This window comes from Ralstonia sp. RRA (assembly GCF_037023145.1).
GTDB lineage: Bacteria > Pseudomonadota > Gammaproteobacteria > Burkholderiales > Burkholderiaceae > Ralstonia.
This window is the reverse complement of record NZ_CP146091.1, coordinates 1,471,591-1,527,917: the sequence shown is the minus strand read 5'-3', so window position 1 is coordinate 1,527,917 and position 56,327 is coordinate 1,471,591. Positions and strand designations below refer to the sequence as shown.

Sequence of the window (56,327 nt, the reverse complement as noted above, 5' to 3'; positions counted from 1 at the left end):
GTTCAGTTCGCCACCGCCAGCCGGTGCGCCTGCAGCGGCCTTGCCCGGGGCTGTAGCCTGGCCGCTCATCACGCCCTTGACGTAGCGCTGCACGTCTTCCTGCGTGATGCGGTTTTTCGGGCCCGTGCCGCCAACCAGGTTGACGTTCACGCCGAGTTCACGCGCGTACTTGCGGACCGACGGGCTGGCATGGGCTGCCTTGCCCACCGTGCCGACCGTGTCAGCGGTGTAAGTTGCAGGTGCAGCAGCCGGAGCAGCGGCAGGCACAGCGGCGGGAGCCGGGCTCGGTGCAGCGGCAGCCGGTGCAGGCGCCGGAGCTTGTGCGGGTGCCGGTGCAGCGGCAGCACCGCCAGCGCCTTCCAGCACGACGATCAGCGTGCCTTCCGACACCGCATCGCCCACCTTCACGCGGATTTCCTTAACGACGCCTGCTGCCGGCGACGGCACGTCCATCGTGGCCTTGTCCGACTCGAGCGTGATCAGCGACTGCTCGGCTTCCACCTTGTCGCCCACCTTCACGCTGATCTCGATGACCGGCACGTCGGTGTAGTCGCCGATGTCCGGGACCTTCACCTCAACCGTGCCGCCACCTGCTGCTGCCGACGCGGGGGCCGGAGCTTGCGCAGCGGGTGCGGGAGCCGGCGCAGCAGCGGCCGGAGCCGGTGCGGGCGCAGCTTGTGCGGCGGCAGGCGCCGGAGCGGCAGCAGCGCCCTGCTCTTCGAGCAGCAGCACCAGCGAGCCTTCCGACACGGTGTCGCCCACCTTGATCTTCACTTCCTTGACGACGCCGCTCTTGGGCGACGGTACGTCCATGGTCGCCTTGTCCGATTCCAGCGTGACCAGCGAATCCTCAGCGTTGACGGTATCGCCTGCTTTGACCAGCACTTCGATCACCGGGACGTCTTTGTAGTCGCCGATGTCCGGCACCTTGATTTCTACGACTTGACTCATTCTTCTGTCTCCAGAGGGTCTGGCGGCGAGTGCGTCCGGCGGCGGGCACAAACTGCTCCGCAGGCTACCGCATCGTGCAGGCAAATGCACGTCGCGAAAAGTCTGTCAGAGCGGTGCCCGGCCGGGGACGCAACCCGCGCGCCCGGCGGCTCCGTTATACGGTCATCGGGTTGGGCTTGTTCGGATCGAGGTTGTACTTCTTCAGTGCCTCGGCCACCTTTTCGCGCGGCAGCACGCCTTCATCGGCGAGCGCCTTGAGCGACGCGACCGTCACCCAGTAGCGGTCCACCTCGAAGAAGTGGCGCAGCTTCTCGCGGGTATCCGAGCGGCCGAAGCCATCGGTGCCCAGCACCACGTAGCGACGCGGCACGAAGGCGCGGATCTGCTCGGCGAACGTACGGACGTAGTCGGTCGATGCGATGACCGGGCCGCGTGCGTTCTTAAGCAGCTTCTCGACGTGCGATTCGCGTTGCGGTTCGGTCGGGTTGAGCAGGTTCCAGCGTGTGGTGGCGTTGCCTTCGCGGGCCAGCTCGGTAAAGCTCGGGCAGCCCCACAGGTCGGACTCGACACCCCAGTCTTTCTTCAGCAGATCAGCAGCGGCAATCACTTCACGGAAGATCGTGCCCGAGCCCAGCAGCTGCACGCGCGGTGCGTTGCTGTTCTCGACGCCCTTCTTGAACTGGTACATCCCCTTGATGATGTCGGCCTCGACACCCGCCGGCATTTCCGGGTGTTCGTAGTTCTCGTTCATCACCGTCAGGTAGTAGTAGACGTCTTCCTGCTCGACATACATGCGGCGCAGGCCGTCTTGCATCACCACCGCCAGTTCGTACTGGAAGGTCGGGTCATACGAGATGCAGTTCGGGATGGCAGCGTGGTACACGTGCGAGTGGCCGTCTTCGTGCTGCAGGCCTTCGCCGTTCAGCGTGGTGCGGCCAGCGGTGCCACCCAGCAGGAAGCCGCGCGAGCGCATGTCGCCAGCGGCCCAGCAGAGGTCGCCGATACGCTGGATACCGAACATCGAGTAGTAGATGTAGAACGGGATCATCGCCACGCCATGCGTCGAATACGACGTGGCGGCCGCGATCCAGTCGCACATGGCGCCGGCTTCGTTGATGCCCTCTTGCAGCACCTGACCCGTCTGCGATTCCTTGTAGAACATCAGTTGGTCGTGATCCTGCGGCACGTACTTCTGGCCTTCCTGGTTCCAGATACCGACCTGGCGGAACAGACCTTCCATACCGAACGTGCGCGATTCATCCGGCACGATGGGCACAACGTGCTTACCGACGTTCTTGTCCTTGAGCAGGATGTTCAGGATCCGCACGAAGGCCATCGTCGTGGACACTTCGCGGCCTTCACCGGTGGCCTTGAGCAGCGCGTCGAACGCCGACAACGCAGGCACTTGCAGTGGGTCCGCCTTCTGACGACGGGCCGGCAGGTAGCCGCCCAGGTCCATGCGCGCCTTGCGCATGTATTCCAGTTCCTTCGAGCCCTCTTCGAACTTGACGTACGGAACGTGCTCGAGCTGGTCGTCAGCCACCGGGATGTTGAAGCGATCGCGCAGCTTGCGGATGGCGTCCACCGGCATCTTCTTCTGCTGGTGGGCGATGTTCATCGCTTCGCCGGCTTCGCCCATGCCATAGCCCTTGATGGTCTTGGCGAGGATGACGGTCGGCTGGCCCTTGTGGTTGCTCGCCGATTGGAATGCCGCGTAAATCTTGTGCGGATCATGGCCGCCGCGGTTCAGCGCCCAGATGTCGTCGTCGGACCAGTCGGCCACCATGGCCTTGAGTTCCGGCGTGTTGAAGAAGTGCTCGCGCACGTAGGCGCCGCTCTTCGACTTGAAGGTCTGGTACTCGCCGTCGACGCATTCCATCATGCGGCTCATCAGCAGGCCCTTGGTGTCGCGCGCCAGCAGTTGATCCCAGCGGCTGCCCCAGATGACCTTGATGACGTTCCAGCCGGCGCCGCGGAATTCGCTCTCCAGCTCTTGAATGATCTTGCCGTTGCCGCGCACCGGGCCATCCAGGCGCTGCAGGTTGCAGTTGATCACGAAGACGAGGTTGTCCAGCTTCTCACGGCCGGCCATGCCGATTGCGCCCAGCGATTCCGGCTCGTCGGTTTCGCCGTCGCCCAGGAAGGCCCAGACCTTGCGGTTTTCCCAGTTCTGGATCAGGCCGCGGCTGGCCAGGTACTTGGTGAAGCGCGCCTGGTAAATCGCCATGATCGGGCCCAGACCCATCGACACGGTCGGGAACTGCCAGAAATCCGGCATCAGCCACGGGTGCGGATACGACGAGATGCCCTTGCCGTCCACTTCCTGGCGGAAGCTGTCGAGCTGTTCTTCCGACAGGCGGCCCAGCAGGAAAGCGCGCGAGTACACGCCCGGCGCCGAGTGGCCCTGCACAAAGACCATGTCGCCGCCGTGCTTGTCCGACGGAGCGTGCCAGAAGTGGTTGTAGCCGACGTCATACAGCGTGGCTGCGGACGCGAACGACGAGATGTGGCCACCGACGTTGGTGTCCTTGTTCGCGCGCAGCACCATCGCCATGGCGTTCCAGCGCGTGTACGAACGGATGCGATGCTCGATTTCCTGGTCGCCGGGAATGCGGTCCTGGTTCTCGACCGGAATCGTATTGATATAGGGGGTTTCTGCGTGCAGCGGCGAGGTCACGCCGTTGATGCGGGCGTACTCGATCTGCTTGTCGAGGAGGAACGCCGCGCGCTGCGGGCCTTCCGCGCCGATGACGCCTTGCAGCGCCTCCAGCCATTCCTTGGTTTCCTGGGGATCGACGTCGCTGGCGCGCGTGGCGCCCAGGACTTGCTCTGGTACGGCCGACATGGCGGTCTCCTTGGTAGCAGTAACGGTAGGTGCGTCTCTTTAGATTGGGGGTACCCCAACTTTTGCGCTGATTCTATGGGCTCCCGCAAATGCAGCACAAGCGTAATTTTCAAATTGCGATATGGTTTTTTATAATGTGGAATATTGCGGCACTGCAAAACAAATCACTTTTAACGCTGCAGCGCAGCATTTCCCTGCAGACGAAATGTGCGTCACCAAGCGGTTTCCCCAAGCGACCAGCAGATTAATTGCCGTTACACTAGGTTTTGCGCAGTTGCACAGATGTCCACACCTTTACCTCCGCAGAATTCCGGCGTTCGTCCGCCCATCATGCTTTCCCCCTCCCACGCCTCACAGGATTCGGCTGCACCCGAGCCGGCGAAACCTGCCTCGCCCCCGGCGGTCTCGGTTTCAGTGCCCGCGCCCGAGTTGCCGCCCGATGAAGGCTCGCGCCCCAACGTGCCGCGCCGCCTGTGGATGACGCGCCTGAGCCGGCTGTGGACGACCAACTGGTTCATGTTCATTCCGCTGGTGGCCATCGTCCTGTTTGCCGGCGCGATGATCTTCATCCTGTATCAGCTGCACGCCACCGAGGTGCAGCAGCAGCGCGACGCCCTCTACCGCGATGCCGCCTGGGCCGAGCAGAAGGTGCGGCTGTCCCTGCAGAGCAACCAGGATCAAGTGGCGGCGCTGGCGCGCGACATTGGCGCCGCGCAGTTGGACCCAAGCGCCTACCGCGACGCCGCGCGCCAACTGCTGCGCGAAAACCCCGAGCTGGTCTTCATCAACTGGCTGGACGCCACCCGCCGCCCGCGCTGGGCCTTCCCGGCCAGCTCCGAGTTCGTCACCCGGGTGCGCGAAACGCGCGATCACCCGCTCGAAGCCGAGATCCAATCCGCCTATGATGCCGCGCGTGAGACGCAGCGTGCCGTCTACTCCCGCCCGATCCAGAACGAACGCGGCGAGAGCTTCATGCTGATGGAAGTACCGATCGTGCGGGACAACGAGTTCCTCGGCACGGTGGGCGCCATGTACTCCGTCACCGGCATCCTCACGCAACTGCTGCCGGGTGAACTGACCGATCGCTACCGGTTCTCCCTGGTCGACAAGAACAACGTAATCCGCGCCAGCACGTCGCTGCGCCCGGTGCCAAAGGCTGCGGCCTCGTACGAGGTGCTGCTGGACCCGCCGGGGCATTCGCTGTCGCTGCGGGCCGAAGCGTATCCGGCGCCGTCCAACCTGCCCAACAACATGCTGATGTGGCTGGTAGCGGGTCTGTCGTGCTTCGTGATCTGGAGCTTGTGGAGTGTCTGGCGCCACACCAGCCGCCGCTCCGAAGCACAGCGCGCCCTGCTGGCGGAAACCTCGTTCCGCCGCGCCATGGAGAACTCCATGGTGATCGGCATGCGCGCGCTCGACCTCAACGGCCGCATCACCTACGTGAACCCCGCGTTCTGCCGCATGATCGGCTGGACAGAGGCGGAACTGGTTGGCCGCATGCCGCCCTTCCCATACTGGCCACCCAACGAAATCGGCGAGATGCAGAAGCACATCGAGCTGACCCTACGCGGTAAGGCCCCTGCCAACGGCATGGAGCTGCGCATGATGCGCCGCGACGGCACGAGCTTCTACGCACGGATGTACGTCTCGCCGCTGATTGACGCGCGTGGCCGCCATACGGGCTGGATGAGTTCGATCACCGACATCACCGAACCCAAGCGCGCGCGCGAAGACTTGGCCGCCGCGCACGACCGCTTTACAACGGTGCTGGAGAGCTTGGACGCCGCCGTCTCCGTGCTGTCCACCGACAAGGCCGAGCTCCTGTTTGCCAACCGCTACTACCGCCAACTCTTCGGCTGGGAGGCCTTCGGCCACTTGCAGCTCTCAGGCCAGGACGTCAACACGGAAGACGTCTCCAGCGATGCGCTCGACATGGTCGACGGCTACGCCGGCCTGCCCGCCTCCGAACTGACGCCGCACGCTGCCGATGCGCGCGAAATCTACGTCCCGGCGATGCAGAAATGGTTTGAAGTGCGCCGCCGCTACATCCAATGGGTGGACGGCCACCTCGCGCAGATGCAGATCGCTACCGACATCACCGTGCGCAAGGCCGCCGAAGAAATGACGCGCCAGCACGAAGAGCGCCTGCAGTTCACCAGCCGCCTGACGACCATGGGCGAGATGGCATCGTCGCTGGCGCATGAGTTGAACCAGCCGCTGGCCGCCATCAACAACTACTGCATGGGCGCCGTCGGCCGCCTGAAGAGCGGGCGCAGCACGGCAGAAGAGCTGATTCCGGTGCTGGAAAAGACTTCCGCCCAGGCGGTGCGCGCCGGCACGATCATCCAGCGCATCCGCGGTTTCGTGAAACGCAGCCAGCCGCAGCGGCGCGAATCCGACCTGCGCGACATCGTGGCGGATGCCGTCGGCCTGGCCGAGCTGGAAGCCACGCGGCGCGGCATCACCATCCTCACGCGCCTGCCTGCCGAGCTGCCGCATCTGTACGTCGACCCGGTGCTGATCGAACAGGTCCTGGTCAACCTGCTCAAGAACGCCGCCGAAGCCATGGCCGCCCACCCGCGCCTGCGCGCCGCGAGCGTCCTGCGCCTGCACGCCAACCTGATCGACGACCCGGACAACTCCGTGCTGATCGAAGTCATCGACCAGGGCCCGGGCGTGGACGACAGCACCAAGGAACGCCTGTTCGAGCCCTTCTTCAGCACCAAGTCCGACGGCATGGGCATGGGCCTGAACATCTGCCGCTCCATCATAGAATCCCATCTCGGCAGGCTCTGGGTAGAAAACAATGCCGATGGCATCGGCTGTACGTTTAAAATCATCCTGCCGCTGAATCCGCTGTAATCCGCTGTAAATCGTTTTTAAAACAGAACGTAGACCGAGGACTCTCCATGAGCACAACGCCCGCAGCAGTTGCTCCGCGCAACGAAACCGTGTTCGTCGTCGACGACGATGAAGCCATGCGTGACTCATTGACGTGGCTGCTCGAGGGCAACGGCTACACCGTGCGCACCTACCGCAGCGCTGAAGAATTTCTCGTGGACGACAAGCGCACCGAAGGCGTCGGCTGCCTGATCCTTGACGTGCGCATGCAGGGCATGAGCGGCCCCGAGCTGCAAGACCGCCTCATGGCCGAAAACAGCCGCCTGCCGATCGTCTTTGTGACTGGCCACGGCGACGTACCGATGGCGGTGTCGACCATGAAGAAAGGCGCGGTCGACTTCATCGAGAAGCCGTTCGACGAATCGGAACTGCGTGAACTGGTCGAGCGCATGCTCAGCAAGGCCCGCTCGGAAGACTCCGTCGCGCGCGAGCAAAAGGCCGCCAAGGACCTGCTCGGTCGCCTGACCACGCGTGAGCAACAGGTGCTCGAGCGCATCGTTGCGGGCCGCCTGAACAAGCAGATTGCCGATGACCTGGGCATTTCCATCAAGACGGTGGAGGCGCACCGCGCCAACATCATGGAAAAGCTCAACGTGAACACAGTCGCCGACCTGCTGCGCCTGGCCCTCTCGCGCAATAGCTGATTCATTTTGTGGGCTGGTTGTGAGCAACCAGGGCGGCTGGAAGGAAGGCGCCGATTTATAATCGCGGTTTGCCCTCTCCCTCCTCCGCCCAGCCATGACCGCCCAACTCATTGACGGCAACGCGCTTGCCAAGCAACTCCGCGCCGAAGCCGCACAACGCGCCGCCGCCCTCACCGCGCGCGGCCACCAGCCCGGCCTGGCCGTCATCCTCGTCGGCGAAGACCCGGCCAGCCAGGTCTACGTGCGCAACAAGATCAAGGCGTGCGAAGACAACGGCTTCCTCTCCGTTTTCGACCGCTACCCCGCAGACCTGACCGAAGCCGACCTGCTCGGCCGCATCGATGCCCTGAACCGCGACCCGCGCATCCACGGCATCCTGGTGCAGTTGCCGCTGCCCAAGCACATCGACAGCCACAAGGTGCTTGAAGCCATCGCGCCCGAGAAGGACGTCGACGGTTTCCACGTGGCCAACGCCGGCGCGCTGATGACCGGCGCCCCGCTGTTCCGCCCGTGCACGCCATACGGCTGCATGAAGATGCTGGAATCGGTCAACTACCCGGTGCGCGGCGCCAATGCCGTGGTGGTGGGCGCCTCGAACATCGTCGGCAAGCCGATGGCGATGCTGCTGCTGCAAGCCGGCGCCACCATCACCATCTGCAACAGCAAGACACGCGACCTGGCCGCCCATACGCGTGAGGCCGACATCATCGTGGCCGCTGTGGGCCGCCGCAACATCATCACCGCCGACATGGTCAAACCCGGTGCCGTCGTCATCGACGTGGGCATGAACCGCGACGATGCCGGCAAGCTCTGCGGGGATGTCGACTTTGCTGGCGTCAAGGAAGTCGCCGGCTACATCACCCCGGTGCCGGGCGGCGTTGGCCCGATGACGATCACCATGCTGCTGATCAACACCTTGGAAGCCGCTGAACGTGTAGCCGCGGGAGCCTCGCTGGCAGCGTAAGCTTCACTTTCCACCATTGGAAACGGAAAAAGCGTCCCAACCTGATGGATCGGACGCTTTTTTTGCACCCGATTTTTCCTACTGAGCCCGCCATGACCGACATTTCGCTCCAAGCCAATAATCCGCTGCTCGATTTCTCCGGTCTGCCGCGCTTTGCGGACATTCGCCCCGAGCACATCACGCCGGCCATCGACGTGCTGCTCGAGCGCGCAGCGGCCGCGGTTGCCAAGGTCAAGGACCCAGCCACCCCGGTCAGCTGGAACACGGTTGTTACCGCGCTGGAAGACGCCACTGAGCCGCTGGGTCGCGCCTGGGGCGTGGTCGGCCACCTGAGCGCCGTGGTTGACACGCCAGCCTTGCGCGAAGCGCATGCCGCCAACCTGCCGCGTGTGACCGAGTTCTGGTCGGGCCTGGGGCAAGACCTTGAACTGTTCGAGAAATACAAGGCCATCGCGCAAAGCGCCGAATACGCCACACTGACTTCCGCCCGCAAGAAGCTGCTCGACAATGAACTGCGCGGCTTCCGCCTGGGCGGCGCCGAATTGCCGGAAGACCAGAAGCCACGTTTTGCCGCCATCCAGGAACAACAGGCGCAACTGACCAAGGCCTTCAGCGATCACGTGCTGGATGCCACCAACGCCTATGCACTGCTGATCGACGACGAAGCCCGCTTGACTGGCCTGCCCGACGACGCCAAGCAAGCCGCGCAGGAAGCCGCCCGCCGCGACAACCCAAACGCCACCGGCTGGAAGTTCACGCTGCACTTCCCGTCGTACTTCCCGGTGCTGCAATATGCGGAAGACCGCGCCTTGCGTCGCACGCTGTACGAAGCCAATGTCACGCGAGCCTCCGAGCTCGGCGCGCAATACGGCGGCGGCAAGGCTGAGTGGGACAACACCGCCAACATGGCCGAGCAGCTCGCGCTGCGCACAGAAGAGGCGCACATGCTCGGCTATCGTAACTTCGGCGAGGTATCGCTCGTGCCGAAGATGGCGGATTCGCCCGAAGACGTGCTGCGCTTCCTGAGCGAACTGGCCGATCGCGCCCTCCCCTTCGCGGAAAAAGACTGGGCCGAGCTGCAAGCCTTTGCGAAAGACAAACTCGGCATCGACAAGCTCGAGCCGTGGGACATGGCCTATGCCTCGGAAAAGCTGCGCGAAGCGCGCTATGCCTTCTCCGAGCAGGAGGTGAAGCAGTACTTCCCGGAGCCCGCCGTGCTGGATGGGCTGTTTGAAGTCGTGCAGACGCTGTTCTCGGTGAAGATCAGTCCGGAACAGGCCGAGGTGTGGCACCCGGATGTGCGCTTCTTCCGCGTCGAGTCGGCCCAGGGCGAGCTGCTCGCGCAGTTCTACATCGACCTGTATGCCCGCGAAGGCAAGCGCGGCGGCGCCTGGATGGACGACGCGCGCGGTCGCAAGCTGCTGGATGATGCCGGCGTGCAAACCCCGGTGGCCTACCTGACCTGCAACTTCTCCGGCCCGGTCGGCAACAAGCCCGCGCTGTTCACGCACGACGAGGTCATCACCCTGTTCCACGAATTCGGCCACGGCCTGCACCATATGCTCACGCAAGTCGATGAGCTGGGTGTGTCCGGCATCAACGGTGTGGAATGGGATGCGGTGGAATTGCCCTCCCAGTTCATGGAGAACTTCTGCTGGGAGTGGGAAGTGCTCTCGCGCATGACCTGCCACGCGGAGACCGGTCAGCCGCTGCCGCGCGCCCTGTACGACCGCATGCTCGCCGCGAAGAACTTCCAGAACGGCATGATGACGCTGCGCCAGATCGTGTTCTCGACGTTCGACATGCACTTGCATACGGATTTTGATCCGAAGGGTCAGACGTCGGTGCTGGAGCTGTCGCGTCAGGTCAACAACCGCTTCCATGTCGTGCCGCAGGCCGAGCTGTCACGCTGGCCGAATACGTTCAGCCACATCTTCGCGGGCGGCTACGCGGCGGGCTACTACAGCTACAAGTGGGCCGAGGTGCTGTCGGCAGATGCCTACGCGGCATTTGAGGAAGCCGGCAAGTTGAGTGGCTCGGTACTCGACGCCGAAACCGGCGCGCGCTACCGCCGCGAAGTGCTGGAAGTGGGTGGCAGCCGCCCGGCCATCGAATCGTTCACCGCCTTCCGTGGGCGGGCGCCGAGCATCGACGCGCTGCTGCGTCACGGCGGCATGGTGGCGGAAGCCGCCTGACGGCCTACGTAGCAAGAACAACGCCGCTTCGCGCGCAAGCCGAAGCGGCGTTGTTCATTGGGGCACGCGGAAATCGACGTGCGCTGGCCGGCCCGGCAGTGACAGCGCTGCATGCGGCGCCGGCGTACGAGCCACCACTTGGCCTCGCCGCATGACCAGCGTGCGCGTTGCACGCAAGCGGATCGCCTCGATGGGGTCACGTGCATCCAGCACCATCAGGTCTGCATGGCACCCGGGCGTGATGCCGTAACGCTCCAACCCAAGGATACGCGCGGGTGCTTCCGTCACCGCGGCAAAACACTGGCGCATAGCGTCTTGTCCCGTCATCTGCGCGACGTGCAAACCCATATGGGCGACCTCCAGCATGTCGCCTGAGCCCAGGCTGTACCACGGGTCCATCACGCAGTCGTGGCCAAAGGCGACGTCGATACCAGCGGCCAGCAGTTCCGGCACACGCGTCATGCCGCGCCGCTTCGGATACGTATCGGACCGCCCCTGCAGCGTGATGTTGATCAGCGGATTGGCAATCGCCGCCACGCCCGCCTCGCGCATCAGCGGCAGCAGCTTGCTGACGTAGTAGTTATCCATCGAGTGCATCGACGTGAGGTGCGAGCCGGCCACTCGCCCATGCAATCCCAGGCGATGCGTCTGCGCGGCGAGCGCTTCGATATGGCGCGAAAGCGGATCGTCGGACTCATCGCAATGCATGTCGACGCGCAGGCCGCACTCGGCAGCAAATTCACAGAGCAGGCGGATGGACTCGGCGCCATCCGCCATCGTCCGCTCGAAATGCGGGATGCCTCCAACGACATCCACGCCCATGCTGATGGCGCGCTTGAGGTTGTCAAAGGCGCCCGGGCTGCGCAGCAGACCGTCCTGCGGAAAAGCGACAAGCTGCAGATCCAGATATGGCGCCACCTGCCGCTTGACGTGAAGCAGCGCCTCGACGGCCAACAAACGCGGGTCGCACACGTCCACATGGGAACGGATTGCCAGCAGGCCGCGCGCCACGGCCCAGTCGCAGTAACGCAGAGCGCGTTCGACCAGCGCGTCCTGCGTGAGCGTTGGTTTGAGTTCGCCCCACAGCGAGATGCCTTCGAGCAACGTGCCGGACTGGTTCACGCGCGGCAAACCGTACGACAAGGTCGCATCCATATGGAAATGCGCATCGACAAACGGTGGGCTGACCAATGCCCCCGCTGCGTCGAACTCCTGCGCGCCATGCGCGGGCAACTGCGGCTGCACGGCCTCGATCCGTCCGGCGATGATGCCGATATCGATGCCAATGCGGCCGTCGGGCAAGCTGGCGTTGCGAATCACGAAATCCATACGGGCTCCTCATGCAACATGGCTGCCAATCTACCTCAAGCGGGTATGGCGGTAGCTTGGGCGCTTGATGGCACAATACGCTCGATTTGGACGGCGCCGCTTGTATGCGCCGTCGCCATTTGCAAGGACCGATCCCCCATGCGTGTCGCCACCTGGAACGTCAACTCCCTCAAAGTCCGCCTGCCGCAGGTGCTGCAATGGCTGGCAGAACGCGAAGCCGACGGCACGCCCATCGACCTGCTCTGCCTGCAGGAACTCAAGCTGCCCGATGACCACTACCCACTGGCAGAGTTGGACGCCGCAGGCTATGCGTCGCTCTTCACGGGCCAGAAGACCTACAACGGCGTCGCCATCCTCGCGCGCAAGGCTGCCGTGCCCGAGGGCCGCGACGTGGTGAAGAACATTCCCGGTTTTGCCGACGAACAGCAACGCATCGTGGCCGCCACCTATGACATGGCCGGCAGCCCGGTGCGCGTGATCTCCGCCTACATCCCCAACGGCCAGGCGCTGGACTCCGACAAGTTTGTCTATAAGCTGCGCTGGCTTGAAGCGCTGCAAGCGTGGCTGAAAGACGAGATGGCCGTGCACCCCCGTCTGATGTTGCTGGGCGACTTCAATATCGCCCCGGAAGACCGCGACGTGCACGACCCGAAGAAGTGGGAAGGCCAGAACCTGGTGTCGCCGGAAGAACGTGCGGCGTTTCGGGCGATGGAGCGTGCCGGGCTGGTCGACGCCTTCCGCATGTTCGAGCAGGAAGACAAGCTGTTCTCTTGGTGGGATTACCGGATGTTCGGCTTCAGGCGCAACGCCGGCCTGCGCATCGACCACATCATGCTGTCACCCGAACTCGCCAAGCTGTGCGAGTCGTGCCATATCGACAAGGTGCCGCGAGGGTGGGAGCAGCCGTCCGACCACACGCCGGTGGTCGCTGCGCTGCGCGACGCATAAGGTAGGTTCGGCATGGCATCCACCTTCAAGCACCGTAACTTGCCGCATCTGCTGCTGCGCGCGCGTGAGACCTTCATGGCGCGCTTCCGGCCGATCCTGCGCGAGCACGGCATCACCGAACAGCAATGGCGTGTGCTGCGTACGCTCAACGACACCGGCGACATGGAGCCCAACCAGCTCGCCGATGCGTGCCTGATCCTCAGCCCGAGCCTGACCCGGATGCTGGCGGCGATGGAGCAGTCCGAGATGATCGTGCGTACGCGATCGTCGGTGGATCAGCGACGGCAGGTGATTTCGCTCACGCCCAAGAGCCGCAGGTTCCTGGCCGATGTAGAGCCGCAAGTGGACGCGGAGTATGCACGCATCGAAGCCCAGCTTGGACGCGCGCGTCTGGATGCGCTCTATGTGGCCATCGACGAATCCATCCGGGTGATGGAAACGCACACGCCGATGTCCCGCTTTACCGGCGACGAATAACGCCCCTCAGTAGACGCTGCCGCCCGTCTGCGGCTTGGCGCCCTCGCCCTTGAACGCCTGAGCCAGTTGCTCGGCGCTGCGGGCCAGCAAGGTGACGTCCGTTCCGACTGCCACAAAAGTCGCCCCAAGCGACAAGTAATGCTTGGCCTGCGCCTGGTCAGCCGAGAGGATGCCCGCCGCCCTGCCCGAGGCCACGATACGGCGAATCGTGTCGTCGATCGTCTTGCGGACTTCCGGATGGCCGGGCTCGCCTAGGTGGCCCATGGACGCAGCCAGATCGCCTGGTCCGATAAAGACACCGTCCACCCCATCCACCGCAAGAATCGCATCGAGATGCGCCAGGCTCTCGGTCGTTTCCACCTGCACCAGCGTGCACATTTCCGCATTGGCACGGCGGAGGTAGTCGTCAACGCGATTCCAGCGTGACGCGCGGGCCAGCGCGCTGCCCACGCCGCGAATGCCCTCGGGCGGATAGCGCATCGCCTCAACGGCCGCGCGAGCCTCGTCTGCGCTTTGCACCATTGGCACCAGCAGTGTCTGTGCACCGATGTCCATCAGGCGCTTGATCTCGACGGCGTCATTCCAGGCCGGCCGCACGATCGGGTGCGAGGGATACGGCGCAACCGCCTGCAGCTGGGCCAGCGTGGATTGCAACTGGTTCGGCGCGTGCTCGTTGTCGATCAGCAGCCAGTCGAAGCCAGCCCCCGCGACGATCTCGGCCGAATACGGATGCGTCATCGCCAGCCAGAGGCCGATCTGCGGGCGGCGCTCGGCCAGCGCGCGCTTGAAGTGGTTCACCGGGAGCTGCATGACGGAAACATCCCTTGAGCGTTAAACGAAATGGCAGGCGATGCTGCCGAGCGGACCATAGTCGCAGTGAAATGTATCACCGGGGCGCGCGGGCACTGGGCGCGTGAACGAACCACCCAGAATGATTTGCCCCGGCTCCAGCGCCACACCGTGCGGTGCCAGCTTATTGGCCAGCCAGACCACGCCGTTGGCAGGATGGTTCAGCACGCCCGCCGCCACGCCGGTCTCTTCAATCACGGCATTGCGCGACAGGATGGCACCGACCCAGCGCAGGTCCACATCGCGCATGCGGATTGGGCGGCCACCCATCACCACGCCGGCATTGGCGGCGTTATCCGCGATCGTGTCGAACACCTTGCGCGGGCGACCGCTGTCCGGGTCGATGGACTGTGAACGCGCATCGATGATCTCCAGCGCCGGGATCACGTGATCCACCGCGTCGTACACGTCGAACAGCGTCACCTCCGGCCCCTCCAACCGCTTGCCGAGCACGAAGGCCAGCTCCACCTCCACACGCGGCACGATAAAGCGGTTGGCAGGAATCTCGCTGCCCTCGGCAAAGAACATGTCGTCAAGCAGCGCACCGTAGTCTGGCTCGTCGATCTGCGAGGACTGCTGCATCGCGCGCGAGGTCAGGCCGATCTTGTGGCCCTTCAGGCGTCGGCCCTCCTCCAGCTTCATGGTCACCCATTCGCGCTGGATGGCGTAGGCGTCTTCGATGGTGATCTCGGGGTGATCGAGTGAAACCTGGCGGATCTGCTTGCGGTCGATCTCGGCTTGGTGCAGGCGGCGCGCGATGGTCTGGATGGTCGTGGATTCGAGCATGGGTCAGGCTTTGCGAAAACGCGCGTGGATGTTGTTGTGCTTGTAGCTGCCGCCCTCGTCGAATTCGGTCAGCTCCATCGAGAGCGCCAGATAGCGGCGGGCAAAGGCTTCCGCAAAGTGCGCTTTGATGGCATCGAACAGCGCATCGCAGGCGGCCTTCTTGACCTCGGACGTGCGGCCCGCGCCGATCTTGAGCGTGACGTGGACGAAGGCGTCGTCTTCCTTGCCATCGGCAACGCGGTAGTCCGTCAGCCGGATGGCGCGCGAGCGAATGCCCCCGGTTGGGAATACGCCGTTCTGCGCGATCAACGTCTCGTTGAGGGTCTGCAGCAGTTGCGGGATACGGGCGTCGTCGCCCAGGTTGTCGGTGTATTCGACAATGACGTGCGGCATGGCGGTCTCCTGCTTACGCCCCGGTTTGATCGCGTTCGGGAAGCGGGAAGATCGCGTTGATCTGGCCCGTACCGGAACTGGGGAAATAATCGGTGATGACTTCGATGCCCTTGTCGTAGGCATCCCAGCCGAGCAAGCCGAGCAGCATGGCCGTGTCGTGCATGCCGCCTTCGCCTTCGCACAACGACGCGTACTCGGGCAGGATCGCGCAGAAGGTCTTCCAATCGCCTTGCTTCCACAAGTCCACCACACGCAGGTCGACCTGTTTGAAGAACTCGCGGCTGATCTGGTGGATGGACTCTTCCGGGCTGCCGTTATCGTTGAAGCGGTGCGAGAGCGATCCGCTGGCCAGGAACGCGACGGTGCTGTCGCTCGCCTCAATGGCTTCGAACAGCGCGGCGCCAAAGCGGCGGCTCTCCTCCAGCTTGTGCCACGCACACCAGCCGGCAATCGACACCACCTTGAAGTGCTGGTCGCTGTTCATGTAGCGCATCGGCACCAGCGTGCCGTATTCGAGTTCGAGGCTATCGATCTCATGTGCACGCGTGAAGACGCCGCGCGCCGTTGCCGTTTCTGCAATCAGGCGACCAAGCGCCGGGTTGCCCGGATACGCATAACGCATGTCCTTGATGAAATGCGGCAGCTCGTTGCTCGTGTAAATGCCGTCGAAGCGCGCGTTGCAGTTGACGTGATAGCCGGCATTGACCAGCCAGTGCACGTCGGACACGACGATGGTGTCCACGCCCAGATCCCGGCAGCGCTGCCCGATGATGCGATGCCCCTCAATGGCCGCTGCCCGGCAGCCGTGATGCTTGCCGGGCAGTTCCGACAGATACATCGACGGTACGTGGGTGATCTTTGCGGCCAAGGCCAGCTTGCCCATGGTGTCTCCTTCCGCCCTTGTCTTGGTTTGTCCAGCGGCGCGTCAAACGCCCCAGCGCGGGATGTGGTGGCTGCCCATCGAGATGCAGACGTTCTTGATCTCGGCAAACACTTCCAGGCTGTACTCGCCGCCCTCACGCCCGGTGCCGGATGCCTTCACCCCGCCAAACGGCTGCCGTAGGTCACGCACATTCTGACTGTTGACGAACACCATGCCCGCCTCGATGCCGCGAGCAAGACGATGCACCTTGCCCACGTCCTGCGTCCAGATGTACGAGGCCAGACCATATTCCACGTCGTTGGCTAGCTTCAGGCCGTCGGCCTCGTCCTTGAACGGGATCAGGCAGGCCACGGGGCCGAAGATCTCCTCCTGGGCCACGCGCATGCGGTTGTCCACATTGGCCAGCACCGTAGGCGCGACAAAGTTGCCATTTTTCAGGTGGTCAGGCAGGCCTACCGGTTTGTCTGTGCCACCGGCCAGAACCCTGGCGCCCTCCTGCTCGCCCAGGCGGATGTAGCCCGTGACCTTCTCCCAGTGCGCACGCGTGATCATCGAGCCGACGTTGGTCTTCTCATCCGCTGGGTCACCCACCACAAGGCGCTTGGCCCGCTCGGCAAACTTGCGCACGAAGTCGTCGTACACGCTCTCCTGCACGAAGATGCGCGAGCCAGCGGTGCAGCGCTCGCCGTTGATCGAGAAAATGGTGAAGAGCGATGCGTCCAATGCGCGGTCCAGATCCGCGTCGTCAAAGATCAGCACGGGTGATTTGCCGCCCAGCTCCATCGAGAATTTCTTCAGACCGGCGCGCTCCATGATGCGCTTGCCAGTGGCGGTGCCGCCCGTGAAGGACACCACGCGCACATCCGGATGCCGCACCAACGCATCCCCGGCGGTTGCGCCATAGCCCTGCACAACGTTCAGCACGCCCGGCGGAATGCCGGCCTCCAGCGCCAGCCGGCCAAGCTGGTCCGCCGTCAGCGGCGATAGCTCCGACATCTTCAGCACGGCCGTATTGCCCAGTGCCAGACACGGCGCGACCTTCCAGGTAGCCGTCATGAACGGCACGTTCCACGGCGAGATCAACGCACACACGCCCACCGGCTGATACAGCGTGTAGTTCAACATCTGGTCGTCGACCGGATACGTGCGGCCGTTGATCTGCGTGCACACCTCGGCAAAGAAGTGGAAGTTCTCCGATGCGCGCGGAATCAGTTGCTTGCTCGTCTGAGCGATCGGCAAGCCGGTGTCCATCGTCTCTAGCGCAGCCAGGTGCGGCACGTTCTGCTCAATCAGCTCGCCCAGGCGGCGTATCAGCTTGGCGCGCTGCTTGGCCGGGGTATTGGCCCAGGCGGGGAATGCGGCCTTGGCGGCCGCTACTGCTGCGTTGATCTCCGCTTCGCCGCCCGAAGCCACCTCGACAATCGCTTCACCCGTGGCCGGGTTGGTGGTAATGAAACGCTCGGCGCTATCGACCTGACGGCCATCGATCCAGTGTTTGACAGGGTCCATGCTCACGGGGTGCATGCGCGTGTTCATGCGGGCTCCTTGCTCGGTTGCTCTGCGGCGATGGTGCTGACCAGTCGCCCAATGCCTTCGATTTCGGTGACGACCTCGTCGCCGGGTTGCGTATCGGCCAAACCCTCGGGCGTGCCGGTCAGGATCAAGTCTCCCGCTTCGAGCGTCATGAAGCTGGAGAACCACGCGATCAGCGCCGGGATGTCGAAGATCATGTCGCGCGTGCTGCCCTCTTGCGTGACGCGGCCGTTGACGGTAGTGCGCAGAGCCAGGTTCATCGGATTGGGCACGTCGTCGCGGTCGACCAGCCACGGGCCGATGGGCGTGCACGTGTCGCGGCTCTTCACGCGCAGATTCGGGCGGTAGTAGTTTTCAAGGTAATCGCGAATGGCATAGTCGTTGGCCACCGTGTAACCGGCGACAACCTCATAGGCACGTTCCCGCGACACGTCGCGTGCAGTCTTGCCGATCACCACCACCAATTCGCACTCGTAGTGCATGAAGGCCACACCCGCCGGGCGCACGGTGTGGGCGCGGTGGCCGATGAGCGTGTTCGGCCCTTTCAGGAAAGCGAGCGGCTCTTCAGGTGCCTTGAAAGCGAGTTCCTTGGCATGATCGGCATAGTTCAAGCCCAACGCGAAGATCGTGCGCGGCTCGACCGGTGGCAACCAAGTCACTTCGTTTTCATACAGCACGCGGCCATCGGCAAGCTGCAAGCGAGTGTCATCGCCAGGTACGGCGATCGCTTGATGGATCGCCCCATCATAGGCAATGCGTGCGCGCTTCATTGCGAGGCCTCCTGCGCGTGCCTAACCAGCCGCGTCGTCAGCGTGCCGATGTTGGCAATGTCGATATCGATGCGGTCGCCGGCGCGCGCCAGCGGCGGTTTTTCGGGCATGCCGACAAGCAGCACGTCGCCAGCTTCGAGCGTCATGAAGGCGGTCACGTCGGCCAGCAGTTGCGCGATCGGGCGCACCAGCGTTGCGGTGGAGGCGCGTTGCCTGATCTCGCCGTTGATACGCACGGTGATGTCCAGTGCGTCCGCATTGGGCACATCGCTTCGATCCACCACCCAGGGGCCGATCGGGCAGAAGCCATCACGACACTTGTGGCGGATCGCCGGGCGGTAATAGCTGGCATGCGGCACGGTCAGGTCATTGACGATGGTGTAGCCGGCAATGAATGCGTGGGCCTGCGTGGCGCTCACACGTGTGGCGGTGCGGCCCATCGCTACGCCCAGGCAGGCGCCCGCCCAGACCGCATCGACGTCGGCTGGCAGAGCCACATCCCGACCATGGCCGATGTGTGTATTGGCCGGTTTGAGATACAGGATGGGGGCTTTGGGTGGCGCTTGATAAGGCGGTGCGGAGAGCGCGTCGCCCAAGCTTTCCAACTCGCCACGGTAGTTCAGCAATGCACCGACAACGACGCCCTGAACGGGCGGCAGCCAACGCTGCGCGGCAACCGCTTCAGCGTCTCCAGTCGCCGTTGCCCATGCGATTTCGCTCGCCCGACCATCCGGCAATGCCACTCTGCCTCGCCGCATCCCTGTCTCCTTGGCTTCGGGCTAGCATCAAAGCTGCCCATATAATTAACATGTTAATCATCTAACCAGATGATGGCTCTGTCAAGTCGGGAAACACTGGAACATCGGCAATGAAAAAGCCGGTCACGCGGACCGGCTTTTGTCAGAGGGTGGACGTGTATCCACCATGCGGGCACATCGGGCGTGCCGATGCCTGCAGAGGCAATCGATCATGCTCAAACCACGGCAATATGCGCGAGCTTGACCACCACCGGTTGCGGTAAATCTTCCAATCCGTGAGCGCGCTGCACGCCGTCAGCGATCAACACGCGGGCGGCGCCCTGGATGCGTTCTCGCCCAGCTTCGAAGGCTGCTTGCAGCGATACAACCTGGTCGCCGCTCAGCCCTTCCCACAGTGCCTCACGTGTTGCCACGCAGGTCACCTTCTCACCATCCACGAGTGCGTCGAACAACAAGCCCTCGTTATTGACGGGATACTCTTCTTTCGATTCGAACTTGATTTCCATTTCACAGCCCTCCGATTGCAATGGACAACAACGCACACGCTGTTGGCGTGGAAACCGTGCGGGGGGGCCGGCACGATTTCGTCAAACAATGTGTATGACCGCGCGATTCATTTTAACCATAGCTGGCGCTGCGCGTGCGAACGGCAATGCCAAAGCCAAGAACCCGAACATGGGCTCTAGCTTGCCACCCTAGGCAGCATCAGGGCTCGCACGCCCTTCGCCATAGTTATGCTTTTTTGTCAGGGCCGCGAGCGCCACGCGACTAAGCAAAGCGGGAGCCACATGCAAAGCCCGTGCCGACATGCAGGCCAGGAGACCATCATGCGCATCCAACCACACCGTTTGCGACACTTTCGTGTCAGCGCAACACTGACATTGCTGGCGCTGACAAGCACCGCGCGCCCAGCGTCAGCCGCGGATTGCGCCGCGCTGCGCGTCCAGAGCCCACCGCACACGGTTGCGGTTGTTGAACTCTATACATCCGAGGGTTGTAATAGTTGCCCGCCGGCTGACCGCTGGCTCAGCCACACACCGGCCGATACGCAGCACTGGATTCCCCTCGCGCTGCATGTTGACTACTGGGACGGTCTCGGCTGGAAAGACAGCTTCGGCCGCGCGGCCTTCTCTGAGCGGCAACGTGCGCTGGGCGATGCCACGCACGCGCCAACAATCTACACGCCGGAGGTCTTCGTCTCTGGCCGCGAGTTGCGCCGTTGGGCAGATCGCACCGACTTCTCCCGGGCCATTGCGGCGCGCAATGCGCAGCCTGCCACGGCGGACATTGCACTCGATGCCACTGCGACCAGCACGCCGCGTGCAGCACTGCAAACCCGCGCACGCTTCACGTTACGGCCGCGCGCTGGCAACGACTCCAGCCCAACCGTCGCGTGGATCGCACTGACGCAAAACAACCTGGTGAGCCACCCGAGTGGCGGCGAGAACGGCGGTGTGGAACTACGCCACGACCATGTCGTAAGGGAATGGATCGGGCCAATCCGGTTGACTGGCGCGAGCACGCAATGGCAAGGCGACATTCCCCTGCCCGCCAATGCGCACCCGACCGATGTGAGTGTGGTCGCCTTGATCGAGCGGCCACGCGACGCGGAAATCCTGCAAGCGGTTTCCGCGCCGCTATGCCATTAGGCGACCAGGCGATCAGCGCGCCGTTTCCGAAGCCGGAACGACGCCTTGCTGCGGCGTATGCAGCAGCGAGCGGCGGCGCGCATAGCCGAAGTACACCAGCAAGCCGATCACCACCCAAACCGCAAAGGCGATCCAGGTAACGGCTTGCAGATGGCTCATCAGGAACAGGCACATGCCGATGGCCAGCAGCGGCACCACCGGCACGCCCGGGCAGCGGAAACCGCGATGCAGGTCCGGACGCGTACGGCGCAGCACCAGCACAGCAACCGCGATGAGCGAGAACGCTGCCAGCGTGCCGATGTTGATCAGCTCGGCCAGCACATTCAGCGGCACAAATGCGGCGATCACCGCGAACACGATGCCGACCACCCACGTATTCAGGAACGGCGTCGCGTAGCGCGGGTGGATGTGCGACAGGCGCTTGGGCAGCAGACCGTCACGCGACATGGCAAAGATGATGCGGGTCTGGCCGTAAGCCATCACCAGGATCACCGTGGTCATGCCGATGATTGCGCCCAGGTCAACAAAGCCCGCGACCCAGCTTTCGCCCGCCATCTGCAGCGCCAGCGACACCGGGTGGTCAACGCCTGCGAACTTCGTGAACGGCACGATACCGGTCATGATGGCGGCCACCACCACGTAGAGGACCGTGCAGACCGCCAGCGAACCGATGATGCCGATCGGCAGGTCGCGCTTGGGATTGCGCACCTCTTCCGCCGCAGACGTCACCGCGTCGAAACCGATGAAGGCAAAGAACACAATGGCTGCAGCACCGAACACGCCCTCCATGCCGAACGGCATGAACGGCTGCCAGTTGGCCGGCTGTACGTGACGCACGCCCACGAAGATGAACAGCAGCACCACCGTCACCTTGATCACCACCATGACGTTGTTGGCACGCGCCGATTCACGCACACCAAACGACAGCACCGTGGTGATGAGCAGCATGATCACGAGCGCAGGCAGGTTGAACAGCGTCTGCACGCCCGGGATTGCACCCGGCGCCGCCGACAGCGCCACCGGCAGATGCAAGCCGAAACCCGACAACAGCGATTGGAAGTAGCCGGACCAGCCGACTGACACGGCGGAAGTCGCCAGCCCATATTCGAGCATCAGGTCCCAGCCGATGATCCAGGCGACCAGTTCGCCCATCGTTGCGTAGGCGTAGGTGTAGATCGAGCCCGACACGGGGATGGTCGAGGCGAACTCGGCGTAGCACAGCGCGGCAAACCCGCAAGCCAGCGCGGCAACCACGAACGACAACGTCAGCGCAGGACCAGCGGTCAGCGCGCCTGTGCCCGTGAGCACAAAGATGCCGGTGCCGATGATGGCGCCGACGCCCAGGAAGGTCAGGTCCATGGGCCCGAGGACTTTCTTCAGGCCGGTATCACTGTGGCCCGTGCGGATCATGTGATCCACGTTTTTGGTACGGAACAAACTCATTGACTGCGTCTCCTGTCTGCGTGCCTCCGTGGGTACGGATGCACTGTCGCGCACGTGTGGCGCGCGGCGGCGGATTTTTGCAAAAAGCGGGCATTTTACCCGCTGGCGACGTCCGCCCCTTCACATCGCCGTGATGCAGACAGGAAAATAGGACAATTCGTACCCGACTGACGTGCGTCACAACAACTCACGACAATCGGAGCTCACTCAACCGTGTTGGTGTCTTCCGTGAATAGCGTCTGTTGACGCGCGTGCGCGTCGGACTCGTACAGACGCACCCCGACGCCCAGCAACCGCACAGGAATCTGCCGCCGCTCGAAGCCCTGCGTCAGCAATTTCGAGAACACCGGCAGCGACACTTTCGGGTGGATGCACTCGACCGTGGTCCCACGAAAATCCGCGAAGCGCAGCTTGACGTACGTCTTGTGGATCATGTCGGCGGCGCGGGCACGTTCAACGCGCGCGGCAAGCTGCTCGACGAGGATGATCAGCTCACGCTGGCAATCATCGAGCGTGCGCAAGTCTGTCGCGTACGTTTCTTCCACGCTGACGGATTTGCGGATCTGCGAGGGTTGCACCTGCCGGTGGTCGATGCCGCGGCAGAGGTCATGCAACCGGAAACCGAAAACGCCGAAATGCTGCTGCAACCGATCGGTGCCCCAACTACGCAAGTCTGCGCACGTTTCAGCGCCCAGCCGGCGCAGCTTGGCGGCCGTCACCTTGCCCACGCCAAACAGGCGCTCCACAGGCAGCTCGGCCACAAAGGCATCCACCTGCTCCGGCCGCACCACGAACAGGCCGTCGGGCTTTTTCCAATCGCTCGCGATCTTGGCGATGAACTTGTTGGGGGCCACCCCGGCCGACACGGTGATACCGATTTCCTCCCGCACGCGGCGGCGGATGTCCTCGGCGATGCGCGTGCCGCTACCGGCAAGCATCGGGCTATCGCTCACGTCAAGGTAGGCCTCGTCCAGCGAGAGCGGCTCAACCAGTGGCGTGTAGCTGTGATAGATGGCGAAGATCTGGCGCGCGACCTGGCGGTACTTGTCCATGGACGGCGGCACGATCAGCAAGTCCGGACAACGCTTGACGGCCTGCGACATGGGCATCGCGGAGTGAATGCCGAACTTGCGCGCTTCGTAGTTGCAGGTAGCCACCACACCGCGCCGCTCGGGCCGCCCGCCAACGGCCAGCGGCTTACCGACCAGGCGCGGGTCATCGCGCATCTCGATGGCGGCGTAGAAGCAGTCGCAGTCGCAGTGGATGATCTTTCGCACGGCAGGAGGCCGTCAGGACGGGCCACAACAAGCCGCATCAGAGCGGGCTTGCACGTTCAGGAGGAACGCAAGCGTACCAGCTTCCGCCGGGTGTGCACCGAATGTGCACGCTCGGCTGCGCAACAATGCATTTCGCCGATACTGCAGCGCAGCATCGGCGAATGATGGGACGGGAAAGGCGGCTTAACGGTTGATGTCGTGTGCCACGGCGCCGAGCTCGTCGTTCAGCGCACGCTGTTCGTCGCCAGACAGGCCGCCGTTGTGCTGGCTGGCCATGTCGTTGGTTTCCTGGCGGATGCGGCGCAGGCGGTCGCGCAAGCCATCCGCGCGGTACGGATCGATGTAGCCCTGCGACTGGCGCACGTCCACGCGATGGAATTCCTCGGCGAGACGGCCTTGCACCTGGTCAAAGCGGGCGCGCGGATCAACCGGAGCCGCGACTGGAACCGGCTCGCGCACCACTACCGTGCGCGTTTGCTGCGGTGGGGCCACCACACAGCCGGCCATGGAGGCCGCCAGCACAGCGCACAGAGTCAGACGCGGAAGAATCGACATGATTGGGCTCGTATTGTCGTTGTAGAAATGCGCAAGTCGCGCGGGGACTGACGCCATCTTACGAACCGCTTTGCGTAAAGCTGTGACGATTAGTAACAGCGCGTCACAACCGCAACATCTCGGGCGGCTCAACTGGCGGCGGAGGTTCATCCGGCGACGGCAAATCAGGAGGAATACCCGGCGGCGATGGCTCGTCAGGGGGTGGAACGGTATGTGCGGGACGCATCAAGCTGCGCGCGCGGCCCGCGCAATTGACGGACGGATTGGCGTAACGGCTGGCGGACATGGTTTCCCTCCGGGCAAAACGCATTGACAATCTAGTACGCGAACCCCACCCCAACAAGTCACCCTACCCGACCACTCATGCACGACCTGCCCACCGCTCACTTCCAAGACCGCTCGCTAGTCCGCATCGGTGATGTTGACGACCCGAGCGCGGAAGGCTCCATGCTGCTGCTCGCGCCGGAAGCCGGCGGCCGGCTCGTGCGCTGGCGCCATCTCGGTGAAGAGATCCTCTTCTGGCCAGAACATGCGGACTGGTCCAACCCGGCCAAGGTACGTGGCGGCAATCCGCTGCTGTTTCCCTTCATCGGCCGGCATTTTGTCGATGGCGAAATCGGCCAGTGGCGCGACGCACGCGGGCAACGACATGCGCTGCCACAACACGGCTTTGCACGAGACCTGCCGTTTGAAGTGGAAGACGCGAGCGACACCCACATCGTCATGCTGCTACGTGACACCCCACGAACGCGCGAAGGCTATCCGTTCGCGTTCGAATTCCGTATCACGTATCGACTGCTGATTGACGGGCTGGAGGCAACGTTCTCGGTCAAGCACCTCGACAACGGCGACGCCCATGCACCAATGCCGTTTTACGCCGGTCACCATTTCTACTTCGCGCTGCCGCACGCGTTGCGCAGTGCGGCTGAGCTGTCGATGCCGCCATCGCGGCTTTCACGCCAGTTGGCTGACGGCAGCCTCGATACGCCGGAGCCCGGACAAGCAACCTACCACTTGGACAACCCAACGCTGCAGGACCGCTACCACCTGCTCGACGACGCCGGCGCAGCCACGCTCATCATTCCGCCGCACGCAGATGCGCCGCTTGGCCGCCGCATCCGCATCGAGGTAGATGGCGCGCCGGTGCCCTGGCACGCCATCACCACCTGGACGGAAAACGCCACGTCCGATTTCTACTGCGTTGAGCCCTGGATGGGCCTACCCAACGCCATCCACCACGGCGAGGGCCTGCACCTGCTCGCCCCAGGCGAAACCCGTCAGGCCACCTGCCGCCTGCGGATCACGCGATAGCAAAGCGGCCAGGGTGAGACTCTTAGGCCTTCTCGTAAGCCTGCACCGCGTCCATCACGCGCGCCGAGTACACCAGCGCCGCCCCCGCGTTGAGCGAGATCGCTACGCTCAACGCATCCGCAATCTCTTCATGCGTGGCGCCGTGCTTGAGCGCTTCAGCGGTGTGCACGGTGATACAGCCATCGCAACGCGTCGTCACCGCCACGGCCAGGGCAATCAGTTCACGCGTCTTGGCATCCAGGCTACCGGTCTTCGCACCCGACAGCGTTTGATAGCCCTTGACCGTATCCGGCGTGATCTTGCCAATCTCGCCAATGCGCCCCAGCAGTTCCTTCCGATACTCAACCCAGTTCAGCATGATGTGCTCCCGGTGGTGTGGCACTGGCCCGATGCCTGCGCCGTTGGAAAGAGTATTGTCTTTAACCAAGATCCGTTGAATACTCGATTCAACCAATTTTTATCGAGATCGTCTCAATGGATGCGCTCAGCCAATTCATCCAGTTGACCCGCCCGCAGGCCAGTCTTGATCTGCGCTGCCTGTTTCAAGGCCCCTTCTCGATCCCACATGATCCTGAGCCGGAGGGTCAGGCGATCTTCCACCTGGTGCTGGCTGGCACATGTCTGGTGGAAACCGGCGGCCACACACTCACCCTGCGCGAAGGTGATTTCATCCTTTTCCCGCGCGGTCATGCGCACACCATTCACGACCCCGCCAGCCGCGCAGATGCGCCCGCTCGAAAACTGCGCACATCGCACGACGGCATGCTCCCGCTGCGCCAGACCGGTCGTGGCGCCGCCGAGGTCGACCTCCTTTGCGGCCGCTTCGTGCACGAGCATGGTTCGGCCACATTGCTGGTGCGCACGCTGCCCGACCCGCTGCATGTGTCCTTGAGTGATAGTGCTTCGTTTCCAGCGCTGCAAGCCGTCATTGGCATGATGCGCAGCGAGGCTGAAACGCGCGCCCCCGGTGCACTGGCGATCGTCACATCGTTGAGCCAGGCGCTGCTGACGCTTGCGCTGCGCGTCTACGGCCAGCGTGAGAATGCCGGGCCAGGAACGCTCACGTTGCTATCGGACGCACGTCTCAGCGCGTCCGTGCAAGCCATGCTCACCAGGCCCGAACAGGCATGGACCATTGATGCCCTGGCAAACCTGGCAGCCATGTCACGTGCTACCTATGCGCGCCACTTCAAGGCACGCGCCGACATGACCGTGTGGGATTTCCTCACGCGCGTGCGCATGACCATGGCCTGTGATGCGTTGATGCATACGCGGCTGAGTGTGGGTGAGATCAGCGCCCGGGTTGGTTATCAATCCGAAGCCGCGTTCGGCAAGGCGTTCAAGCAGCAACTGGGGATGACGCCGGCGCGGTATCGGCGAGCGATCGCTGGGCCCGCGCGCGAGACGATCTCGTCTTGAGCCAGATCGCTTAGTCGGAGCGGATCTGGGCGCTATCAGCGAGTGGGCTCGGATTGCCCCAACCGTTCTCGAACAGCAGTTCATGGAGTGCCTGCCGTGCTGCCCATTGTTGCTGCTCCAGCATCGGCTGGTCGTAGAACTGATCCACGTACCCGAGGCACAGCACTGCGACCGGCTTGGCGCCAGACGGCAGATGAAGCAGCTCGGCCAACTGCTCGGGATCGAAGAGAGAAACCCACCCCATGCCGATCCCTTCCGCCCTGGCAGCCAACCAGAGGTTTTGGATCGCGCAGGCGACCGAAGCCAGATCCATCTCCGGCAACGTACGCCGGCCGAAAACATGCCGCTCGCGGCCATCCATGAGCGCCGCCACGAAGACCTCTCCACATTCCAGAATGCCCTCCACCTTGAGCCGCATGAAATCATCCTGCCGCTCGCCCAGTGCAGCGGCAGTCTGCTGACGCTCGGCTTCAACCAGTGCGTGCACACTGGTGCGCAGGTCTCGATCTGTGATGTGGATGAAGCGCCAGGGCTGCATGAAGCCGACGCTGGGGCCAAGGTGTGCGGCCTCTAACAGACGTGTCAGCAGTGCCGCATCAAGTGGGTCGGGCCGGAAATGGCGCATGTCTCGCCGCTCGCGGATCACCCGATAGACGGCGTCGACTTCACCGTCGCTATACCGAAATTGGCTCATGGCTTCAAGCCGCGCATGCGCGTGTGATGTCCCCGTAGAAAACAAAAAGGACTTACGGCTCATCGCCGTAAGTCCTTTAATTTTCCTGGTCGGGGCGAGAGGATTTGAACCTCCGACCACCTGCACCCCATGCAGGTACGCTACCAGGCTGCGCTACGCCCCGAAGCACAAAAGTATAACAGAGCGACTGTGTGGATGACTAGTGGGTCGCCGCGTGTGCTTATGGTTTATCGCTGTGCAAAATCTCCAGCACCGATTGCAACGCGCGGCGCAAGCTCGGCACATCCACCGCGCCGCCCGTCACCAGAGGTGCCGCTGCAGGGGCTTCGATCTCTGGCTCAGCAGCATGCATCGGTGCAGCACCCACGCCGTGCCGCAACTCATCGAGCCGGTTGCGCGCGCCGTTGATCGTAAAGCCCTGCTCATACAGCAACTCGCGAATGCGTCGAATCAACAGCACTTCATGATGCTGGTAGTACCGACGATTGCCGCGTCGCTTGACGGGCTTGAGTTGCGTGAACTCCTGCTCCCAATAGCGCAACACATGCGGTTTGACCGCGCACAGATCACTCACCTCACCAATGGTGAAGTAGCGCTTGGCAGGAATCGGCGGCAGGTTGACCCGCTCCGTGTGTTTATCGGCAGCCATGAAGGGCAGGCGAAAAGATCCGGGGTGGACGGAACGACAGAAACAACGGAATTACACAGCGGCAGAATTACGCGACGTCCGCTGGCATCGGCTCGACGCGCTCTTCAACGAGCGCCTTGAGCTTCTGGCTGGCGTGGAACGTGACGACACGGCGCGCTGTGATGGGGATGATCTCCCCGGTCTTCGGATTGCGGCCCGGGCGCTGCGGCTTATCACGCAACTGGAAATTGCCGAAGCCGGACAGCTTGACGCTGTCACCCTGCTCGAGCGCTTCGCGAATCACGTCGAAAAACGCCTCGACCATATCCTTCGATTCACGCTTGTTCAGGCCGACCTGCTCGAACAGCATCTCGGCAAGCTCAGCCTTGGTGAGCGTCGGCACATCCTGGCCACGCGCATCGCGCGCGTCAGCCAGTGCTACCGAAGAAGAACCGAGCGAGTCGTCCAAAGATGCCGCCAGCGCGGGCGCGTGTTGATCGTTCATAGGATTCGCTTTGCGTGATCGATCCGAATGCGGAAGTTCGTTCGAGCGGTCTCTCGCGAGGCGCGGACGTCAGGCGCGCAGACGTGCGCCGAATGCATCGCCGGCCGCTCGAATCAACTGCTGCGTGGCGGCCTCGACAATGTCGTCCTGGAGGGTGCTGTCAGTATCTTGCAACGTAATTCTGAAGGCAAGGCTTTTCTCCTGTGCCCCAATGGCTGCTGTAGCGGCCTTCGGACGGAACTCGTCGAACAGCACAACGCCCTGCAGATAACGCTGCCACGGCGTGCCAACGGCCGTTTTCTCGAACGTGTCCACGAGGTCTTGCACCGCCACGTCCTGGCGCACGACCAGCGCGATGTCACGCGTCACGGCCGGCACGCGCGGCACTTCGCGATACTTGGGCAGACCGACTGCGGTGATGGCGTCGAGCTCCAGCTCCCACACCACCGGTGCAGTCGGCAGATCGTACTTCTGCAGCCAACGCGGATGCAGCTCACCAATCCAGCCGATGGCGCGGCCATTCAGTACCACACGTGCGGAGCGCCCCGGATGCAGCGCGGGATGCTCGGCGCGCTCGAAGCGAGCTTGCAGCGGCCACAACAGCGACTCCACATCGCCCTTCACGTCGAAGAAATCGACCGGGCGCGTCTGCACGCCCCACTGCTCTTCCTTGGACGGGCCATACGCAATACCGCCCACCATCATCGGCTGCGCGTAACCGGCAATCGACAGACCACCGTCAGCAACGCTCGCATCGCGGTGGAACACACGGCCCACCTCGAACATGCGCACGCGCGAAGCCTTGCGATTCAGGTTGTAGCGCACCTTGTCGAGCAGGCCGCCGATGAGCGTGCTGCGCATCACCGAGTACTGGCTGGCGATCGGGTTCAGCAGCGGGATCGGGTTGGTGTTGCCGGCAAAGTCGGCTTCCCATTCGGTCTCAACGAAGGCGAAATTGACGACTTCGTGATAGTCGCGTGCGGCCACGGCATGACGCACATCGTGCATGGTGCGGCGTGCTTCGCTTGTCGGGCGCATCGCGTTTTCGGCGACCGGCGGCTTGGCCGGAATCTGCTCGAAACCGTAGATGCGTGCGACCTCTTCGATCAGGTCTTCCTCGATCTCGATGTCGAAGCGGTACGACGGCGGCTCGACGATGAACACATCGCCGTCCACGTTGAACGTAAGGCCCAGGCGCTTGAACACATCGGCCACGACTTCATGCGACAGCGGAATGCCCAGCACGCGGGCTGCACGTGCCACACGCATGCGCACCGGCTCGCGCTTCGGCAGATTGACGATCTGGTCGTCGATCGGGCCAGCCTGGCCGCCGCAGATTTCGAGGATCAGCGCGCTGATGCGCTCGATGTGCTCAACCGTGGTCGCGTAATCAACGCCACGCTCGAAGCGATGCCCCGCATCGGTCGAGAAGTTGTAGCGGCGACCACGGCCCTGGATGGCTTCCGGCCACCAGAATGCGGCTTCGACGTAGATGTTCTGCGTGTCGAGCGTAACGGCGGTCTTGTCGCCGCCCATGATGCCGGCGAGGCTTTCGATCGCCTGCTCGTCCGAGATCACGCCGACCTTTTCATCGACGGTAATCGTGTCGCCGTTGAGCAGCTTGAGCTGTTCGCCCGCCTTGCCCCAGCGCACCGTCAGGCCGCCGTGGATCTTATCCAGATCGAACACGTGCGACGGACGCCCCAGCTCCAGCATCACGTAGTTGGAGATATCGACCAGTGCCGACACGCTGCGCATGCCCGCACGCTCGATGCGCGAAACCATCCATGCCGGCGTCTTCGCATGTGCGTTCACGCCGCGGATGATGCGGCCCGAGAAACGGCCGCACAGGTCCGGCGCTTCCACCTTGACCGGCAGCTTGTCAGACAGCGTCACCGCCACCGGCGCCATCGACGGCACCGTGATCGGCGCGCCCGTCAAGGCAGACACTTCGCGGGCCACGCCATGGATCGACAGGCAGTCCGCCTTGTTCGGCGTGAGCTTGATGACGAAGATCTGGTCGTCTAGGTCGAGTACCTTGCGGATGTCCGCGCCCACCGGCGTGTCTTCCGGCAGGATCAGCAGGCCGCCGTGGTCTTCCGACAGCTTCAGCTCGCGCGCCGAGCACAGCATGCCGTAGCTTTCCACGCCGCGCAGCTTGCCGATCTTGATCTTGAACGGCTTGCCGTCTTCGCCCGGTGGCAGTTCGGCGCCCACCATCGCGCACGGCACCTTGATGCCCACCGACACGTTCGGCGCGCCGCACACGATCTGCAGCAACTCGCCCGTGCCTGCATCGACCTTACACACGTTCAGGCGATCGGCGTCCGGGTGCTTGTTCACCTCGACCACATGGCCCACGACAATATTCGTGAACGGCGGCGCGACGGGGTCGACCTCTTCCACCTCGAGGCCAGCCATCGTCAGGCGATGGGAGAGTTCATCGGTGGTGATCGACGGATTGACGAAACTGCGAAGCCAGGATTCCGGAAATTGCATGGCGCGACAGAAAGAAGAATTCGATTAACGGGGCGACGAAAGTGGAACGACGTTTACGCGAACTGGCGCAGGAAACGTACATCGCCCTCGAAGAACAGGCGCAGATCGTTGATGCCATAGCGCAGCATCGTCAGGCGCTCCAGGCCGGAGCCGAACGCGAAACCGATGTAACGCTCCGGGTCCAGGCCCATGTTGCGCACCACGGTTGGGTGCACCTGGCCGGAACCGGAAATCTCCAGCCATTTGCCGTTGCCGAAGGCCATGTCGATCTCGGCCGACGGCTCGGTGAACGGGAAGTACGACGGGCGGAAGCGCACCTGGATGTCGTCGCGCTCGAAGAAGTTGCGCAGGAAGTCGGTGTAGACGCCCTTCAGGTCAGCAAAGCTGATGTTGTCAGCAATCCAGAGGCCCTCAACCTGGTGGAACATCGGCGAGTGCGTGGCGTCGCTGTCGACGCGGTACGTGCGGCCCGGGGCGATGACCTTGATCGGGGGAATGCGGTCGAGGTGCTTGTACTTCTCGACATGCATGCGGGCGTAGCGCACCTGCATCGGACTGGTGTGCGTGCGCAGCAGCAGGAGCTTGTCTTCGCTGTCGCGGCCGTCGATGTAGAAGGTGTCCTGCATCGAGCGCGCCGGATGGTTGTCCGGGTTGTTCAGCGCCGTGAAGTTCATCCAGTCGGATTCGATCTCGGGGCCATCGGCCACATCGAAACCAATCGAACCGAAGATCTTGGCGACGCGCTCCCAGGTGTTCATCACCGGGTGCAGGCTGCCTTCGGCCACGTCGCGGCCGGGCAGCGTCACGTCGATTGCTTCGGCGGCCAGGCGGGCGTTCATGAGCGCATCGGCCAGCGCCTGGCGGCGGGCGTTCAACGCCTCTTCAACGCGGCTCTTGGCCTGGTTGATGCGCGCGCCCTCCGTCTTGCGCGTCTCCGGATCGAGCTTACCGAGGCCCTTGAGCAAGTCAGTCAGCACGCCGGACTTACCGAGAAAGCGTGCCTTCTCGTTTTCCAGCGAGGCGTTGTCCTCCACAGAGGCAAACGCGTTTTGGGCATCGACGACGACTTGGTCCAGATCCAGTGACATGGGAAGGCGAGCGAAAAGAATTCAGGTGATTCGGAACTGCAGAATAAAAAACGGGGCTCGGTGAGAGCCCCGTCAGGGTGATCAGCCGGCAAACTTACTGGGCAATTCCAGCGGCCTGCCCGGCCAATCCAATTCAGGCGACGTTGGCTTTCACCTGGTTCACGATGGCGGCAAAAGCCACCTTGTCGTGAATGGCCATGTCCGACAGCACCTTGCGGTCCAGTTCGATGGACGCCTTCTTCAGGCCGTTCATGAACTTGCTGTAGGTCAGGCCATGCTCGCGTGCGCCAGCGTTGATACGTGCAATCCAGAGGGCGCGGAACACGCGCTTCTTGTTGCGACGATCGCGGTAAGCGTACTGACCAGCACGCATGACCGCCTGCTTGGCGATGCGATAGACGTTATTGCGACGGCCGCGGTAACCCTTGGCTGCGCTGATAACCTTCTTATGACGGGCCCGCGCTGTGACCCCACGTTTTACTCGAGGCATGAAATGCTCCTTTCGTAGTTAGTTAGGGTTAGGCGTACGGCATCATTGCGCGAACGGACTTCAGGTTCGTCTCATGGACGCCCTCGGTACCGCGCAGGTGACGCTTGTTCTTGGTGGTCTTCTTGGTCAGGATGTGACGCTTGAAGGCTTGGCCACGTTTGATCGTGCCACCAGGACGGGCAGTAAAGCGCTTGGAGGCGCTTTTCTTCGTCTTCATCTTCGGCATGGAACAACTCCGCTTTTGACATGAAGCCAGGTGGACGGCTGGCGCCGACACTTTTAAGACCCGGACTCACTTGTTGTATCGCGATGGGTGATGAAGCCCACCGCGTTTTCCGACGTTTCCGTCTGGAACCTGCTCAGTGCAGCCGGAATCGTCCGGCCGCCACTGCGTTACTTTTTCTTCTTGGGCGCCAACATCATGACAGCCTGGCGACCTTCCATCTTGGGCATCTGCTCAACCTGGCCGTATTCTTCCAGGTCAGTCTTGATACGCTCCAGCACGCGCATACCGAGTTCCTGGTGAGCCATTTCGCGGCCACGGAAACGCAGTGTGATCTTGGCGCGGTCCCCTTCTTCCAGGAAGCGCTTCAGATTGCGCAGCTTGACGTCATAGTCGCCGTCATCGGTACCAGGGCGGAATTTGACTTCCTTCACCTGGATGACCTTCTGCTTCAGCTTGGCTTCGTGAGCCTTCTTCTGCTCCGAATACCTGAACTTGCCATAGTCCATCAGGCGGCAGACGGGCGGCTGCGCAGTCGGCGCGATCTCGACCAAGTCGACGTCTTTCTCTTCTGCCAGACGCAGTGCGTCGAACAGCTTGACGATGCCGAGCGCTTCTCCCTCAACCCCCGTCAGCCGGACTTCCGGCGCGGTGATTTCGCGGTTGAGGCGGTGAGAAGATTTATCAGTAGCGATGTTGATGTCCTCAAAGATTCAAAAAAACAGGCCGTGCCCAGCTCATGACTTGTTGGCGAGATCGTTCTGCAGTCGCTCAACGAACGCCGACAGCGGCATGGAGCCTAGATCGACGTTGCCACGGGCACGCACGGCCACCTGATTTTCATCCCGTTCTTTGTCGCCGACCACAACCTGGTACGGGACCTTCTGAACGGAATGCTCGCGGATTTTATACCCAATCTTCTCATTCCGCAAATCGACGACCGCCCTAAATCCTTGTTTTTGCAGGGATTGCGCAACGGATTGTGCGTATTCGGCGTGCGAATCGGTGATGCTGAGCACCGCAACCTGCACCGGCGAAAGCCACGTCGGCAGCGCACCGGCGTATTGTTCGATCAAGATACCGATAAAGCGCTCCAGGCTGCCCACGATGGCCCGGTGCAACATGATCGGGCGATAGCGCGCGCCGTCTTCGCCGACAAACTCGGCATCCAGGCGCTCCGGCAGGTTCGGGTCGACCTGAATCGTGCCGCACTGCCATTGGCGACCAAGCGCATCTTTGAGCACATATTCGATCTTCGGGCCATAGAACGCGCCCTCGCCCGGCAGGTATTCGAATTCGCAGCCGGAAGCACGCAAGCCATCTGCCAAGGCAGCTTCGGCGCGATCCCAGCTTTCCTCGGAGCCAATGCGCTTTTCCGGACGTGTCGAGAGCTTGTACAGAATCTCGGTAAAGCCGAAATCTTTGTAGACCTTCTGCAGCAGCGTCGTGAACGCCGTCACTTCGGCCTGGATCATGTCTTCCGTGCAGAAGATGTGACCGTCGTCCTGCGTGAAGCCGCGCACGCGCATGATGCCGTGCAGGCCACCCGAGGGCTCGTTGCGGTGGCAAGCGCCGAATTCGCCGAAGCGCAGCGGCAGATCGCGGTAGCTCTTGATGCCCTGCTTGTAGATGAGGATGTGGCCGGGGCAGTTCATCGGCTTGAGCGCGTACTCGCGCTTTTCCGATTCCGTGATGAACATGTTCTCGCGGTACTTGTCCCAGTGGCCGGTCTTCTCCCACAGCGACTTGTCGAGAATCTGCGGCCCCTTCACTTCCTGGTAGCCGTTTTCGCGGTACACGCGGCGCATGTACTGCTCGACTTCCTGCCACAGCGTCCAGCCCTTGGGATGCCAGAACACCATGCCCGGCGCGGTTTCGTCGATGTGAAACAGATCGAGTTCGCGGCCCAGCTTGCGGTGGTCGCGCTTTTCGGCCTCTTCCAGCATGCGCAGGTAGGCTTCCTGGTCTTCCTTCTTGGCCCAGGCCGTGCCGTAGATGCGCTGGAGCATCTCGTTGTTGTGATCGCCGCGCCAGTAGGCGCCCGCAACCTTCATCAGCTTGAAGACCTTGAGCTTGCCCGTGGACGGCACGTGTGGGCCGCGGCACAGATCGACGAAATTGCCTTCACGGTACAGGCCGATCTCCTGGTCCTCCGGAATGGAGGCAATGATCTCGGCCTTGTACTTCTCGCCCATGCTTTGGAACAACTTGACGGCCTCGTCACGGTTCCAGACTTCACGCGTGACCTTCTCGTCTTTCTTGGCGAGCTCAGCCATCTTCTTTTCGATGGCGACGAGGTCTTCGGGCGTGAAGGGACGCTTGTAGGCGAAGTCGTAGTAGAAACCGTTGTCAATGACCGGGCCGATGGTGACCTGCGCGTCCGGATACAGCTCCTTGACGGCGTAGGCCAGCAAGTGGGCCGTCGAGTGGCGGATCACGTCGACGCCGTCGGCGTCCTTGTCGGTGATGATGGCGAGTTTGGCGTCGCGGTCGATCGAGTAGCTCGTGTCGACCATCTGGCCGTCCACGCGGCCAGCCAGCGCAGCCTTGGCCAGACCTGCGCCGATGCTTTGCGCCACTTCAGCCACCGTCACCGGGCCGGGAAACTCGCGCCGGGAACCGTCCGGCAACGTGATTGCGATCATGCTTGCTCCTGTGGAGTCACCGTCGCGCTTATCGTCCACGCGAAGGCTGTCATTCTGTCGTGCGCCACACCAAGCCGGTGCGGCAGGTTGTCGAATCGATGCTTCGAAGCGCTTTCAGCCTGATCGCCACGCATGACATGAAAACGCGGACGAAAAAAAAAACGCGGCCAAGGCCGCGTTTTCTTTTGCGCTGACTACCGCTTGGGCAGAGCACAAAGGGCGAAAACCGCACCTTGACTACTGTCGCTCCGAAGCGGTTGTAGTTCGCGGTGCTTGAATCATGTTTTGCCCTTCACTTCAGTTGTACGGGACAAACCCGAGGGATGACGGCTTGGACATCCTACCCGACGCGTCCTGCTAAATGCGTTGGTAGGCTCGATTGGACTCGAACCAACGACCCCCACCATGTCAAGGTGGTGCTCTAACCAGCTGAGCTACGAGCCTGCCGAAGAACAAGACTATACCGTCACTTGCGCCTGGCTGTCAACACCCCTTGCACTTCTTCGATCAAAGTCAGCGCGCGCTGCAGTTGTGTCGCCTCCGCCACCTCGGCGGTGAACTGCATTTTGGCGACACCTTTGCTCGACAGCGTGCGCACGCCGGTCACGTTGATCCTCTCGCGCGAGAGGATTTCCGAGATGTCGCGCAACAGCCCCTGGCGGTCCAGCGCCTCGACCTGGATATCGATCGGATAGACCGAATCGCTGCGTTGGCCCCACTCCGTCTGGATCACGCGGCCCGGCGCGCGGGTAGCCAACTGCTGAAACGTCGCGCAGCTTTGCCGATGGATCGACACCCCGCGCCCACGCGTGACGAATCCGACGATCGGGTCCGGCGGCGCCGGCTTGCAGCAGCGCGACATCTGCGTCAGCAGCGAATCGACGCCCACCACCAGCACACCGCTCTTCGCACCACGGGCGACGCTGGTAGCCTTGCTCTTCTTGGTGATCGACGCCTCATCGTCCACAGGCGCAGGTGGCGGCGCACCGTCAGAGCGTAAGACAGCCTCGACCCGGCGCAGGCTGAGTTCGTCCTTGGCGACAACGGCGTACAGATCATCCGGCGACTTGAAGCCGAGCTTGGCGGCCAAGTCCTCCAGGTTGACAGCGGTCTTGCCTTCGCGCTGCAGGGTCTTGTCGATCAGGGCACGACCCTGGGCCAGCGTTTCTTCCAGCTCAAGCGCATTGAACCAGGCACGCACCTTCGTCTTGGCGCGGCCGCTCGCCAGATAACGCAGCTCAGGATTGAGCCAGTCGCGCGACGGTCCGCCCTGCTTCACGGTGACGATCTCAACGGTCTGCCCATTTTTGAGCGGCGTGTTGAGCGGCACCATCGTCCCGTCGACGCGCGCGCCACGGCAACGATGGCCGAGATCGCTGTGCAGGTAATAGGCGAAGTCGACCGGCGTCGCGCCTTGCGGCAAGGCGATGACGCGTGCTTGCGGCGTCAGCACGTAGATGTGGTCGTCCAGCTCGGTGTGCTTGAGCTGCTCCCAGGGCGAATCTTCGTGCGCGACGGTGTGCTCGGCGTCGTCTTTCCAAGCCAGAAGTTGACGCAGCCAGGCGATCTTTTCATCGTAGCGCTCGCTGGCGGAGAACTGGCCGGCGTAGCCCTTGCTGCCGGCCTCCTTGTAGCGCCAGTGCGCCGCCACACCGTACTCGGCAAAGTGGTGCATCTCGCGCGTGCGGATCTGCACCTCCAGCGCGCGGCCATCGTCGCCGATCACCACCGTGTGCAACGACATATAGCCGTTGGCCTTCGGGCGCGAGATGTAGTCGTCGAACTCCTTAGGGATCGGCTGCCACATGTGGTGCACGAAACCGAGCACGGTGTAGCAATCCTTGATGTCATCGACGATGACACGGAACGCACGCACGTCATACAGATCGGCAAAGTCGAGTTCCTTGCCACGCATCTTTTTCCAGATGCTGTAGATGTGCTTGGGGCGACCGGACACCTCGGCCTGGATGCCGGCGTCGTGCAGCGTCTTCTGCAACTGCGCGATGGCCTCGCCGATAAATTTTTCGCGCTCGATGCGCTTCTCGTCGAGCAGACGGGCGATGCGCTTGTAGGTGTCGGGGTCTTCGAAGCGGAAGCCGAGATCTTCCAGCTCCCACTTGAGTTGCCAGATGCCAAGGCGGTTGGCGAGCGGCGCATAGATGTCGAGCGTCTCGCGTGCCATACCCTCGGGCGCGGGACGCTTGCTTTGTGCCAGCCAGCGCAACGACTGCAACCGTGACGCCAACCGGATCAGCACCACACGAATGTCCTGCGCGAACGCAAGCAGCATCTTGCGCAGCGCCTCGACCTGGGCGCGGCGTGCCTCGGCTTCGTTCTTGCGCGTGATACCGGCATCCGTCGGGCTCACCAAGCCAGCAATCGCGCCGATGCGCAGCAGCTGCCGCACGTCGTGCACGAGTTTGACCACCTCTGGGCCGAATGCGGGTTCGAGCGCCTTTTCGTTGTCCATCGCCAACGTGGGCAACAGGAACAGCGCGGCCGCCTGCAGCGACGGCGTATCAACGCGCAACCCTTCGAGGATGGCGATCGTGCCGCGCGCGTGCGACTCCAGCGACTCGCCCGTCAGCGTAACGTTATCGCCGGCATTGGCGGCGAGGTATTCGATCGCCTTAGCGACCTGCTCTGCCGCGGGTGTTGCCAACTTGCCAGCCCCCTCGGCTGGCCGGTCGGTCTTGTTCTCCATGATGCGTCCTGCTGTGACGCGACGGGCTTAGCTCTTCTGCGCAGCCGTCACGACGATTTCAATGCGGTACTTCGGGTTGGCCAGTGCGGACTCAACCGTAGCGCGCGGCGGCGAGTTCTTGGACTCGGCGGCGACCCACTGGTCCCACACCTTGTTCATCTCGCCAATCTCGGTGATGTCTTTCAGGAAGATCTGGCACATCAGGATGCGCGTCTTGTCGCTGCCGTTGGCGGCGAGCACGCGGTCGATGATGGCGAGCACCTCGGCCGTCTGCTCAGCGATGCCGGCATCCAGCGTGGTCTCAGGCACCTGGCCGGCCACGTAGACGACACCGTTGTAGACGGCCGCGTCGGAATAGCGATGTTCGACGTTGTAACGCTTCAGTTCAGTGCTCATGTTGCAAATTGAATTGGGTCAAACAAGCGGTCATTGACCGAGGAAGAACTTGCGGGCGATCGCCACCTGGTCCGGTTGGACGAAGGTCGGCGCGTGGCCCACGTCGGGAATCTCCACCGTGTTCACATGCTGGCCGCGTTGCATCATGGCCTCGACGGTCTCGCGCGTGAGCAGATCGGACTGCGCGCCGCGCACGATGAGCACCTCGCCGGGAATGGCCTCGAAGAGCTTCCACAGCGCGGCTTCCCCCGCTGCGATCAACTCGGGCGTGGCGCTCTTGAATGGTTCGGCCAGGCGCGGATCATAGTGCAGGATCCACTCGCCACCCTGCGGCTTGAGAATGGCGGTATTCAGCTCGCGCCATTGCTCCGGCGTATGCGGCCCGAACGATGCGCTGATCGTCTTGAGATATGCAAGCCCTTCGTCGAAGGTCTTGAAGCGGACGTTCAAGCCCAGGTACGCGCCAATACGCGTCAAGGACGACTCCGTCACGCGCGGCCCCACATCGTTGAGCAGCAGCTTGCGGATCGGTGATTTCTGCAGGCCCGCCAGGCTCATGCCAATCAGCCCGCCCATCGAGGTTCCAAACCAGTCGACCGACTCCACGTTCAGGCGCGCCAGCAACGTGACCATGTCGGCCACATATTGCGGAATCACGTAGCCCTTCGGATCGAGCAGCCAATCGGAGCGTCCACGGCCGACCACATCGGGGCAGATGACGCGGTAGTCGTTGCACAACGCCTGCGCCACCACGTCGAAGTCGCGGCCGGTACGCGAGAGGCCGTGCACGCAAACCAGCACACGCGGATTCTGCGGATCGCCCCACTCGTGATAGGCCATCCGATGCAGGCCGGACGGGCTCAGGCACTGCACGAAAGCGAGGCGCGGCGAAACAGGCATGAAGACTCCTACACGTAAACAGCGGGAGAAAGCGAAGCCTGATTGTACGCTGGCCCAGGCGGGATGCGGCGATGCAGCAGGCGAAGCCATTCTCAAGCTGTCGTTGTCAGGCAAGCGGTTCGTCAACCATTGCGATCCCGAAATCCGCCGCCTATACTGGCCGTTAAAGCGACCGATCGGTCTTTTTAGTGGGATGCACATGACCAGCAAGGGCGAACGCACCCGCAACCAAGTGATTGCGTTGACGGCAGATCTGATGAACGAGCAGGGTTGGCTCGGTGTACCGATCTCGCAGGTCATGGCCGTCAGCGGATTGCAGAAAGGCGGACTGTATCGGCACTTCGAAAGCCGGGAGGCGCTGGCGTATGCCGCGTTCGACCACGCCGTAGCGCGCGTGCGCGATCGCCTGATTGACAGCCTGACGGGCTGCGAGACTGCGACTGAGCAACTACTCGCCCTGATCCACGCCTATCAACCGGAAGACGGGCCCGTGCCACTGCCTGGTGGCTGCCCGATCATGAATGTCGCCATCGAATCCGACCACGCTCATCCGGGCCTGCGCGAACGCGCTGTGGATGCCATGTCCCGGTGGCGGAGCCTGATAGAACAGATCGTGCTGGACGGCATGCGCCGCAGCGAGCTCCGAAAGGACATCGATCCGGCGAACGTCAGCGCCGTCCTCATCGGCGGACTGGAAGGCGGCGTCATGTTGAGCCATCTCTACGACGATCCCGAACCGCTGCAGGCCGCGATCCGGCACCTGCATCATTACGTCGAGCACGATTTGCGCCGACACGCCCCGGAGGACGGAACACCATGATCTACCGCGCGATTGTTGAATGGAAACTGCGGCGCGCTTTCGCCGCGCTCAATGACGGTGACTGCACCGCCGTGCTTGCCGCGTTTGCTAACCAGGTGGAACACACGTTCTATGGGGAGCACGCACTAGGCGGCACACGACATGCACCCGACAGCCTGCGCCAGTGGTACACACGGCTGCTGAAGCTCCTGCCCGATCTGCATTTCGATGTGGATTCCGTCGTCGTGCGTGGTTGGCCGTGGGACACCATCGCGGTGGTCGAGTGGCGCGACCGGTTTTCACTGCGTGATGGACAGCGCTGCAGCAACCAGGGAGTACACGTGCTGAGGCTGCGCTGGGGCCGCGTGGTGTCGCTGCGCATTCATTGCGACACGCAGAAGCTGCTAGGCATTCTGCAAACGCTGCAGGATCAAGGTGTGACCGAAGCCGGAATGGCGCCAATCGCCGACCCGGCACAGGTAGCGCATGCATGATCGCCACGAAAGAAAAAGCCCCGCAACTGCGGGGCTTTTTTCTCTGATGTGTACGCGAGTTACTGCGCCACCCAGCCGCCGTCCATGTTCCACGCCACGCCGCGCACCTGCGAGGCCGCGTCGCTGCACAGGAACACCGCCAGCGCGCCGAGCTGATCGGGCGTGACGAATTCACCGGAAGGCTGCTTTTCCATCAGCAGATCCTTCTTGGCTTCCAGCGCGGACAGACCATCCTTCTCGGCACGCGCATCGATCTGTTTCTGCACCAGCGGTGTCAGCACCCAGCCCGGGCAGATCGCGTTGGACGTGATGCCCGTCTGCGCCGTCTCCAGCGCCACCGACTTGGTAAAGCCGACAATGCCGTGCTTGGCTGCCACATACGCCGACTTCTGTGCCGACGCCACCAGACCATGCGCCGAGGCGATGTTGATGATGCGGCCCCAGTTCTTGCGCTTCATGCCCGGCACGGCCAGGCGTGTGGTGTGGAATGCAGACGTCAGGTTGATGGCGATGATGGCGTCCCAACGCTCGGTCGGGAAGTCTTCCACGTTGGCCACGTACTGGATGCCAGCGTTATTGACGAGGATGTCCACGCCGCCGAACTCAGCGTCGGCATAGGCAAACATGCCTTCGATCTCGGCCGCCTTACTCATGTCAGCGCCGTGATAGCCGATGCGGATGGCGTTCTTGCCCGCCGCCGCAATCTGGGCCTTGGGCGCGTCCACATCGCCAAAGCCATTCATGATGATGTTGGCACCCTGCGCGGCCAGCGAGCAGGCAATGCCCAGACCGATCCCGCTGGTCGAGCCCGTGACGAGGGCGGTTTTTCCTTGCAGCATCGTGGTCTCCGGGTTAGATCAGGGTGACGCCAGTCTTGGACTGGATCTCTTCACGCGAGACGCCCGGCGCGGTTTCGACCAGCTTCAGGCCCTGCTCGGTCACGTCCATCACGCCCAGGTCGGTAATGATGCGGTCGACCACGCCCACGCCCGTCAGCGGCAGCGTGCACTTGGGCAGGAGCTTCAGGTCTTCAGTGCCGTCCTTCTTCTTGGCGGTGTGCTCCATCAGCACGATCACGCGCTTGACGCCGGCCACCAGATCCATCGCGCCGCCCATGCCCTTGACCATCTTGCCGGGGATCATCCAGTTGGCCAGGTCACCCTTCTCGCTCACCTGCATCGCGCCGAGAATCGACAGGTTGATCTTGCCGCCGCGGATCATCGCGAAGCTCTGGTCGCTGCCGAAGATGGCGCTGCCGGGCAGCGTGGTCACAGTTTGCTTGCCGGCGTTGATGAGGTCGGCATCCACTTCGTCTTCCGTGGGGAACGGGCCGATGCCGAGCATGCCGTTCTCGCTCTGCAGCCAGACCTCCTTGTCGCCGGTGTGGTTGGCCACCAGCGTCGGGATGCCGATACCGAGGTTGACGTAGAAACCGTCTTGCAATTCCTGGGCAGCACGCGCCGCCATTTGGTCTTGAGTCCAGGCCATGTCGGTCTCCTTAGTTGGCTGCGCGGATGGTGCGCTTTTCGATGCGCTTCTCGGGTGTCGCGTTCAGCACGATGCGCTGTACGTAGATGCCGGGCAGGTGGATATCGTCCGGTGCAAGCTCGCCCACTTCAACGATCTCTTCCACTTCGACGATGCAGATCTTGCCGGCGGTCGCTGCAGCCGGGTTGAAGTTGCGTGCCGTCAGGTTGAATCGCAGGTTGCCGGACTTGTCTGCCACTTGCGCCTTGACCAGCGACACATCGGGCACCAGCGAGCGTTCCATGACATACGTTTCGCCGTCGAACTCACGCAGCTCCTTGCCTTCGGCCACCAGCGTGCCGACGCCGGTCTTGGTGAAGAACGCCGGGATGCCGGCGCCGCCAGCGCGCAGCTTCTCTGCCAGCGTGCCCTGCGGGGTGAATTCCAGCTCGAGTTCGCCGGCCAGGTACTGGCGCTCGAACTCCTTGTTCTCGCCCACGTAGGACGAAATCATTTTCTTGATCTGGCGGGTTTCCAGCAGCAGCCCCAGGCCGAAACCATCAACGCCGGCGTTGTTGGAGATGCAAGTGAGATTCTTGACGCCCGAATCGCGCAGCGCGGCAATCAGCGCCTCCGGAATGCCGCACAGGCCGAAGCCGCCCACGGCGATGGTCTGGCCGTCTTTGACGACGCCCGCGAGCGCCTCGCTGGCGCTGGCGAAGATTTTGTTCATGCGTGCTCCTTCCTTGGTGGTCCAACGAATCCGGCAGGATTTTGACCGATCACACAGTTGGGGTTTGTGCGATGCAGCGCCGGAAAATAGTAACGATACAATCTGGCGAGAATACGCAAGCGTCACGCAACGCAGCAATACGTACGACTACATAAGGCTTAATCCCATGCCCGCACTCGATTATCAGACCGCGTTCCAGCTCGCCCCGGTCGGCATGGCGATGTCACGCGAGCGCGTGATGCTCGACGTCAACGACGAAGCCGCACGCATCTTCGGCCACGCGCGCGCCGCGATGATCGGGCAATCGTTTGAGTTGCTCTATCCGACACACGATGAATACGAGCGCACCGGCGCACGCATCATCCCCGTCATGAACGCACGCGGCAGCTACTCGGACGAGCGCATCATGAAGCGCGCAAACGGTGAGCTGTTCTGGTGCCATGTCACGGGCCGCGCGCTGGACCGCACCAAGCCGCTCGGTGATGGCATCTGGACGTTCGAGGATCTGTCAGCGCACAGGCCAGTCACGGCGGCACTCACGCCACGCGAGCGCGACATCGCCGCACAACTGGTCGAAGGCAAGACCAGCAAGCAGATCGGCAAGCAGTTGGAGATCAGCCCGCGCACGGTGGAAATTTACCGCGCGCGGCTGATGAAGAAGTACGCCGCCGGCACCTCGCTGGAGCTGGTGCAGCGGCTGATGGGGCACTGAGCCCCCAAGGGCTAAACCCTTTAGACCATCCCGTCGTCAGCGTTGATGACTGCGCCGTTGATGAAATCCGATTGATCCGATGCCAGCAGCAGGATCAGCCCATCCAGGTCTTCCGGCTTGCCCACGCGCTTGCGCGGCAGCATCTGCACAAGCCTCTGGCCGGCTTCGGTTTCCCAGTGGTGGTGGTTGATCTCGGTGTCGATGTAGCCCGGGCAAATGGCATTCGTATTGATGCCCAGACGCCCCCACTCCAGCGCCATGGCCTTGGTCATATGCACCACGGCGGCCTTGCTCATGCAGTAGACGCCGATTTGCGACAGCACCTTCAGCCCCGCCACCGACGCGATGTTGATGATGCGCGACTGCGGCAACGGCGAGCCGTTCTTTTCCGCCCCCTTGGCCCGCGCAATCATGCGCTTGGCCGTTTCCTGCGCCACGAAGAAGGCACCACGCGTGTTGGTGTCAAAGACGAAATCGAAGTCGTCCGGCGTCACGTCCACCATACGCTGCGTGGTCGACACACCCGAATTGTTGACCAGAATGTCGATGGTGCCCGCCTCGGTTTCGGCATGGGCGATCGCGGCACGGATGCTGTCCGGGTCCGTCACATCCAGGCGCACGACGTGAGCGCTGCCGCCCTTCGATTCGATGTCGGCGCGCAGCTCCTTCAAGCGTTCGACGCGGCGCGAGGCCAGCACGACCTTGGCACCGGCAGCCGCCAGCGTATGCGCGAAACGCGCCCCCAGGCCACTGGATGCGCCGGTGATCAGCGCAACCTTGCCTTCCAGATTGATCGACAGACCCATGATGCGTGATCCCCGTATGTTGGTTTCGCGTGTGGTTTGGCATACGCGAGGCCCGCTGCAGGCGGTCTCGGCATGTGAAGTCGGCGCAGCTTAGCAAAAAATCGAACGATCGTTCAGAAATTTCACTTGCCGCATGCGGGCGTGTCCCCGACAATGCGGGAAATTCTAATGCAGCAATCCGCCATACCAATAAGCAAACGCCCTACAAGCGACGAGACATCTATGAACCAGCAGCAGCTCCTCGAACAGTACGGTCCCCGAGAGTCCATGGAGTACGACGTTGTGATCGTCGGCGGCGGCCCCGCTGGCCTGGCGACGGCGATCCGGATCAAGCAACGCGCCGCCGAGACCGGCAAGGACGTGTCCGTCGTCGTACTGGAAAAGGGTTCCGAGCCAGGCGCGCACATTCTCTCGGGCGCCGTGATGGACCCGCGTGCCATCACCGAACTGCTGCCCAACTGGAAGGCCGACGGCGCCCCGCTCAGCCAGCCCGTGACTGGTGACGATGTGCTCTTCCTGAGCGAAACCGGCTCGAAGCGTACACCCGACTGGCTGGTGCCGCGCAACTTCCACAACCACGGCTGCTACGTCATCTCGCTGTCGAACGTGGTCAAGTGGATGGCCACGCAGGCCGAAGCGCTGGGCGTGGAAATCTTCCCGGGCTTTGCTGCAGCGGAAGTGCTGTACGACGACAAGGGTGCCGTGCGCGGTGTCGCCACGGGCAACATGGGGATCGGCAAGGATGGTGAGCCGACTGAGAACTTCCAGCTCGGCATGGAGCTGCTGGGCAAGTACACCATCTTCGCGGAAGGCGCGCGTGGTCACCTGGGCCGCCAGCTGCTGGATAAGTACAAGCTGAACGCCGGCAAGGACCCGCAAACCTTCGCCATCGGCATCAAGGAACTGTGGGAAATCGACCCGGCCAAGGCCAAGCCCGGCCTGGTGGTCCACACCGCAGGCTGGCCAATGGAAGACGACACCTTCGGCGGCGGCTTCCTGTACCACTTGGAAGACAACAAGGTCACGCTCGGCTTCGTGATCGGCCTGGACTACAAGAACCCGTGGATGAGCCCGTTCGAAGAAATGCAGCGCTGGAAGGCCCACCCGGCCATCCGCGCGCATATCGAAGGCGGCAAGCGCATCGGCTACGGTGCCCGCGCGATCAACAACGGTACGCCGCAGGCGCTGCCGAAGACGGTATTCCCGGGTGGTGCGCTGGTCGGCTGCGACGCCGGCTACCTGAATGCTGCGCGCATCAAGGGCAGCCACGCCGCCATCAAGAGCGGCATGATGTGCGGCGAAGCCGTATTCGACGCCGTGACGGCTGGCCGCTCCGCAGACGAGCTGTCCGCCTACCCCGCCGCTTTCGAGCAGAGCTGGTTGAAGGAAGAGCTGGACCAGTCGCGCAACTTCAAGCTGTGGTTCAAGAAGAGCCCGACGCTGGGCAAGATCATGACCGGCATCGAGCAATGGCTGCTGCCCAAGATTGGCGTCAACAACCCGCCTTGGACGCTGCACGGCACGAAGTCGGATAACCAATCGCTCAAGCCTGCAGCGGAGTGCGTGAAGATCGAATATCCAAAGCCGGACGGCAAGCTGACGTTCGATCGCCTCTCGTCGGTGTTCATCTCGAACACCAACCACGAAGAGAACCAGCCCGCCCACCTGACGCTGAAGGATCCGACCGTTCCGACACGCATCAACCTGACGCAATTTGCGGGCCCCGAGCAGCGCTACTGCCCGGCCGGCGTGTACGAGTTCGTCAAGAACGACGAAGGCAAGGAGCGCCTGCAGATCAACGCGCAGAACTGCGTGCACTGCAAGACCTGCGACATCAAGGACCCGACGCAGAACATCGTGTGGGTTACGCCGGAAGGCGGCGGCGGTCCGAACTACGTCGGCATGTAAGCTGGCGAGCGCCCAACAAAAAAGACGGCTTGAAGCCGTCTTTTTTGTTGCCTGCGTGAAACGTATTACGACGCTTTCGCCGGAATGGCCGGTGTCTCCACCGACACATCGCCGCATTGCGCGCGATGGCGCAGCGCATGGTCGATCAGCACCAGCGCCAGCAATGCCTCGGCGATCGGCGTCGCGCGGATGCCCACGCAGGGGTCATGACGGCCGAACGTTTCCACCACAGCCGGATCCCCCGCCTTGTCGATCGAGCGGCGCGGCGTGCGGATGCTCGACGTCGGCTTGATCGCCAGGGATACGGAGATGTCCTGGCCAGTCGAAATGCCGCCCAGAATGCCGCCCGCGTTGTTACCGACGAAGCCTTCCGGTGTCAGCTCATCACCGTGCTCCGAGCCACGCTGGGCGACTGCGTGGAAGCCAGCGCCAATCTCGACGCCCTTCACCGCGTTCAGGCCCATCATCGCGTGGGCGATGTCGGCGTCCAGGCGATCGAACAGCGGCTCGCCCCACCCGACCGGCACGCCGGTCGCCACCACCTCGATGCGCGCACCGACGGAATCGCCGTCCTTGCGCAGCGCATCCATATAGGTTTCGAGCTCGGGCACGATCTCCGCATTCGGCGCAAAGAACGGGTTGTTTGGCACCTCGTTCCAGTCCATGAACGGAATCTGGATATCGCCCAATTGCGACATGAAACCGTGGATTTCCACGCCAAACTTCTCGCGCAGCCACTTCTTGGCGACCGCGCCTGCAGCCACCGTGGGTGCCGTCAGCCGTGCCGAAGAACGGCCGCCACCACGCGGGTCGCGGACACCGTACTTGTGCCAGTAGGTGTAATCGGCGTGGCCAGGGCGGAAGGTCTCGACGATGTTGCTGTAGTCCTTGCTGCGCTGGTCGGTGTTACGGATCAGCAGGCAGATGGGCGTGCCGGTGGTCTTGCCCTCGTACACGCCGGAAAGAATCTCGACGAGGTCTTCTTCCTTACGTTGCGTGACGTGGCGCGACGTACCGGGCTTGCGACGGTCCAGATCGGGCTGGATGTCTTCGGCCGACAGCGTCATGCCCGGCGGGCAGCCGTCAATGACAGCGCCGATGGCCGGGCCATGCGACTCGCCGAAGGTGGTGACGGAAAACAGCAGGCCCAGGGTATTGCCAGACATGATCGTGCTCGCGATTGTGCGCAGAAATGTGCCGCCAAAGCGGCGGCACGGGACATCAGGAAACCACTATTGTAAAGCCGCGCATTGGCGACCGACGATCAGCCGCCGATGCCAAGCAGTTCCACCTCGAAGTTCAGCGTGGAATTGGGCGGAATCGTGCCGGGCACGCCGCGCTCGCCGTAAGCCGTCGCCGCCGGGCAGGTCAGCTTGGCCTTGCCGCCCACCTGCATCTTCTGCACGCCTTCGGTCCAGCACGGAATCACGCGGTTCAGCGGGAACGAGATCGGCTGGCCGCGCTTGTAGGAGCTGTCGAACTCTTTGCCGTCGGTCAACGTGCCGCGGTAGTGCACCTTGACCGTATCGCTGGCCTTGGGCGACGGGCCGGTGCCCTTGGTCAGGGTCTGGACGATCACACCGGAGGGCAAGGTTTCGCTGGCGGGCGATGCGGCTTGCACGCTAACAGCAACCAGGGCAAGCGACGAAGCGCACAGCAGCAGGGAAGCGAGTTTCATGGCAGATAACGGGAGAGTTGGGGGATAGGAAAAAACGAGGCCGGTTGCGGGCCAACCGGCAGTGTATCGAATTCCGATGGGGCGCCAACCGTTAGAGCCACTCGCCGCGCAGCGCCAGCACGGCAGCCTGAAGCCCTTCCGGCGACACCGCCTGCGCCGGCACCGGCGTACCAATACACAACTCCAGCTTGTTGAGGAAACCGCGCCGGAACGGCCGCGTCATTGCCGCGCCGCCGTGGCGCGAGAAGAAGCTGCCCCACAGGCCACGCAGCGCCATCGGCACCACCGGCACCGGCGTGCGTTCAACAATGCGACGTACGCCTTCCTTGAACGGGTTCATCTCGCCCGTGGCCGTGATCTTGCCCTCGGGGAAGATGCAGACCACCTCACCCTCCGCCAGCGCCTCGGCAATGCTGTCGTAAGCGCGCTTGAGCATCTCGGGGTCTTCATGCATCGGCGCAATGGGAATCGCCTTGACCGTGCGAAAGAACCACGACAGCACCGGCACCTTGAAGATGCGGTGGTCCATCACAAAGCGCACCGGTCGGCGTACGAAGGCGCCCACCACCACGGCATCGACAAAGCTCACGTGGTTGCAGACCAGCAGGCACGGACCCTCGTCGGGAATGCGCTCCGAACCCTCCACCTTCACACGGTAGACGGTATGGATCAGCAGCCACATCACGAAGCGGATCAGGAACTCCGGCACCAGCGTGTAGATGTAGATCGCCACCACGGCATTGAGGATGCCGGTGACCAGGAACAACTGCGGGATCGTGAAGCCGGCGTGCGTAAGCACCATCGCCAGCACGGCCGAGGCGATCATGAACAGTGCATTGAGGATGTTGTTGGCCGCGATGATGCGGGCACGGTGCGTCGGCTCGCAGCGGCTCTGAATCAACGCATACAGCGGCACGCTGTAGAAGCCGCCGAACATCGCCAGCAGGAACAGATCCGCCAGCACGCGCCAGTGGCGGTGGTTCTGCAGGAAGCCGGAAATGCCTGTCAGCACATCGTGCGCGACCAGCGCTTCGGCATGCGAGGCAAAATACAGGTCCACCGCAAACACGGTCATGCCAATCGAGCCGAACGGCACCAAGCCGATCTCCACCGTGCGCCCCGAGAGCTTCTCGCACAGCACCGACCCCAGCCCGATACCGACCGAGAACACCGCCAGCAGCAGGGTCACCACGTTCTGGTCACCACCGAGCACATTACGTGCAAAGGCAAAGAACGACGTCAGGAACGTCGCCCCCACAAACCACAGCCACGAGATGCCCATCAGGCTCAGGAACACGGCGCGCTGGTTGCTGGCCAGCTTCAGATTGCGCCACGTCTCGGAGATTGGGTTCCAGTTGATGCGCAGATCCGGCTGCGAGGCCGGCGACACCGGCACGCCGCGCGCTGTCAGCCAGCCGCTCACGGCAATGACCAGGCAGGCAATCCCCGTGAGCGTGGGACCAATGAGTTCGCCATTGCGCGTGTAGTTGGCCAACTCCCCGCCGCCGATCGTACCGATCAGGATGGCGACGAAGGTGCCCATTTCCACCAGCCCGTTGCCGCCCACCAGCTCGGACGACTGCAGATGCTGCGGCAGATACGCGTACTTCACGGGCCCGAACAGCGTTGAATGCACGCCCATCAGAAAGGTGCACAGATACAGCAGTTCGACATGGCGCAGCGCAAAGCCCGTGCAACCGATCGCCATGATGGCGATTTCCAGCGTCTTGACCAGACGGATCAGCCGGGCCTTGTCCATGCGATCGGCAATCTGCCCGCTGGTGGCCGACAGCAATACGAAAGGCGCGATGAAGATCGCCGAGATCAGGAACGCCGCCGATGCTGGGTCCGTATTGCCAAACAGCGCCGCGTGGTACGTGACCAGCGAGGAAAACGCCACCTTGAACACGTTGTCGTTCATGGCACCCAGGAACTGGGTCCAGAAGAACGGCGCGAAACGGCGCTGCTTGAGCAGGGAAAACTGGCTCGATTGGCTCATCGACTGGGGCGATCCTGGTTCAAATCGGGTTCAACAAAAAACCCGCTCGCAACGGCGGGCGGGTTTCGGGTGTGCAGTGAAGACGGCGTGCAGATCAGTCTTCGTTGGCCTTTTCTTCCGGCCAATCGCGAATGTACGCCTTGAGCATCTTGTTCTCGAAGTTCTGCTCTTCAAACACCGCCTTGGCGACGTCGTAGAACGAGATCACACCCATCAGCGTGCGGTTGTCGAGTACCGGCAGATAGCGTGCATGGCGCTCCAGCATCATGCGGCGCACTTCATTGACGTCGGTTTCCAGCGTGCAGGTGAGCGGGTGGTCATCCATCACCTTGCGGATGGTGGTGCCCTCGCCCACCGTGCCGTGGCCCTTGGCCAGGACCTTGATGATTTCGCGGAAGGTCAGCATGCCGACCAGCTCGCCGTACTCCATCACCACGAGCGAGCCGATGTCGTACTCCGCCATTGTCTGCACCGCCACCTGGAGCTTGGTTTCCGGGGCCACGGTGTAGAGCGTGTTGCCCTTCACGTGAAGGATGTCGCTGACTTTCATATTGCGTCTCCCAGGGTATTGGGGTGCCAGTCTGCCGGGGGGCGACCGCGCGCGGGTTGTCGTTATGGTTGTGTTTCGATCCTAGCCCAAATCCAAGGGCGTCGACAAGCACATGCACAAAAAATGCGGCAGAAAAAACCTGTCAAAAACCGCGCCCGCTCGGCGTTTGCCCGGGATGCACTGCAACAGGGAGCAGTGCTAGCATGCGCCGTCTCGACCCTCATTCGGTGCTTGAATCCATGTCCAAAGCCCGCTTCGACACGCTGGCCCTGCATGCCGGTGCCGCGCCCGACCCGGCCACGGGTGCGCGCGCTACGCCCATCCATCTCACCACGTCCTTCGTGTTTCGCGATAGCGAACACGCCGCCTCATTGTTCAACATGGAGCGCGCGGGTCACGTTTACTCGCGCATTTCCAACCCGACCGTCGCCGTGTTCGAAGAACGCATGGCGGCGCTTGAGAACGGTGTCGGTGCCATCGCCACGGCCTCTGGCCAGGCGGCGCTGCACCTGGCCATCGTCACGCTGATGGGCGCGGGCTCGCATATCGTCGCCTCGTCGGCGCTGTATGGCGGCTCGCACAACCTGCTGCATTACACGCTGCGCCGCTTCGGCATCGAGACGACCTTCGTCAAGCCCGGCGACATCGACGGCTGGCGCGCGGCCATCCGTCCGAACACGCGCCTGCTGTTTGGCGAGACGCTCGGCAACCCGGGGCTGGATGTGCTCGACATCCCGACCATTGCATCGATTGCGCATGATGCGGGCGTGCCGCTGCTGGTCGACTCGACCTTCACCACGCCGTGGCTGCTGCAGCCGTTCGCGCACGGGGCAGACCTGGTCTACCACTCGGCGACCAAGTTCCTGGGCGGGCACGGCACGACCATCGGTGGTGTGCTGATCGACGGCGGCACCTTCGACTACGTGGCAGCGGGCAAACACCCAGAGCTGACCGAGCCCTATGCGGGCTTCCACGACATGGTGTTTGCCGAGGAAAGCACCGTCGCCCCTTTCCTGTTGCGCGCCCGCCGCGAGGGCCTGCGTGACTTCGGCGCCTGCATGAATCCGATGGCGGCGTGGCAGTTGCTGCAAGGCATCGAAACGCTGCCGCTGCGCATGGCTCGCCACGTAGAGAACACCCGCCGCATCACCACCTTCCTGGCGAGCCATCCGATGGTGGCGTCGGTGGCCTACCCTGAACTGGAATCGCACCCCGACCACGCGTTGGCCAAGCGCTTGCTACCGCATGGCGCTGGCGCCGTGTTCAGCTTCGACCTGCGCGGTGATCGGCGTGCCGGCCAGCAATTCATTGAATCGCTCGGCCTGTTCTCGCACCTGGCCAACGTGGGCGACGCGCGCTCGCTGGTGATTCACCCGGCATCGACCACGCACTTCCGCATGGACGCCGATGCACTGACCGCTGCCGGCATCAGCGAAGGCACGATCCGCCTGTCGATTGGCCTGGAAGACGCCGACGACCTGATCGACGATCTGAAGCGCGGCCTGAAAGCCGCCGAGCGCGCGATGTCGGCCGCGCCTGGCAAAGCCGCATCCAACGCAACCGGAGCCCGCTGATGGAATGGACCGTACAAGGCGAACGCGCTTACGCCTACACCGGTGGCAAGCCGTTCAATCCGGCGCTGCCGTGCGTGGTGTTCGTGCATGGCGCGCAGAACGATCATTCGGTCTGGGGGCTGCAGACCCGCTGGTTTGCGCACCACGGTTTCAGTGTGCTGGCGGTTGATCTGCCCGCACACGGCCGCAGCGGTGGTGCGCCCCTGCAAACCGTGGAGGCCATGGCCGACTGGGTAATGGCGCTCGTCCAAGCCGCGGGTGTCACGCAACCGGTGATGGTGGTCGGGCACAGCATGGGCTCGCTGATCGCGCTGGAGTGCGCCTCGCGATACGCAAGTCGCGTGCGCCGCATTGCGTTGGTGGCCACCGCCCGGCCGATGAAGGTGTCGGATGCGCTGCTTGACGCGGCGCTCAACAACACCGCCAGTGCGATCGACATGGTGAACGTCTGGTCGCATTCCAGCCTGGCCAACAAGCCGTCGGCACCTGGCCCTGGCTTCTGGATGCACGGCGGCAGCCAGCGGCTGATGGAACGCGTGGCGCGCGGCACCGAGGCCCCCGTCTTCCACACGGATTTTTCGGCGTGCAATGGCTATACGCGCGGTGCCGAGGCCATGGCTGCAGTGAAGTGCCCATCACTCGTCATCGTTGGTGAGAAAGACCAGATGACGCCGGCCAAAGCAGGCCGTCAGGTGGCTGCCGGGTTGGCTGGCAGCCGCATGGTGGGTCTGCCTTGCGGGCACGCGGTCATGGGAGAATGTCCGGACGGCACGCTCGATGCGCTGATCGCCTTTGCGCGCGAACGCGAGCCGGCCACCGCCGCCGCGTAACTGCGCCCCGTCAGGATTCAGGAGACGCACCATGGCCACCACCGAGCACCCCACCTTCAGCAGCTTCGCCGAGTTCTATCCGTTCTATCTGGGCGAGCACCAGGACCGCACCTGCCGGCGCCTGCATTTTGCGGGTTCGAGCATCGCCCTGGTGTGCCTGATCCTGCTGATCTTCACGGGTAACTTGTGGTGGCTGCTCGGTGCGGCGGTCAGCGGCTATGCGTTTGCGTGGGTCGGGCACTTCGGCTTTGAAAAGAACCGGCCCGCCACCTTTCGTCACCCGATCTACAGCCTGATGGGCGACTGGGTGATGTATCGCGATATCTGGACGGGAAAGATCCCGTTCTGAGTGGTCAGGCGCGAGCTGCAGCCGGCACCGTCGACATCGGCGCTGGGGCAGCAGCCTGGCTGGCGGCTGCTATACCGCGCTCACCAGTGGCGAACACACTCTCCAGCGTGCTGTCGAGCGCGGGATTATGCAATTGAGCGGCCAGTGCCTGGGTATCGCCCAGAAGCCGCGCCAGCGACGTGCGCGGCAGGCGAGGCAGGTTCAGCACCAGCTTTTCATAGAGCGGACGCAACGTGGTCGTATGGGCGTCGCACAGCAGCGCCCAATGTGCTTCGCTGCGATCCTGCTGCAGCTTGCCGACCAGGTGCAGCGCCTTGAGCTTGGCCAGCAGGTCAGCCAGATATTCCGCCTCCAATTGCAGACGCCGTCCGATCTCGAGTTCAGCCACCGTGCGCGGCGCCTGTTCGCGTGCGCGGTACAGCAACAGCAGAACCCCCAGCGCATCGAAGAACTCGCTGCCCGGAAACGTGCGCCGCTGCCAGTAGCCTTGGCGGATGATCGGCAACGTTGATGCAATGGTCGCGCCCAGCAGGGTGACCAGCCAGCTCACATAGATCCACGTCAGGAAAATCGGCAGCGTCGCAAACGCGCCATACACCGCGGTGTACGTGGGAATGTGCGCCACGTAGGAACCAAAGATGCGCTTGGCGACTTCAAACGCCACGGCGGCAATGAGCCCCGCAAGAAACGCGTCACGCCGCGCCACATAGGTGTTCGGCACAAAGACATAAAGCATCGCAAACGCAATCGCCGACAGCAGGATCGGCACCACACCCACGATCACGCCGAGGCCGAACGGCAGCTTGTGCACATAGCCCGCTGAAATTGACACCATGTACGAGCTGACCGACAGGCTCGCACCGATCAGCACCGGGCCGAACGTCACCAATGCCCAGAACACGAGCACACGCTGCGCCAACGGCCGGCGTTGGCGCACGCGCCAGATGGCATTGAGCGCGTTCTCGACCGTCAGCATGGTCATGACCGACGTCACCACCAAGCCGATCAGGCCCGCAGCCGTCAGCCCCTTGGCGTTGGTGGAGAACTGGTTCAGATACGTGAGGATCGGCCGACTGATATTGCCAGGCACGAGGTTGCTGAACATGTAGCCTTCGATGTCCGCACGAAAGCTCTTGAACATCGGAAACGCCGTGAACAGCGCAAACGCCACCGTCAGGATCGGCACCACCGAAAGCACCGTCGTAAACGTCAGGCTGCCGGCCACCTGCGGCAAGCTGTCTTCGCCCGCCCGGCGCAGCGCATAACGCGACAGCGCACGCAGCTTGGCGGCATTCCATTGACGAAGCGCACGGAGATCAAAAAGCATGAAGAATGAAGCGGCGCAAGGCCAATGAGGGAGATTGGGGGGCGCAACTATAATACCGCGACGCTCTCAACGCTTTGTTATGAAAGATATCCTGGTCCTGTACTACAGCCGTCATGGCAGCACCCGCGCGTTGGCCGAAGCCATCGCGCAAGGCATTGAAAGCGTGGACGGCGCCCAGGCGCGCGTGCGCACCGTGCCCGCCGTCTCCACCGTGTGTGAAGCCACGCAGCCTGACGTGCCCGATGGCGGCCCGCCCTATGTGGAAGTGCGCGATCTGGAGGAATGCGTCGGGTTGGCACTGGGCTCGCCCACGCGCTTCGGTAACATGGCCGCCCCGCTCAAGTACTTTCTGGACGGCACCACACCGCAATGGCTGTCGGGCGCGCTGGCCGGCAAACCCGCCTGCGTATTCACCTCCACGGGCAGCATGCATGGCGGGCAGGAAACCACCCTGCTCTCGATGATGCTGCCGCTGCTGCACCATGGCATGGTCGTACTTGGCCTGCCCTATCAACAGAGCGAACTGCTTTCCACCGATGCCGGCGGCACACCCTATGGGCCATCACATGTCGCGCATCGAGGTGACACCGCACCGCTGACCGCCCACGAGCGCACGCTCGCCACCGCAATGGGCCGCCGGCTTGCCCAGACCGCCCTGAAGCTCGCAGCATGACGCTCGCCGATCAACCTGTTGTCGAATCCCGGGCACTGCATGTGCTGAGTGTCTGCAGCCTGATCGCGCTGATCGTGCTGTGTGCCGCGTGGGAACTGTGGCTCGCGCCAGTGCGCCCGGGTGGTTCGTGGCTCGCGCTCAAGGCGTTGCTGCTGGCCTGGCCGCTGCCTGGCGTGCTGCGCAAGAACCGCTACACGATGCAATGGGCGTCGATGTTCATCCTGCTGTTATTCACCGAGGGCATCGTGCGTGCAACGTCGGATGCCGGCCTGTCGCGATCGCTGGCGTGGGTGGAGGTTGTGCTCAGCGTGACGTTCTTCTTCGCGACGATTTTCTATCTGCGCCCGTTCAAGCGTGCGGCCAAAGCACGCGCCAAAGAGAGCACCTGACCTGCCATGACCCACGATGCGTTTCTGCAAGCCTGCGTTGACGCCATCGGCGCCGCGTATGTCCTGACAGCGCCGGAAGACCAGGCACCCTATCTGACCGATTGGCGCAAGCGTTTCACTGGCCGCGCTCGTGCGGTGCTGCGTCCGGCCGATGCTTTGCAGGTGGCTGCGCTGGTGCGGCTGTGTGGTGAGCATGCGGTGCCGATGGTCCCGCAAGGCGGCAACACCGGCCTGTGCGGTGGCGCCACGCCTGACATGGAAGGCAACGCGGTCGTCATCTCGGTGCAGCGCATGCAGCGGGTACGTGCGGTGGACCCGATCAACAACACCATCACCGTGGATGCCGGCTGCATTCTGGCCAACGTGCAGCAGGCCGCAGCCGCGGCC

At 63.1% G+C, this 56,327-nt stretch carries 55 protein-coding genes and 2 tRNA genes (2 of these 57 only partly in view); 19 read left to right on the top strand and 38 right to left on the bottom strand.

The window, feature by feature from the left end:
- Positions 1-951, bottom strand: partial view of a dihydrolipoyllysine-residue acetyltransferase gene (gene aceF, locus V6657_RS07640; RefSeq protein ID WP_048932533.1) — the 5' portion only. It extends 726 nt beyond the left edge of the window; the window shows 951 of its 1,677 coding nt (coding positions 1-951); it begins with the start codon at positions 949-951; the stop codon falls past the left edge of the window.
- 154 nt (positions 952-1,105) lie between these two features.
- A complete protein-coding gene (aceE, locus tag V6657_RS07635; protein WP_048932534.1) occupies positions 1,106-3,796 on the bottom strand; it encodes a pyruvate dehydrogenase (acetyl-transferring), homodimeric type in 2,691 nt (896 codons plus the stop codon).
- A gap of 330 nt (positions 3,797-4,126) precedes the next feature.
- Between aceE and V6657_RS07630 the strand changes: the two genes are divergently transcribed.
- The 4 genes from V6657_RS07630 (at position 4,127) to V6657_RS07615 (ending at position 10,500) form a co-directional block, all read left to right on the top strand.
- A complete protein-coding gene (locus V6657_RS07630; protein ID WP_137884633.1) occupies positions 4,127-6,658 on the top strand; it encodes a PAS domain S-box protein in 2,532 nt (843 codons plus the stop codon).
- Between the two features lie 47 nt (positions 6,659-6,705).
- Positions 6,706-7,341: a response regulator transcription factor gene (locus tag V6657_RS07625; RefSeq protein WP_021194652.1), complete on the top strand. Its 636-nt coding sequence runs from the start codon at positions 6,706-6,708 to the stop codon at positions 7,339-7,341.
- A gap of 94 nt (positions 7,342-7,435) precedes the next feature.
- The gene (gene folD, locus V6657_RS07620) at positions 7,436-8,305 is read left to right on the top strand and encodes a bifunctional methylenetetrahydrofolate dehydrogenase/methenyltetrahydrofolate cyclohydrolase FolD (protein WP_048932536.1); all 870 of its coding nucleotides are present in this window, start codon (positions 7,436-7,438) and stop codon (positions 8,303-8,305) included.
- 92 nt (positions 8,306-8,397) lie between these two features.
- Positions 8,398-10,500 carry a M3 family metallopeptidase gene (locus tag V6657_RS07615; protein ID WP_137884634.1) on the top strand — a complete coding sequence of 701 codons (2,103 nt, stop codon included), beginning with the start codon at positions 8,398-8,400 and terminating at the stop codon, positions 10,498-10,500.
- 54 nt (positions 10,501-10,554) lie between these two features.
- Here the strand turns inward: V6657_RS07615 and V6657_RS07610 are convergent, their stop codons facing one another.
- A complete protein-coding gene (locus V6657_RS07610; protein WP_048932538.1) occupies positions 10,555-11,829 on the bottom strand; it encodes an amidohydrolase family protein in 1,275 nt (424 codons plus the stop codon).
- 138 nt (positions 11,830-11,967) lie between these two features.
- On the opposite strand from V6657_RS07610, the gene xth reads away from it, so the two are divergent.
- Complete coding sequence (gene xth, locus V6657_RS07605; RefSeq protein WP_048932539.1) at positions 11,968-12,777, top strand: exodeoxyribonuclease III; 810 nt, start codon at positions 11,968-11,970, stop codon at positions 12,775-12,777.
- Between the two features lie 12 nt (positions 12,778-12,789).
- On the top strand, positions 12,790-13,254 hold the full coding sequence (gene hpaR / locus V6657_RS07600; RefSeq protein ID WP_021194657.1) for a homoprotocatechuate degradation operon regulator HpaR: 465 nt from the start codon (positions 12,790-12,792) through the stop codon (positions 13,252-13,254).
- Between the two features lie 6 nt (positions 13,255-13,260).
- On the opposite strand, the gene hpaI is transcribed toward hpaR, so the two are convergent.
- The 8 genes from hpaI to V6657_RS07560 all read right to left on the bottom strand — a co-directional run bounded on the left by hpaI (position 13,261) and on the right by V6657_RS07560 (position 19,732).
- Complete coding sequence (gene hpaI, locus V6657_RS07595) at positions 13,261-14,064, bottom strand: 4-hydroxy-2-oxoheptanedioate aldolase (protein WP_048932540.1); 804 nt, start codon at positions 14,062-14,064, stop codon at positions 13,261-13,263.
- Between the two features lie 21 nt (positions 14,065-14,085).
- Positions 14,086-14,889 (bottom strand): 2-oxo-hept-4-ene-1,7-dioate hydratase, encoded by an 804-nt coding sequence (gene hpaH, locus V6657_RS07590; RefSeq protein ID WP_048932541.1) that lies wholly within the window; start codon positions 14,887-14,889, stop codon positions 14,086-14,088.
- Between the two features lie 3 nt (positions 14,890-14,892).
- Complete coding sequence (locus V6657_RS07585; RefSeq protein WP_048932542.1) at positions 14,893-15,282, bottom strand: 5-carboxymethyl-2-hydroxymuconate Delta-isomerase; 390 nt, start codon at positions 15,280-15,282, stop codon at positions 14,893-14,895.
- A gap of 13 nt (positions 15,283-15,295) precedes the next feature.
- Positions 15,296-16,165, bottom strand: coding sequence for a 3,4-dihydroxyphenylacetate 2,3-dioxygenase (gene hpaD / locus V6657_RS07580; RefSeq protein ID WP_048932543.1), 870 nt, complete (start codon positions 16,163-16,165; stop codon positions 15,296-15,298).
- Positions 16,166-16,207: 42 nt separating this feature from the next.
- Entirely contained in the window at positions 16,208-17,689 is a 1,482-nt protein-coding gene (gene hpaE, locus V6657_RS07575; RefSeq protein ID WP_048932859.1) for a 5-carboxymethyl-2-hydroxymuconate semialdehyde dehydrogenase, read from the bottom strand.
- Positions 17,690-17,697: 8 nt separating this feature from the next.
- On the bottom strand, positions 17,698-18,468 hold the full coding sequence (locus tag V6657_RS07570) for a fumarylacetoacetate hydrolase family protein (protein WP_048932544.1): 771 nt from the start codon (positions 18,466-18,468) through the stop codon (positions 17,698-17,700).
- A complete protein-coding gene (locus V6657_RS07565; protein WP_048932545.1) occupies positions 18,465-19,226 on the bottom strand; it encodes a fumarylacetoacetate hydrolase family protein in 762 nt (253 codons plus the stop codon). The genes V6657_RS07570 and V6657_RS07565 overlap by 4 nt, the downstream gene beginning before the upstream one ends.
- Before the next feature lie 215 nt (positions 19,227-19,441).
- A complete protein-coding gene (locus V6657_RS07560) occupies positions 19,442-19,732 on the bottom strand; it encodes a DUF1488 family protein (RefSeq protein WP_048932546.1) in 291 nt (96 codons plus the stop codon).
- A 321-nt stretch (positions 19,733-20,053) separates the two neighbouring features.
- Between V6657_RS07560 and V6657_RS07555 the strand changes: the two genes are divergently transcribed.
- Positions 20,054-20,875: a DUF1223 domain-containing protein gene (locus V6657_RS07555; RefSeq protein ID WP_048932547.1), complete on the top strand. Its 822-nt coding sequence runs from the start codon at positions 20,054-20,056 to the stop codon at positions 20,873-20,875.
- 12 nt (positions 20,876-20,887) lie between these two features.
- Here the strand turns inward: V6657_RS07555 and V6657_RS07550 are convergent, their stop codons facing one another.
- The 3 genes from V6657_RS07550 to V6657_RS07540 all read right to left on the bottom strand — a co-directional run bounded on the left by V6657_RS07550 (position 20,888) and on the right by V6657_RS07540 (position 24,150).
- On the bottom strand, positions 20,888-22,318 hold the full coding sequence (locus tag V6657_RS07550) for an amino acid permease (protein ID WP_048932548.1): 1,431 nt from the start codon (positions 22,316-22,318) through the stop codon (positions 20,888-20,890).
- A gap of 203 nt (positions 22,319-22,521) precedes the next feature.
- Entirely contained in the window at positions 22,522-23,544 is a 1,023-nt protein-coding gene (dinB, locus tag V6657_RS07545) for a DNA polymerase IV (protein WP_248694695.1), read from the bottom strand.
- 234 nt (positions 23,545-23,778) lie between these two features.
- Positions 23,779-24,150, bottom strand: coding sequence for a hypothetical protein (locus V6657_RS07540; RefSeq protein WP_048932550.1), 372 nt, complete (start codon positions 24,148-24,150; stop codon positions 23,779-23,781).
- A 363-nt stretch (positions 24,151-24,513) separates the two neighbouring features.
- On the opposite strand from V6657_RS07540, the gene V6657_RS07535 reads away from it, so the two are divergent.
- Positions 24,514-25,461, top strand: coding sequence for an aldose epimerase (locus tag V6657_RS07535; RefSeq protein ID WP_048932551.1), 948 nt, complete (start codon positions 24,514-24,516; stop codon positions 25,459-25,461).
- A 22-nt stretch (positions 25,462-25,483) separates the two neighbouring features.
- Here the strand turns inward: V6657_RS07535 and V6657_RS07530 are convergent, their stop codons facing one another.
- Positions 25,484-25,819 (bottom strand): carboxymuconolactone decarboxylase family protein, encoded by a 336-nt coding sequence (locus tag V6657_RS07530; protein ID WP_021194672.1) that lies wholly within the window; start codon positions 25,817-25,819, stop codon positions 25,484-25,486.
- Positions 25,820-25,935: 116 nt separating this feature from the next.
- Between V6657_RS07530 and V6657_RS07525 the strand changes: the two genes are divergently transcribed.
- Complete coding sequence (locus V6657_RS07525; RefSeq protein ID WP_048932552.1) at positions 25,936-26,880, top strand: AraC family transcriptional regulator; 945 nt, start codon at positions 25,936-25,938, stop codon at positions 26,878-26,880.
- 10 nt (positions 26,881-26,890) lie between these two features.
- On the opposite strand, the gene bluB is transcribed toward V6657_RS07525, so the two are convergent.
- The 14 genes from bluB to V6657_RS07455 form a co-directional block, all read right to left on the bottom strand.
- Entirely contained in the window at positions 26,891-27,574 is a 684-nt protein-coding gene (gene bluB / locus V6657_RS07520) for a 5,6-dimethylbenzimidazole synthase (RefSeq protein WP_048932860.1), read from the bottom strand.
- Between the two features lie 86 nt (positions 27,575-27,660).
- Positions 27,661-27,737: transfer RNA gene (locus V6657_RS07515), tRNA-Pro, on the bottom strand.
- 57 nt (positions 27,738-27,794) lie between these two features.
- Complete coding sequence (locus V6657_RS07510) at positions 27,795-28,223, bottom strand: MerR family transcriptional regulator (protein ID WP_048932553.1); 429 nt, start codon at positions 28,221-28,223, stop codon at positions 27,795-27,797.
- Between the two features lie 67 nt (positions 28,224-28,290).
- Positions 28,291-28,707 (bottom strand): integration host factor subunit alpha, encoded by a 417-nt coding sequence (locus V6657_RS07505; RefSeq protein WP_048932554.1) that lies wholly within the window; start codon positions 28,705-28,707, stop codon positions 28,291-28,293.
- 69 nt (positions 28,708-28,776) lie between these two features.
- Positions 28,777-31,206 (bottom strand): phenylalanine--tRNA ligase subunit beta, encoded by a 2,430-nt coding sequence (gene pheT, locus V6657_RS07500; RefSeq protein WP_048932555.1) that lies wholly within the window; start codon positions 31,204-31,206, stop codon positions 28,777-28,779.
- Positions 31,207-31,259: 53 nt separating this feature from the next.
- Positions 31,260-32,294 (bottom strand): phenylalanine--tRNA ligase subunit alpha, encoded by a 1,035-nt coding sequence (pheS, locus tag V6657_RS07495; RefSeq protein ID WP_048932556.1) that lies wholly within the window; start codon positions 32,292-32,294, stop codon positions 31,260-31,262.
- Positions 32,295-32,427: 133 nt separating this feature from the next.
- Positions 32,428-32,784, bottom strand: a complete 357-nt coding sequence (gene rplT, locus V6657_RS07490) for a 50S ribosomal protein L20 (protein ID WP_012762124.1) — start codon at positions 32,782-32,784, stop codon at positions 32,428-32,430.
- A 28-nt stretch (positions 32,785-32,812) separates the two neighbouring features.
- Positions 32,813-33,010: a 50S ribosomal protein L35 gene (rpmI, locus tag V6657_RS07485; protein ID WP_004636003.1), complete on the bottom strand. Its 198-nt coding sequence runs from the start codon at positions 33,008-33,010 to the stop codon at positions 32,813-32,815.
- A gap of 167 nt (positions 33,011-33,177) precedes the next feature.
- A complete protein-coding gene (infC, locus tag V6657_RS07480; protein WP_171017950.1) occupies positions 33,178-33,720 on the bottom strand; it encodes a translation initiation factor IF-3 in 543 nt (180 codons plus the stop codon).
- A gap of 24 nt (positions 33,721-33,744) precedes the next feature.
- The gene (thrS, locus tag V6657_RS07475; RefSeq protein ID WP_048932558.1) at positions 33,745-35,652 is read right to left on the bottom strand and encodes a threonine--tRNA ligase; all 1,908 of its coding nucleotides are present in this window, start codon (positions 35,650-35,652) and stop codon (positions 33,745-33,747) included.
- Positions 35,653-36,019: 367 nt separating this feature from the next.
- Positions 36,020-36,096: transfer RNA gene (locus V6657_RS07470), tRNA-Val, on the bottom strand.
- Positions 36,097-36,118: 22 nt separating this feature from the next.
- Positions 36,119-38,356: a bifunctional (p)ppGpp synthetase/guanosine-3',5'-bis(diphosphate) 3'-pyrophosphohydrolase gene (locus V6657_RS07465; RefSeq protein ID WP_048932559.1), complete on the bottom strand. Its 2,238-nt coding sequence runs from the start codon at positions 38,354-38,356 to the stop codon at positions 36,119-36,121.
- A 27-nt stretch (positions 38,357-38,383) separates the two neighbouring features.
- On the bottom strand, positions 38,384-38,752 hold the full coding sequence (locus V6657_RS07460) for a RidA family protein (protein ID WP_021194683.1): 369 nt from the start codon (positions 38,750-38,752) through the stop codon (positions 38,384-38,386).
- 30 nt (positions 38,753-38,782) lie between these two features.
- Positions 38,783-39,652, bottom strand: coding sequence for an alpha/beta hydrolase (locus V6657_RS07455; RefSeq protein ID WP_048932560.1), 870 nt, complete (start codon positions 39,650-39,652; stop codon positions 38,783-38,785).
- On the opposite strand from V6657_RS07455, the gene V6657_RS07450 reads away from it, so the two are divergent.
- Entirely contained in the window at positions 39,651-40,472 is an 822-nt protein-coding gene (locus tag V6657_RS07450; protein WP_049677337.1) for a TetR/AcrR family transcriptional regulator, read from the top strand. The two genes, V6657_RS07455 and V6657_RS07450, sit on opposite strands and share 2 nt — an antisense overlap.
- Positions 40,469-40,945, top strand: a complete 477-nt coding sequence (locus V6657_RS07445; RefSeq protein ID WP_248694687.1) for a nuclear transport factor 2 family protein — start codon at positions 40,469-40,471, stop codon at positions 40,943-40,945. Before V6657_RS07450 ends, V6657_RS07445 begins: the two co-directional genes overlap by 4 nt.
- Positions 40,946-41,004: 59 nt before the next feature.
- Here the strand turns inward: V6657_RS07445 and V6657_RS07440 are convergent, their stop codons facing one another.
- From V6657_RS07440 to V6657_RS07430, 3 genes are read right to left on the bottom strand one after another with little or no spacing between them, the layout of a single operon-like run.
- Complete coding sequence (locus V6657_RS07440) at positions 41,005-41,784, bottom strand: 3-hydroxybutyrate dehydrogenase (protein ID WP_048932562.1); 780 nt, start codon at positions 41,782-41,784, stop codon at positions 41,005-41,007.
- A gap of 13 nt (positions 41,785-41,797) precedes the next feature.
- Positions 41,798-42,433, bottom strand: coding sequence for a 3-oxoacid CoA-transferase subunit B (locus tag V6657_RS07435; protein WP_048932563.1), 636 nt, complete (start codon positions 42,431-42,433; stop codon positions 41,798-41,800).
- Between the two features lie 10 nt (positions 42,434-42,443).
- Positions 42,444-43,145, bottom strand: a complete 702-nt coding sequence (locus V6657_RS07430) for a CoA transferase subunit A (protein WP_021194687.1) — start codon at positions 43,143-43,145, stop codon at positions 42,444-42,446.
- A gap of 166 nt (positions 43,146-43,311) precedes the next feature.
- Between V6657_RS07430 and V6657_RS07425 the strand changes: the two genes are divergently transcribed.
- The gene (locus V6657_RS07425; protein ID WP_048932564.1) at positions 43,312-43,857 is read left to right on the top strand and encodes a LuxR C-terminal-related transcriptional regulator; all 546 of its coding nucleotides are present in this window, start codon (positions 43,312-43,314) and stop codon (positions 43,855-43,857) included.
- A 20-nt stretch (positions 43,858-43,877) separates the two neighbouring features.
- Here the strand turns inward: V6657_RS07425 and V6657_RS07420 are convergent, their stop codons facing one another.
- A complete protein-coding gene (locus V6657_RS07420) occupies positions 43,878-44,663 on the bottom strand; it encodes an SDR family oxidoreductase (RefSeq protein WP_048932565.1) in 786 nt (261 codons plus the stop codon).
- A gap of 222 nt (positions 44,664-44,885) precedes the next feature.
- Here V6657_RS07420 and V6657_RS07415 point away from each other — a divergent pair, with 222 nt between their 5' ends.
- Positions 44,886-46,571, top strand: coding sequence for an electron transfer flavoprotein-ubiquinone oxidoreductase (locus V6657_RS07415; protein WP_048932566.1), 1,686 nt, complete (start codon positions 44,886-44,888; stop codon positions 46,569-46,571).
- Between the two features lie 65 nt (positions 46,572-46,636).
- On the opposite strand, the gene aroC is transcribed toward V6657_RS07415, so the two are convergent.
- The 4 genes from aroC to V6657_RS07395 all read right to left on the bottom strand — a co-directional run bounded on the left by aroC (position 46,637) and on the right by V6657_RS07395 (position 50,798).
- Positions 46,637-47,737: a chorismate synthase gene (gene aroC / locus V6657_RS07410; protein WP_048932567.1), complete on the bottom strand. Its 1,101-nt coding sequence runs from the start codon at positions 47,735-47,737 to the stop codon at positions 46,637-46,639.
- 98 nt (positions 47,738-47,835) lie between these two features.
- Positions 47,836-48,249 (bottom strand): FKBP-type peptidyl-prolyl cis-trans isomerase, encoded by a 414-nt coding sequence (locus tag V6657_RS07405; RefSeq protein WP_021194692.1) that lies wholly within the window; start codon positions 48,247-48,249, stop codon positions 47,836-47,838.
- 91 nt (positions 48,250-48,340) lie between these two features.
- Positions 48,341-50,248: an MFS transporter gene (locus tag V6657_RS07400; protein ID WP_048932568.1), complete on the bottom strand. Its 1,908-nt coding sequence runs from the start codon at positions 50,246-50,248 to the stop codon at positions 48,341-48,343.
- A gap of 94 nt (positions 50,249-50,342) precedes the next feature.
- Positions 50,343-50,798 carry a CBS domain-containing protein gene (locus V6657_RS07395; protein ID WP_048932569.1) on the bottom strand — a complete coding sequence of 152 codons (456 nt, stop codon included), beginning with the start codon at positions 50,796-50,798 and terminating at the stop codon, positions 50,343-50,345.
- Positions 50,799-51,037: 239 nt separating this feature from the next.
- On the opposite strand from V6657_RS07395, the gene V6657_RS07390 reads away from it, so the two are divergent.
- Genes V6657_RS07390 through V6657_RS07380 form a run of 3 tightly spaced genes read left to right on the top strand, consistent with a single transcriptional unit; the run spans position 51,038 to position 53,551 of the window.
- Positions 51,038-52,372 (top strand): O-acetylhomoserine aminocarboxypropyltransferase, encoded by a 1,335-nt coding sequence (locus V6657_RS07390; protein ID WP_048932570.1) that lies wholly within the window; start codon positions 51,038-51,040, stop codon positions 52,370-52,372.
- Entirely contained in the window at positions 52,372-53,202 is an 831-nt protein-coding gene (locus V6657_RS07385; protein WP_048932571.1) for an alpha/beta hydrolase, read from the top strand. Before V6657_RS07390 ends, V6657_RS07385 begins: the two co-directional genes overlap by 1 nt.
- A gap of 31 nt (positions 53,203-53,233) precedes the next feature.
- Complete coding sequence (locus V6657_RS07380; protein WP_048932572.1) at positions 53,234-53,551, top strand: Mpo1-like protein; 318 nt, start codon at positions 53,234-53,236, stop codon at positions 53,549-53,551.
- 4 nt (positions 53,552-53,555) lie between these two features.
- Here V6657_RS07380 and V6657_RS07375 read toward each other — a convergent pair whose 3' ends face one another.
- On the bottom strand, positions 53,556-54,878 hold the full coding sequence (locus V6657_RS07375; RefSeq protein WP_048932573.1) for a YihY family inner membrane protein: 1,323 nt from the start codon (positions 54,876-54,878) through the stop codon (positions 53,556-53,558).
- Between the two features lie 79 nt (positions 54,879-54,957).
- Between V6657_RS07375 and wrbA the strand changes: the two genes are divergently transcribed.
- The 3 genes in view from wrbA to V6657_RS07360 are tightly spaced (at most 6 nt apart) and all read left to right on the top strand, a layout consistent with a single transcriptional unit that may run on beyond the window.
- Positions 54,958-55,551: an NAD(P)H:quinone oxidoreductase gene (gene wrbA / locus V6657_RS07370; protein WP_021194699.1), complete on the top strand. Its 594-nt coding sequence runs from the start codon at positions 54,958-54,960 to the stop codon at positions 55,549-55,551.
- Positions 55,548-55,940, top strand: coding sequence for a DUF2069 domain-containing protein (locus tag V6657_RS07365; RefSeq protein WP_048932574.1), 393 nt, complete (start codon positions 55,548-55,550; stop codon positions 55,938-55,940). The genes wrbA and V6657_RS07365 overlap by 4 nt, the downstream gene beginning before the upstream one ends.
- A gap of 6 nt (positions 55,941-55,946) precedes the next feature.
- Positions 55,947-56,327, top strand: partial view of an FAD-binding oxidoreductase gene (locus V6657_RS07360; RefSeq protein WP_048932575.1) — the beginning only. It continues 1,032 nt past the right edge of the window; 381 of the gene's 1,413 nt are visible here — the first part of the coding sequence; it begins with the start codon at positions 55,947-55,949; its stop codon lies off the right edge, out of view.

Coding starts and splice junctions, on each gene's coding strand:
- aceE (WP_048932534.1), bottom strand. CDS start 3,796: ATGTCGGCCGTACCAGAGCAAGTCCTGGGCGCCACGCGCGCCAGCGAC.
- V6657_RS07630 (WP_137884633.1), top strand. CDS start 4,127: ATGCTTTCCCCCTCCCACGCCTCACAGGATTCGGCTGCACCCGAGCCG.
- V6657_RS07625 (WP_021194652.1), top strand. CDS start 6,706: ATGAGCACAACGCCCGCAGCAGTTGCTCCGCGCAACGAAACCGTGTTC.
- folD (WP_048932536.1), top strand. CDS start 7,436: ATGACCGCCCAACTCATTGACGGCAACGCGCTTGCCAAGCAACTCCGC.
- V6657_RS07615 (WP_137884634.1), top strand. CDS start 8,398: ATGACCGACATTTCGCTCCAAGCCAATAATCCGCTGCTCGATTTCTCC.
- V6657_RS07610 (WP_048932538.1), bottom strand. CDS start 11,829: ATGGATTTCGTGATTCGCAACGCCAGCTTGCCCGACGGCCGCATTGGC.
- xth (WP_048932539.1), top strand. CDS start 11,968: ATGCGTGTCGCCACCTGGAACGTCAACTCCCTCAAAGTCCGCCTGCCG.
- hpaR (WP_021194657.1), top strand. CDS start 12,790: ATGGCATCCACCTTCAAGCACCGTAACTTGCCGCATCTGCTGCTGCGC.
- hpaI (WP_048932540.1), bottom strand. CDS start 14,064: ATGCAGCTCCCGGTGAACCACTTCAAGCGCGCGCTGGCCGAGCGCCGC.
- hpaH (WP_048932541.1), bottom strand. CDS start 14,889: ATGCTCGAATCCACGACCATCCAGACCATCGCGCGCCGCCTGCACCAA.
- V6657_RS07585 (WP_048932542.1), bottom strand. CDS start 15,282: ATGCCGCACGTCATTGTCGAATACACCGACAACCTGGGCGACGACGCC.
- hpaD (WP_048932543.1), bottom strand. CDS start 16,165: ATGGGCAAGCTGGCCTTGGCCGCAAAGATCACCCACGTACCGTCGATG.
- hpaE (WP_048932859.1), bottom strand. CDS start 17,689: ATGCACCCCGTGAGCATGGACCCTGTCAAACACTGGATCGATGGCCGT.
- V6657_RS07570 (WP_048932544.1), bottom strand. CDS start 18,468: ATGAAGCGCGCACGCATTGCCTATGATGGGGCGATCCATCAAGCGATC.
- V6657_RS07565 (WP_048932545.1), bottom strand. CDS start 19,226: ATGCGGCGAGGCAGAGTGGCATTGCCGGATGGTCGGGCGAGCGAAATC.
- V6657_RS07560 (WP_048932546.1), bottom strand. CDS start 19,732: ATGGAAATCAAGTTCGAATCGAAAGAAGAGTATCCCGTCAATAACGAG.
- V6657_RS07555 (WP_048932547.1), top strand. CDS start 20,054: ATGCGCATCCAACCACACCGTTTGCGACACTTTCGTGTCAGCGCAACA.
- V6657_RS07550 (WP_048932548.1), bottom strand. CDS start 22,318: ATGAGTTTGTTCCGTACCAAAAACGTGGATCACATGATCCGCACGGGC.
- dinB (WP_248694695.1), bottom strand. CDS start 23,544: ATGCGCGATGACCCGCGCCTGGTCGGTAAGCCGCTGGCCGTTGGCGGG.
- V6657_RS07540 (WP_048932550.1), bottom strand. CDS start 24,150: ATGTCGATTCTTCCGCGTCTGACTCTGTGCGCTGTGCTGGCGGCCTCC.
- V6657_RS07535 (WP_048932551.1), top strand. CDS start 24,514: ATGCACGACCTGCCCACCGCTCACTTCCAAGACCGCTCGCTAGTCCGC.
- V6657_RS07530 (WP_021194672.1), bottom strand. CDS start 25,819: ATGCTGAACTGGGTTGAGTATCGGAAGGAACTGCTGGGGCGCATTGGC.
- V6657_RS07525 (WP_048932552.1), top strand. CDS start 25,936: ATGGATGCGCTCAGCCAATTCATCCAGTTGACCCGCCCGCAGGCCAGT.
- bluB (WP_048932860.1), bottom strand. CDS start 27,574: ATGAGCCAATTTCGGTATAGCGACGGTGAAGTCGACGCCGTCTATCGG.
- V6657_RS07510 (WP_048932553.1), bottom strand. CDS start 28,223: ATGGCTGCCGATAAACACACGGAGCGGGTCAACCTGCCGCCGATTCCT.
- V6657_RS07505 (WP_048932554.1), bottom strand. CDS start 28,707: ATGAACGATCAACACGCGCCCGCGCTGGCGGCATCTTTGGACGACTCG.
- pheT (WP_048932555.1), bottom strand. CDS start 31,206: ATGCAATTTCCGGAATCCTGGCTTCGCAGTTTCGTCAATCCGTCGATC.
- pheS (WP_048932556.1), bottom strand. CDS start 32,294: ATGTCACTGGATCTGGACCAAGTCGTCGTCGATGCCCAAAACGCGTTT.
- rplT (WP_012762124.1), bottom strand. CDS start 32,784: ATGCCTCGAGTAAAACGTGGGGTCACAGCGCGGGCCCGTCATAAGAAG.
- rpmI (WP_004636003.1), bottom strand. CDS start 33,010: ATGCCGAAGATGAAGACGAAGAAAAGCGCCTCCAAGCGCTTTACTGCC.
- thrS (WP_048932558.1), bottom strand. CDS start 35,652: ATGATCGCAATCACGTTGCCGGACGGTTCCCGGCGCGAGTTTCCCGGC.
- V6657_RS07465 (WP_048932559.1), bottom strand. CDS start 38,356: ATGGAGAACAAGACCGACCGGCCAGCCGAGGGGGCTGGCAAGTTGGCA.
- V6657_RS07460 (WP_021194683.1), bottom strand. CDS start 38,752: ATGAGCACTGAACTGAAGCGTTACAACGTCGAACATCGCTATTCCGAC.
- V6657_RS07450 (WP_049677337.1), top strand. CDS start 39,651: ATGAAGACTCCTACACGTAAACAGCGGGAGAAAGCGAAGCCTGATTGT.
- V6657_RS07455 (WP_048932560.1), bottom strand. CDS start 39,652: ATGCCTGTTTCGCCGCGCCTCGCTTTCGTGCAGTGCCTGAGCCCGTCC.
- V6657_RS07445 (WP_248694687.1), top strand. CDS start 40,469: ATGATCTACCGCGCGATTGTTGAATGGAAACTGCGGCGCGCTTTCGCC.
- V6657_RS07440 (WP_048932562.1), bottom strand. CDS start 41,784: ATGCTGCAAGGAAAAACCGCCCTCGTCACGGGCTCGACCAGCGGGATC.
- V6657_RS07435 (WP_048932563.1), bottom strand. CDS start 42,433: ATGGCCTGGACTCAAGACCAAATGGCGGCGCGTGCTGCCCAGGAATTG.
- V6657_RS07430 (WP_021194687.1), bottom strand. CDS start 43,145: ATGAACAAAATCTTCGCCAGCGCCAGCGAGGCGCTCGCGGGCGTCGTC.
- V6657_RS07425 (WP_048932564.1), top strand. CDS start 43,312: ATGCCCGCACTCGATTATCAGACCGCGTTCCAGCTCGCCCCGGTCGGC.
- V6657_RS07420 (WP_048932565.1), bottom strand. CDS start 44,663: ATGGGTCTGTCGATCAATCTGGAAGGCAAGGTTGCGCTGATCACCGGC.
- V6657_RS07415 (WP_048932566.1), top strand. CDS start 44,886: ATGAACCAGCAGCAGCTCCTCGAACAGTACGGTCCCCGAGAGTCCATG.
- aroC (WP_048932567.1), bottom strand. CDS start 47,737: ATGTCTGGCAATACCCTGGGCCTGCTGTTTTCCGTCACCACCTTCGGC.
- V6657_RS07405 (WP_021194692.1), bottom strand. CDS start 48,249: ATGAAACTCGCTTCCCTGCTGCTGTGCGCTTCGTCGCTTGCCCTGGTT.
- V6657_RS07400 (WP_048932568.1), bottom strand. CDS start 50,248: ATGAGCCAATCGAGCCAGTTTTCCCTGCTCAAGCAGCGCCGTTTCGCG.
- V6657_RS07395 (WP_048932569.1), bottom strand. CDS start 50,798: ATGAAAGTCAGCGACATCCTTCACGTGAAGGGCAACACGCTCTACACC.
- V6657_RS07390 (WP_048932570.1), top strand. CDS start 51,038: ATGTCCAAAGCCCGCTTCGACACGCTGGCCCTGCATGCCGGTGCCGCG.
- V6657_RS07385 (WP_048932571.1), top strand. CDS start 52,372: ATGGAATGGACCGTACAAGGCGAACGCGCTTACGCCTACACCGGTGGC.
- V6657_RS07380 (WP_048932572.1), top strand. CDS start 53,234: ATGGCCACCACCGAGCACCCCACCTTCAGCAGCTTCGCCGAGTTCTAT.
- V6657_RS07375 (WP_048932573.1), bottom strand. CDS start 54,878: ATGCTTTTTGATCTCCGTGCGCTTCGTCAATGGAATGCCGCCAAGCTG.
- wrbA (WP_021194699.1), top strand. CDS start 54,958: ATGAAAGATATCCTGGTCCTGTACTACAGCCGTCATGGCAGCACCCGC.
- V6657_RS07365 (WP_048932574.1), top strand. CDS start 55,548: ATGACGCTCGCCGATCAACCTGTTGTCGAATCCCGGGCACTGCATGTG.